The organism is Nocardia sp. NPDC055053 (assembly GCF_053608285.1).
Genome location: NZ_JBSGVD010000010.1, coordinates 1 through 56,354 on the forward strand (window position 1 = coordinate 1; position 56,354 = coordinate 56,354).

The 56,354-nt window shown below is 68.3% G+C and carries 58 protein-coding genes (1 of these 58 running past the window's edge); 32 read left to right on the top strand and 26 right to left on the bottom strand.

The genetic code is table 11. From position 1 onward, the window contains the following. Positions 1-592 precede the first annotated feature (592 nt). The 6 genes from tyrS to ACWF82_RS12810 all read right to left on the bottom strand — a co-directional run bounded on the left by tyrS (position 593) and on the right by ACWF82_RS12810 (position 6,305). Complete coding sequence (gene tyrS / locus ACWF82_RS12785) at positions 593-1,879, bottom strand: tyrosine--tRNA ligase (RefSeq protein WP_452500764.1); 1,287 nt, start codon at positions 1,877-1,879, stop codon at positions 593-595. A 70-nt stretch (positions 1,880-1,949) separates the two neighbouring features. After that, complete coding sequence (locus ACWF82_RS12790; RefSeq protein ID WP_452500765.1) at positions 1,950-2,798, bottom strand: alpha/beta hydrolase; 849 nt, start codon at positions 2,796-2,798, stop codon at positions 1,950-1,952. Between the two features lie 188 nt (positions 2,799-2,986). After that, the gene (locus tag ACWF82_RS12795; protein ID WP_452500767.1) at positions 2,987-3,403 is read right to left on the bottom strand and encodes a DoxX family protein; all 417 of its coding nucleotides are present in this window, start codon (positions 3,401-3,403) and stop codon (positions 2,987-2,989) included. Between the two features lie 73 nt (positions 3,404-3,476). Beyond that, positions 3,477-4,112, bottom strand: coding sequence for a DNA-3-methyladenine glycosylase (locus tag ACWF82_RS12800; protein WP_452500768.1), 636 nt, complete (start codon positions 4,110-4,112; stop codon positions 3,477-3,479). A gap of 46 nt (positions 4,113-4,158) precedes the next feature. Further along, positions 4,159-5,037, bottom strand: coding sequence for an RNA polymerase sigma-70 factor (locus tag ACWF82_RS12805; protein ID WP_452500770.1), 879 nt, complete (start codon positions 5,035-5,037; stop codon positions 4,159-4,161). 89 nt (positions 5,038-5,126) lie between these two features. Further along, complete coding sequence (locus ACWF82_RS12810; RefSeq protein WP_452500772.1) at positions 5,127-6,305, bottom strand: NAD(P)/FAD-dependent oxidoreductase; 1,179 nt, start codon at positions 6,303-6,305, stop codon at positions 5,127-5,129. Between the two features lie 211 nt (positions 6,306-6,516). On the opposite strand from ACWF82_RS12810, the gene ACWF82_RS12815 reads away from it, so the two are divergent. The 4 genes from ACWF82_RS12815 (at position 6,517) to ACWF82_RS12830 (ending at position 10,251) form a co-directional block, all read left to right on the top strand. Further along, the gene (locus ACWF82_RS12815; protein ID WP_452500774.1) at positions 6,517-8,028 is read left to right on the top strand and encodes a multicopper oxidase family protein; all 1,512 of its coding nucleotides are present in this window, start codon (positions 6,517-6,519) and stop codon (positions 8,026-8,028) included. Between the two features lie 73 nt (positions 8,029-8,101). Beyond that, a complete protein-coding gene (locus ACWF82_RS12820) occupies positions 8,102-8,830 on the top strand; it encodes an ABC transporter ATP-binding protein (protein WP_452500776.1) in 729 nt (242 codons plus the stop codon). 5 nt (positions 8,831-8,835) lie between these two features. Further along, on the top strand, positions 8,836-9,594 hold the full coding sequence (locus tag ACWF82_RS12825) for an ABC transporter permease (RefSeq protein WP_452501129.1): 759 nt from the start codon (positions 8,836-8,838) through the stop codon (positions 9,592-9,594). 21 nt (positions 9,595-9,615) lie between these two features. Further along, positions 9,616-10,251 (top strand): TetR/AcrR family transcriptional regulator, encoded by a 636-nt coding sequence (locus tag ACWF82_RS12830; protein WP_452500778.1) that lies wholly within the window; start codon positions 9,616-9,618, stop codon positions 10,249-10,251. Between the two features lies 1 nt (position 10,252). Here ACWF82_RS12830 and ACWF82_RS12835 read toward each other — a convergent pair whose 3' ends face one another. The 4 genes from ACWF82_RS12835 to ACWF82_RS12850 form a co-directional block, all read right to left on the bottom strand. Next, the gene (locus ACWF82_RS12835; protein WP_452500779.1) at positions 10,253-11,059 is read right to left on the bottom strand and encodes a class I SAM-dependent methyltransferase; all 807 of its coding nucleotides are present in this window, start codon (positions 11,057-11,059) and stop codon (positions 10,253-10,255) included. Between the two features lie 116 nt (positions 11,060-11,175). Further along, positions 11,176-11,400 (bottom strand): Trm112 family protein, encoded by a 225-nt coding sequence (locus ACWF82_RS12840; RefSeq protein ID WP_378857006.1) that lies wholly within the window; start codon positions 11,398-11,400, stop codon positions 11,176-11,178. A gap of 9 nt (positions 11,401-11,409) precedes the next feature. Continuing rightward, positions 11,410-11,853, bottom strand: a complete 444-nt coding sequence (locus ACWF82_RS12845; RefSeq protein ID WP_452500781.1) for a GtrA family protein — start codon at positions 11,851-11,853, stop codon at positions 11,410-11,412. Beyond that, positions 11,850-14,060 (bottom strand): hypothetical protein, encoded by a 2,211-nt coding sequence (locus ACWF82_RS12850; protein ID WP_452501131.1) that lies wholly within the window; start codon positions 14,058-14,060, stop codon positions 11,850-11,852. Before ACWF82_RS12850 ends, ACWF82_RS12845 begins: the two co-directional genes overlap by 4 nt. A gap of 285 nt (positions 14,061-14,345) precedes the next feature. Between ACWF82_RS12850 and ACWF82_RS12855 the strand changes: the two genes are divergently transcribed. Together ACWF82_RS12855 and rffA are read left to right on the top strand one after the other, a co-directional pair. Beyond that, positions 14,346-15,386, top strand: a complete 1,041-nt coding sequence (locus tag ACWF82_RS12855) for a glycosyltransferase (protein WP_379074716.1) — start codon at positions 14,346-14,348, stop codon at positions 15,384-15,386. Then, complete coding sequence (gene rffA, locus ACWF82_RS12860; RefSeq protein ID WP_452500783.1) at positions 15,383-16,519, top strand: dTDP-4-amino-4,6-dideoxygalactose transaminase; 1,137 nt, start codon at positions 15,383-15,385, stop codon at positions 16,517-16,519. The genes ACWF82_RS12855 and rffA overlap by 4 nt, the downstream gene beginning before the upstream one ends. A gap of 63 nt (positions 16,520-16,582) precedes the next feature. On the opposite strand, the gene ACWF82_RS12865 is transcribed toward rffA, so the two are convergent. Both ACWF82_RS12865 and ACWF82_RS12870 read right to left on the bottom strand, forming a co-directional pair. Further along, complete coding sequence (locus ACWF82_RS12865; protein WP_452500785.1) at positions 16,583-19,600, bottom strand: AMP-binding protein; 3,018 nt, start codon at positions 19,598-19,600, stop codon at positions 16,583-16,585. A 92-nt stretch (positions 19,601-19,692) separates the two neighbouring features. After that, positions 19,693-19,869 carry a hypothetical protein gene (locus ACWF82_RS12870; protein WP_452500787.1) on the bottom strand — a complete coding sequence of 59 codons (177 nt, stop codon included), beginning with the start codon at positions 19,867-19,869 and terminating at the stop codon, positions 19,693-19,695. Between the two features lie 262 nt (positions 19,870-20,131). Here ACWF82_RS12870 and ACWF82_RS12875 point away from each other — a divergent pair, with 262 nt between their 5' ends. The 9 genes from ACWF82_RS12875 to ilvA all read left to right on the top strand — a co-directional run bounded on the left by ACWF82_RS12875 (position 20,132) and on the right by ilvA (position 28,377). Beyond that, the gene (locus tag ACWF82_RS12875; protein WP_452500788.1) at positions 20,132-21,538 is read left to right on the top strand and encodes a family 2B encapsulin nanocompartment shell protein; all 1,407 of its coding nucleotides are present in this window, start codon (positions 20,132-20,134) and stop codon (positions 21,536-21,538) included. A 12-nt stretch (positions 21,539-21,550) separates the two neighbouring features. Next, the gene (locus tag ACWF82_RS12880; RefSeq protein WP_452500790.1) at positions 21,551-22,813 is read left to right on the top strand and encodes a family 2 encapsulin nanocompartment cargo protein terpene cyclase; all 1,263 of its coding nucleotides are present in this window, start codon (positions 21,551-21,553) and stop codon (positions 22,811-22,813) included. Next, positions 22,810-23,685 (top strand): geranyl diphosphate 2-C-methyltransferase, encoded by an 876-nt coding sequence (locus ACWF82_RS12885; RefSeq protein WP_452500792.1) that lies wholly within the window; start codon positions 22,810-22,812, stop codon positions 23,683-23,685. Before ACWF82_RS12880 ends, ACWF82_RS12885 begins: the two co-directional genes overlap by 4 nt. Next, complete coding sequence (gene idi, locus ACWF82_RS12890) at positions 23,682-24,248, top strand: isopentenyl-diphosphate Delta-isomerase (protein ID WP_452500794.1); 567 nt, start codon at positions 23,682-23,684, stop codon at positions 24,246-24,248. Before ACWF82_RS12885 ends, idi begins: the two co-directional genes overlap by 4 nt. Positions 24,249-24,431: 183 nt before the next feature. Beyond that, positions 24,432-24,800, top strand: a complete 369-nt coding sequence (locus ACWF82_RS12895) for a hypothetical protein (RefSeq protein ID WP_452500796.1) — start codon at positions 24,432-24,434, stop codon at positions 24,798-24,800. Between the two features lie 109 nt (positions 24,801-24,909). Beyond that, on the top strand, positions 24,910-26,088 hold the full coding sequence (locus ACWF82_RS12900) for a serine hydrolase domain-containing protein (protein ID WP_452500798.1): 1,179 nt from the start codon (positions 24,910-24,912) through the stop codon (positions 26,086-26,088). A gap of 269 nt (positions 26,089-26,357) precedes the next feature. Beyond that, the gene (locus ACWF82_RS12905) at positions 26,358-26,810 is read left to right on the top strand and encodes an ATP-binding protein (protein WP_452500800.1); all 453 of its coding nucleotides are present in this window, start codon (positions 26,358-26,360) and stop codon (positions 26,808-26,810) included. Continuing rightward, a complete protein-coding gene (locus ACWF82_RS12910; RefSeq protein ID WP_452500802.1) occupies positions 26,791-27,126 on the top strand; it encodes an STAS domain-containing protein in 336 nt (111 codons plus the stop codon). Before ACWF82_RS12905 ends, ACWF82_RS12910 begins: the two co-directional genes overlap by 20 nt. Before the next feature lie 36 nt (positions 27,127-27,162). Continuing rightward, positions 27,163-28,377: a threonine ammonia-lyase gene (ilvA, locus tag ACWF82_RS12915; protein ID WP_452500803.1), complete on the top strand. Its 1,215-nt coding sequence runs from the start codon at positions 27,163-27,165 to the stop codon at positions 28,375-28,377. A 50-nt stretch (positions 28,378-28,427) separates the two neighbouring features. On the opposite strand, the gene ACWF82_RS12920 is transcribed toward ilvA, so the two are convergent. The 3 genes from ACWF82_RS12920 to ACWF82_RS12930 form a co-directional block, all read right to left on the bottom strand. Further along, positions 28,428-28,751 (bottom strand): DMT family transporter, encoded by a 324-nt coding sequence (locus tag ACWF82_RS12920; protein ID WP_452500805.1) that lies wholly within the window; start codon positions 28,749-28,751, stop codon positions 28,428-28,430. Between the two features lie 38 nt (positions 28,752-28,789). Next, positions 28,790-30,208 carry an argininosuccinate lyase gene (gene argH, locus ACWF82_RS12925; protein ID WP_452500807.1) on the bottom strand — a complete coding sequence of 473 codons (1,419 nt, stop codon included), beginning with the start codon at positions 30,206-30,208 and terminating at the stop codon, positions 28,790-28,792. A gap of 225 nt (positions 30,209-30,433) precedes the next feature. After that, complete coding sequence (locus tag ACWF82_RS12930; protein ID WP_379038755.1) at positions 30,434-31,636, bottom strand: argininosuccinate synthase; 1,203 nt, start codon at positions 31,634-31,636, stop codon at positions 30,434-30,436. Between the two features lie 284 nt (positions 31,637-31,920). On the opposite strand from ACWF82_RS12930, the gene ACWF82_RS12935 reads away from it, so the two are divergent. Together ACWF82_RS12935 and ACWF82_RS12940 are read left to right on the top strand one after the other, a co-directional pair. Next, on the top strand, positions 31,921-32,061 hold the full coding sequence (locus tag ACWF82_RS12935) for a hypothetical protein (RefSeq protein ID WP_189034092.1): 141 nt from the start codon (positions 31,921-31,923) through the stop codon (positions 32,059-32,061). Positions 32,062-32,097: 36 nt separating this feature from the next. Beyond that, entirely contained in the window at positions 32,098-32,232 is a 135-nt protein-coding gene (locus ACWF82_RS12940) for a hypothetical protein (protein WP_452500809.1), read from the top strand. On the opposite strand, the gene ACWF82_RS12945 is transcribed toward ACWF82_RS12940, so the two are convergent. Next, a complete protein-coding gene (locus tag ACWF82_RS12945) occupies positions 32,233-33,036 on the bottom strand; it encodes a GNAT family N-acetyltransferase (RefSeq protein WP_452500811.1) in 804 nt (267 codons plus the stop codon). A 32-nt stretch (positions 33,037-33,068) separates the two neighbouring features. Here ACWF82_RS12945 and ACWF82_RS12950 point away from each other — a divergent pair, with 32 nt between their 5' ends. Both ACWF82_RS12950 and ACWF82_RS12955 read left to right on the top strand, forming a co-directional pair. Beyond that, positions 33,069-33,224, top strand: coding sequence for a hypothetical protein (locus ACWF82_RS12950; RefSeq protein WP_379074607.1), 156 nt, complete (start codon positions 33,069-33,071; stop codon positions 33,222-33,224). Positions 33,225-33,275: 51 nt separating this feature from the next. Next, positions 33,276-34,079, top strand: a complete 804-nt coding sequence (locus ACWF82_RS12955; protein WP_452500813.1) for an aldose epimerase family protein — start codon at positions 33,276-33,278, stop codon at positions 34,077-34,079. Between the two features lie 11 nt (positions 34,080-34,090). Here the strand turns inward: ACWF82_RS12955 and ACWF82_RS12960 are convergent, their stop codons facing one another. Then, complete coding sequence (locus ACWF82_RS12960; protein ID WP_452500815.1) at positions 34,091-34,774, bottom strand: TetR/AcrR family transcriptional regulator; 684 nt, start codon at positions 34,772-34,774, stop codon at positions 34,091-34,093. 239 nt (positions 34,775-35,013) lie between these two features. On the opposite strand from ACWF82_RS12960, the gene ACWF82_RS12965 reads away from it, so the two are divergent. The 12 genes from ACWF82_RS12965 (at position 35,014) to ACWF82_RS13020 (ending at position 45,883) form a co-directional block, all read left to right on the top strand. Next, positions 35,014-35,793, top strand: coding sequence for an MlaE family ABC transporter permease (locus tag ACWF82_RS12965; protein ID WP_452501133.1), 780 nt, complete (start codon positions 35,014-35,016; stop codon positions 35,791-35,793). Beyond that, positions 35,794-36,654 (top strand): ABC transporter permease, encoded by an 861-nt coding sequence (locus tag ACWF82_RS12970; RefSeq protein ID WP_452500817.1) that lies wholly within the window; start codon positions 35,794-35,796, stop codon positions 36,652-36,654. It abuts the gene before it with no gap. A 9-nt stretch (positions 36,655-36,663) separates the two neighbouring features. Beyond that, complete coding sequence (locus ACWF82_RS12975) at positions 36,664-38,043, top strand: MlaD family protein (RefSeq protein ID WP_452500819.1); 1,380 nt, start codon at positions 36,664-36,666, stop codon at positions 38,041-38,043. A gap of 1 nt (position 38,044) precedes the next feature. Then, positions 38,045-39,067 carry an MlaD family protein gene (locus ACWF82_RS12980; protein ID WP_452500821.1) on the top strand — a complete coding sequence of 341 codons (1,023 nt, stop codon included), beginning with the start codon at positions 38,045-38,047 and terminating at the stop codon, positions 39,065-39,067. Further along, positions 39,064-40,095 (top strand): MCE family protein, encoded by a 1,032-nt coding sequence (locus ACWF82_RS12985; protein ID WP_452500822.1) that lies wholly within the window; start codon positions 39,064-39,066, stop codon positions 40,093-40,095. Before ACWF82_RS12980 ends, ACWF82_RS12985 begins: the two co-directional genes overlap by 4 nt. Beyond that, a complete protein-coding gene (locus ACWF82_RS12990) occupies positions 40,092-41,168 on the top strand; it encodes an MCE family protein (RefSeq protein ID WP_452500824.1) in 1,077 nt (358 codons plus the stop codon). The genes ACWF82_RS12985 and ACWF82_RS12990 overlap by 4 nt, the downstream gene beginning before the upstream one ends. Continuing rightward, on the top strand, positions 41,165-42,241 hold the full coding sequence (locus tag ACWF82_RS12995; RefSeq protein WP_452500825.1) for an MCE family protein: 1,077 nt from the start codon (positions 41,165-41,167) through the stop codon (positions 42,239-42,241). The genes ACWF82_RS12990 and ACWF82_RS12995 overlap by 4 nt, the downstream gene beginning before the upstream one ends. Then, positions 42,238-43,434 (top strand): MCE family protein, encoded by a 1,197-nt coding sequence (locus ACWF82_RS13000; protein WP_452500827.1) that lies wholly within the window; start codon positions 42,238-42,240, stop codon positions 43,432-43,434. The genes ACWF82_RS12995 and ACWF82_RS13000 overlap by 4 nt, the downstream gene beginning before the upstream one ends. A gap of 23 nt (positions 43,435-43,457) precedes the next feature. After that, the gene (locus ACWF82_RS13005; protein ID WP_452500829.1) at positions 43,458-44,087 is read left to right on the top strand and encodes a hypothetical protein; all 630 of its coding nucleotides are present in this window, start codon (positions 43,458-43,460) and stop codon (positions 44,085-44,087) included. A gap of 16 nt (positions 44,088-44,103) precedes the next feature. After that, entirely contained in the window at positions 44,104-44,475 is a 372-nt protein-coding gene (locus ACWF82_RS13010) for a hypothetical protein (protein ID WP_452500831.1), read from the top strand. A 161-nt stretch (positions 44,476-44,636) separates the two neighbouring features. Continuing rightward, entirely contained in the window at positions 44,637-45,440 is an 804-nt protein-coding gene (locus tag ACWF82_RS13015) for a DUF4184 family protein (protein WP_452500833.1), read from the top strand. Continuing rightward, positions 45,413-45,883: a hypothetical protein gene (locus ACWF82_RS13020; protein WP_452500834.1), complete on the top strand. Its 471-nt coding sequence runs from the start codon at positions 45,413-45,415 to the stop codon at positions 45,881-45,883. Before ACWF82_RS13015 ends, ACWF82_RS13020 begins: the two co-directional genes overlap by 28 nt. 83 nt (positions 45,884-45,966) lie before the next feature. Here the strand turns inward: ACWF82_RS13020 and ACWF82_RS13025 are convergent, their stop codons facing one another. The 9 genes from ACWF82_RS13025 to ACWF82_RS13065 all read right to left on the bottom strand — a co-directional run bounded on the left by ACWF82_RS13025 (position 45,967) and on the right by ACWF82_RS13065 (position 55,484). Then, the gene (locus ACWF82_RS13025; RefSeq protein WP_452500836.1) at positions 45,967-47,175 is read right to left on the bottom strand and encodes a Fic family protein; all 1,209 of its coding nucleotides are present in this window, start codon (positions 47,173-47,175) and stop codon (positions 45,967-45,969) included. A gap of 110 nt (positions 47,176-47,285) precedes the next feature. Then, positions 47,286-47,792, bottom strand: a complete 507-nt coding sequence (locus ACWF82_RS13030) for an arginine repressor (RefSeq protein ID WP_452500838.1) — start codon at positions 47,790-47,792, stop codon at positions 47,286-47,288. 34 nt (positions 47,793-47,826) lie between these two features. Next, a complete protein-coding gene (argF, locus tag ACWF82_RS13035; protein ID WP_452500840.1) occupies positions 47,827-48,759 on the bottom strand; it encodes an ornithine carbamoyltransferase in 933 nt (310 codons plus the stop codon). Then, on the bottom strand, positions 48,756-49,958 hold the full coding sequence (locus ACWF82_RS13040; RefSeq protein WP_452500842.1) for an acetylornithine transaminase: 1,203 nt from the start codon (positions 49,956-49,958) through the stop codon (positions 48,756-48,758). The genes argF and ACWF82_RS13040 overlap by 4 nt, the downstream gene beginning before the upstream one ends. Further along, the gene (argB, locus tag ACWF82_RS13045) at positions 49,955-50,842 is read right to left on the bottom strand and encodes an acetylglutamate kinase (protein ID WP_452500844.1); all 888 of its coding nucleotides are present in this window, start codon (positions 50,840-50,842) and stop codon (positions 49,955-49,957) included. The genes ACWF82_RS13040 and argB overlap by 4 nt, the downstream gene beginning before the upstream one ends. Beyond that, positions 50,839-52,065: a bifunctional glutamate N-acetyltransferase/amino-acid acetyltransferase ArgJ gene (argJ, locus tag ACWF82_RS13050; RefSeq protein WP_452500846.1), complete on the bottom strand. Its 1,227-nt coding sequence runs from the start codon at positions 52,063-52,065 to the stop codon at positions 50,839-50,841. The genes argB and argJ overlap by 4 nt, the downstream gene beginning before the upstream one ends. Beyond that, on the bottom strand, positions 52,062-53,117 hold the full coding sequence (argC, locus tag ACWF82_RS13055) for an N-acetyl-gamma-glutamyl-phosphate reductase (RefSeq protein ID WP_452500847.1): 1,056 nt from the start codon (positions 53,115-53,117) through the stop codon (positions 52,062-52,064). The genes argJ and argC overlap by 4 nt, the downstream gene beginning before the upstream one ends. Before the next feature lie 27 nt (positions 53,118-53,144). Beyond that, positions 53,145-54,371, bottom strand: a complete 1,227-nt coding sequence (locus tag ACWF82_RS13060; RefSeq protein ID WP_452500849.1) for a cation:proton antiporter — start codon at positions 54,369-54,371, stop codon at positions 53,145-53,147. 57 nt (positions 54,372-54,428) lie between these two features. Beyond that, positions 54,429-55,484, bottom strand: coding sequence for an ABC transporter substrate-binding protein (locus ACWF82_RS13065; protein ID WP_452500850.1), 1,056 nt, complete (start codon positions 55,482-55,484; stop codon positions 54,429-54,431). 96 nt (positions 55,485-55,580) lie between these two features. Here ACWF82_RS13065 and ACWF82_RS13070 point away from each other — a divergent pair, with 96 nt between their 5' ends. After that, positions 55,581-56,354: the 5' portion of a FecCD family ABC transporter permease gene (locus ACWF82_RS13070; RefSeq protein WP_452500852.1), read on the top strand. Its footprint extends 255 nt past the window's final position; 774 of the gene's 1,029 nt are visible here — the first part of the coding sequence; the start codon lies at positions 55,581-55,583; its stop codon lies beyond the right edge, outside the window.

The following is a 56,354-nucleotide window of genomic DNA, read 5'->3' on the forward strand; positions in this document are numbered from 1 at the left end:
TGTTAAGCACGCCGCCAGCGTTCGTCCTGAGCCAGGATCAAACTCTCCGTTGAAGACTCTCAATCACACCCGAAGGTGTAATCAGAAATATCTAAACTAGAGTCCGAAAACCTAGCAAAGCCAAACACCAGCAAAAAGATTCGCTGTTGTTTAAATGTCCACTCCTCAACCGGGGGGTATGAGAAGCGGAACCAATAATAATATTGGCACTGACATTCATCGACACACTATTGAGTTCTCAAAGAACACACGCACAAGGAGGACCACCGGCTCTCGTCCGGATCTCCTCCAGGGCAACTGTTCCAGCCTAACCGTGCTTCCAGGCGATGTCAATCGTAACGCTGGTCACTCGAAGAGGCAATGCCAGGCGCACCCCGTCCTACCTCGTTTTCCCTACGCCCGCTCGCCCTGAGGGCCAGCGTCTCGGCTCCGGGTTGGTGTCCGTGTCGCTCTGACTTCCAATAAGTTACGCGCCGGATAACTCTGCGTCAAATCGCCTGGACAGCACTGGATCTGCGCAGGTCAGCGCATCGGGCCCAGCCGCTGCGCCGGCCTGAATCACACGAATGTGATTCAGGCCTCCGCCGCGAGATCAGGCTATCCGCCGGACACCTGCCATGTTCTTCTTGCCCCGGCGCAGCACCAGCCACTGTCCGTGCAGGTAGTCGGCGTCGGACGGCGTCCACTCGATGTCGCTGACGCGCTCGTTGTTCACCGACGCACCACCTTCGTTGACCACGCGACGCGCCGCTCCCCTGCTCTCGGCCAGGCCGGACGCGACGAGCAGATCGACGATCGTGTTCGGTTCGCCCGGAACGACCTCGGCGACCTTGCCGTCGATGGCGGTCTCGCGCAGGGCTGCACCCAGCGTCGACTCCGGGAGTTCACGCAGGTCACCGCGGCCGAACAGGGCCTGGCTCGCCAGTTCCACCGCGTGGGTCTCGGCTTCGCCGTGCACCAGCGTGGTCATCTCGGCGGCCAGGCGCTTCTGCGCCTCGCGGGCGAACGGGCGTTCCACGGTGGCCTGTTCGAGCTCGTCGAGTTCTTCCCTGCCGAGGAAGGTGAACCAGCGCAGGTACCGCACGACATCGGCGTCGGCGGTGTTCACGAAGTACTGGTACCAGGCGTAGGGGCTGGTCAGTTCGGGGTCGAGCCACAGGCTGCCGCCGCCGGTGGACTTGCCGAACTTCTTGCCGTCGGCCGAGGTCACCAGGGGAACGGTGAGCGCGTGCACGTGCGCGCCGTCGACGCGGCGGTTCAGTTCGACGCCGGCGATGATGTTGCCCCACTGGTCGGAGCCGCCGACCTGCAAGGTGCAGCCGTATTCGCGGCGCAGCTGCAGGTAGTCGTTGGCCTGCAGCAGCATGTAGCTGAATTCGGTGTAGGAGATGCCGTCACCCTCGAGCCGCCGCTTGACGGTGTCGCGGGCGAGCATGACATTGACCGAGAAGTGCTTGCCGACGTCGCGCAGGAAGTCGACGGTCGACAGCGAGCCGGTCCAGTCCATGTTGTTGGCGATCACCGCGCCGGTCGGCGAATCGTCGAGGTCGACGAAGCGCTCGAGCTGGGAGCGGATGCGCTGGGCCCACTCGGCGACGGTATCGGTGGAGTTCATGGTGCGTTCGCCGACGTCGCGGGGGTCACCGATCAGGCCGGTGGCCCCGCCCGCGAGGACGATCGGCCGGTGACCGGCCCGCTGGAAACGCTTCAGCGCGAGCAGCGGGACGAGGTGCCCCGCGTGCAGGCTGGCCGCGGTGGGGTCGAAGCCGGCATACAGGGTCAGCGGCGCGGCAGCGGCTGCCGCCCGCAACTCGTCCAGGTCGGTGGACTGCGCGATCAGGCCGCGCCAGGTCAGTTCGTCGAAGATGTCGCCGGTCACGGTGCTCCATCTTTCCGTACTCGTTCCACCGCCCGCGCGCAGGCCGGTCGGTCTCGGGCCGACTGCGTGCTCAGACCCGCACGCGGGTGATCCAGGCGGCGAGCTCGGCTTCGACCTCGTCGCGGTTGACCTCGTTGAGCACCTCGTGGCGGGCGCCGGGGTAGATCCGGTACGTGATGTCGGACAGGCCCGCGTCGCGGTAGCGCTGGACCAGCTGGTCGGACAGGCGGGTGCCGTCGTTGAGCGGATCCTGGTCGCCGACCATCACATACACCGGCAGGTCGGTGCGCACGGTGCCTGGATTGTTCAGGCGCTGGTACGCGGTGGCCGCGAGCTGCGCCATATTGGTCTCGTCGATGGCGAAGCCGCACCAGGGGTCGGCGAGGTAGGCGTCGACCTGTGCTTCGTCGCTGCTGATCCAGTCCGCGTCGGTGCGCGTCGGCTGGAATCCGGCGTTGAAGAACGCGATCAGGTCGCCACCCGCGGCCGCGATGTTGTCGAAGAGCCCGTCCACCGCCGTCGACCCGCACAGCACGACCTCGTCGACCAGCGCGGAGTGGTCGAGGAGGTACTGCTGTACCGCGAAGGAACCGAGGCTGTGCCCGAACAGGGTGACCGGCAGCCCGGGATGACGTTCGCGCAGCAGCTCGGTCAGCGTCACCAGATCGGCGACCAGCAGGTTCCAGCCGTCGTCGCCGAGCTTTCCCGGCTCGGAGAACATGCTGTAGCCGTGGCCACGATGGTCGCCGGCGTAGACGACGTAGCCGAGGCCTGCCAGTGTCGTGGCCAGGTGGCTGTAGCGGTCGGAGTGTTCACCCATGCCGTGCGCGATCTGCACCACGCCCACCGGTTCGGCAGTGGCGGGCAACCAGCTCCGGACGTGGATGGTGATGCCGTCACTGCTGGTGAAGGTGAACACGGATACTCCTGTGGAAGGCGTCGGGCATGTGGACATCGATCGTCGCACCGGAAGTGGCCATGACCCCATAGGATTCGCCAACGAGTTCCGCGGCGTGACCTTGTGTCCGCGGACAAACCCACCGTGTCCGCGGACGCCGGAAATCGCCGGACCTGTTCGGCCCGGCGATGCTCAGCGCGGTCGGTGACTCACCGAATCAGCGAGGTGACGCTCTCGCGGCGCTCGTAGGCGATCCAGGCGAAGATCCCGGCCAGCACCAGCGGGAAGATCGCCATCTCGGGCTTGTCTGCGATGAAGGCCTGCGTCGCGGCGGCCAGCACGGTGAGCACCGACAGACCCGCGGCGGCCAGGGCGCTGAGCCGCGGCACCATCAGGCCGATACCGCCGGCCACCTCCGCGACTCCGATGAAGATCAGCAGCCCGAAGGGGATGGTCAGGTTCTCGGGCGGGTTGTCCATCAGCATGTTCGGGATGACGAGCTTCGGGCCGCCCGAGGCGATGATGAAGAACAGGCCGAGCACCACCTGCAGGGTCCACAGAACGCGGTTGCGGATCTTGCCGGGACGGTAGACGGCGGCGCTGGCGATGGTGGCGGTGGTGGTCATGTCGTGTCCTTCGGGTCGGTCGCGCTCGGTGGGTAGCGCGTTCACCAGATAGGACGTGGCCCGCGTAGCGAATTCATCGCCGCCGCGAAACTTTTCTCACGACCGGTTCGGGCGCACGTGGACTGCGCCGGTAAGTGGACACCGCGGGCGAGGCGGGCAGCCAGAACCGCCACGCGATGTCGGCGGCCACACTCACCCCCACGCGCGGCCCCACGGCGATCTCGGCCTGCGGGACAGCCGCATTCAGCTCGAGCCGAATCTCGGAGTACGGGTCGAACAGCTCGGTTCCGTAGTCGTCGAAGGTGAAAGCCAGTGCGCTGCCGAGGTTTCCGGGACCGCGAGCCAGGTCGACATCGGAACGCGCGGCCGGGCGGCGGGCGCGGGCGAGATCGTGGCCCGCGATGACCTCACCCGCCCGGAGCAGCACTGCCGAGGCGGCACCGTCGAATCCGGTGGTCACATTCGCGCAGACGTGGATCCCGTACGAGCGGTACACGTAGAGCCGCCCGGCCGGACCGAACATCACCGCGTTGCGGGCGGTCGGCCCCGGCCAGGAATGCGCGGCGGGATCGGGCCACAGCCCCGCCGGATCGCTGCCGTAGGCCTCGACCTCGACGATGCGTACGGAGACCGGCCCCGACGACAGGGTCGCGCCGAGCAACCTGCGCGCGGCGGTGGGCGGATCGACGGCGAGTTCCTGGGCGGACACGCTCGCCATTCTGGTCCATCCGGGCGTGCGAGCAGCGCAGCGGGATTCAGCCGAGCAGGTCGGTGCCGCGGTAGAGGCCAGCCAGCTTGCCCGGGTTGACCTGGAAGCGCAGGTTCTGGATGCGGCCGTCGACGAGGTCGAAGGTGAAGGCGGCGCCGGGGTTTCCACCGAACGAGGCGAGGGTGCCCAGTTCGCCGTTGATCTCGGCGGTGCTGAGTTCGATGCCCGCCGAGGACGGTTTGGCCAGCACGCCGAGGATCCAGCGGGCGACGTGGTCGGGGCCGTGCAGTGGTCTGCGCGCCGCGGTGACGACGCCGCCGCCGTCGGACCAGCAGGTGACGTCGGGGGCGAGCAGGTCCATCAGCGCGTTCAGGTCGCCGCCAGAGCAGGCGGCCATGAACTGTTCGGTGATGTGGGCGCGGGCGGCCTTGTCGGTGTCGAAGCGCGGACGCCGCGACTGGACGTGGTTCTTGGCGCGGTGCGCGATCTGCCGCACGCTCGCCTCGGTCTTGTCGAGCGCCTCGGCGATCTCGGCGTGGGTGTAACCGAACACCTCACGCAGCAGGAATACCGCGCGTTCGACCGGGGTCAGGGTTTCCAGTACCACCAGCATCGCGGTGGAGACGGTGTCGGCCAATGCGGCGTCCTCGGCGATATCGGGTGAGGTCAGCACCGGTTCTGGCAGCCAGGGGCCGACGTAGGCCTCGCGGGTCACCCGGGCGGAGGTGAGCCGGTTCAGCGACAGGTTGGTGACGGTGCGGACCAGGTACGCCTTCGGGTGCTCGACCGCGGCGTGATCGGTGTCGTTCCATTTCAGCCAGGCGTCCTGCAGGATGTCCTCGGCATCGGTGACGGTGCCGAGCATCCGGTAGGCGGTCGAGAACAGCAGGCGGCGATGCTCGAGGAAGGGGTCCTGGTCCGGCATGGGGTCAACCATGGCGCATGCTCCGTCACTGCGGCGAGTTCGGGCGCCGGTTCGCACGAAACCCGGCGCGCGGGTGATGGCGGGCGGTCTCACGCTGTCGCGCGAGTCGCCTTGCCGCCCTTGGACAACTGGACGCTCATGGTCATCTTCTTGCTCGCCTTGAACGTCGGCACCGGGCTGCTGCTGACCATCTCCTTGTAGGTCCTGGCCGCCCAGCCGGTCAGGTAGTAGCGGCGCGGGGTGTCGTCGGCGTTGGTGAACTGGATGACCGCGTCGCGGCGGCCCAGGCTCACCGGCTGGTGGAAGTAGCCGAAGCGGAACGGCCGCACCGGCTTGCCGCGCAGCTCGGCCGCGATCGCGTCGGCGACGAAGGCGGCGGTGGGCATGCCGCTCTGGCAGGTGCCGTGGACCAGGCCCCATGCCTGCCGCACCGCGGCGGCGTCGCCGACGGCGTGAATCGTGGGGTGCGACACCGACTTCAGCGTGGGGTCGACCACGATCAGGCCGCGCTCGTCGGTCGCGACACCCGCCTCGGCGGCGAGCGGTGAGACCCGGACACCGCTGGTCCACAGGGTGAGGTCGGCGTCGATCCTGGTGCCGTCGGCGAGTTCGACCGCGTCGGGCAGCACCTTGGTGACGCGCAAGCCGGTCGCCCGGACGATCCCGAGCCGGTCCATCGCCTTGTTCAGGTACGCGCGGGCCTTCTCTCCCATCATCGCGCCCGGCTCGGTCGCGCTGATCAGGGTGACGCGCAGACCGGGGTGGCTCTCGGCGATCTCGGTGGCGGCTTCGATGCCGGTGAGCCCGCCACCGCACACCACTGCCGTGCCGCCCGCGGCGGCGAGTTCGGTGAGCTCGCCCGCGAATTCGTGGGCGAGGCGCGGATCGTTGAGCGTCCACGCGTGATCGGCGACGCCGGGGACGGTGGTGGTGTCGGTGGTGCTGCCGAGTGCGTAAACCAGTGCGTCGTAAGGAAGCTCGCCGAAGCCATCGACGTGCACCTGCCGCGCATCGGGGTCGATGGCGGTGGCCGAGCCCTGGACGAATTCGATGCCGGTGCCGTCGAGAAGTTCGGGGATGTGGTGGTTCGCGAGTTCCTGACCGGCGGCGATCTGGTGCATGCGCAGCCGCTCGGTGAACCGTACCGACGGGTTGACCAGGGTGATCCGGACGTCGAGCTTGCGCGTGCGCCGGGCGAGGCGGATCGCGGCCAGCATGCCCGTGTAGCCGGCGCCGAGGACGACGATGCGGTGCGTGGTGGTGTTCATGGCGATGCTCCTTGTCGGTGGGATGTCGATAGGACAAACGACCCCGCCGGATCGTGACAACCTCCCGATGTGACCCGCATCACATCAGAGCTCGATGCCTGGAAAACTACTGCTACCTGCGAAAACAATCAATCGATCAGGGTGCGTGCCAGGGTCCGCTGGGGGACGCTTCCCGATGTGCGACCACGGTCGGCCTCCCTACCGTCGGACCATGGCTTCCCCTTCTCGACCCGGCCGGCTGCGCCGGGTACTGCTCGGCGCCGGCGCACTCGCCCTCACCCTGGCGCTCTCGATCGCAGGCCTGGTGACCTGGACCTGGGCCGGCGCCGACATCTCCACCGTCGGCACGGAATTCACCCGCCCGCTCGCGATCCCGCCGCAGGCCGCGTCCACCGTCGAACCCGACGGCACCCGTGTGTTCTCCCTCGATATGCAGACCGGCACCACGGAATTCGAGCCCGGCCGCGCCACCGAAACCTGGGGTTTCAACGGCAGCTATCTCGGTCCGACACTGCGCGCCGCCCGTGGCGACAAGGTGCGGGTCCGGGTGCGCAACCAGTTGCCCGAGGCCTCGACGGTGCACTGGCACGGCATGCATCTGCCCGCGGCGATGGACGGCGGCCCGCACCAGATGGTCGAGGCAGGCGCGACCTGGACGCCGGAATGGACAGTCGCACAACCCGCTTCGACGCTCTGGTACCACCCGCACCCGCACGGCGCGACCGAGGACCACGTGCGCCGCGGTCTGGCGGGCATGTTCCTGATCGACGACGACACCACGCTGCCGCTGCCCGCCACCTACGGTGTCGACGACATCCCGGTGATCGTGCAAGACCTGCGCCTGCGCGGCAAACGCCTCGACGGTAGCCACACCGCCTTCCGCGATATCGGTTTTCTCGGCGACCGCACCATGGTCAACGGCACCCTCGCGCCGTACCAGGAGGTCGGCGACGAGCTGGTCCGGCTGCGGCTGCTCAATGCCTCGACCGCGCGGATCTACAACTTCGCCTTCCGCGACAGCAAGCGATTCTCGCTCATCGCCTCCGACGGCGGCCTGCTCGAACGGCCCGAATCGATGACCGCCGTGCAGCTTTCGCCCGGCGAGCGCGCCGAGATCGTGGTGCGCATGCAGCCAGGTGAGCGCGCGGTGCTGCGCAGCGAACAGCTCGACGCGGGCCTGGATTTCTGGTCCAACCGGTTCTCCGGTGGCGACGACCGGTTCGATGTGCTCGAACTCCGGGCCGCCACCACCTTGCGCCCCTCCCCCGAGCTGCCCGCCGCACTCGTCGCGCCGTCGACGCCGGACGGCTCGGATGCCGCCGTGGAACGCACCTTCGACCTCACCTTCGCCGGCATCAACGGCACTCCGATGGCGATGGATCGCATCGACGCGACCGTCACCCGTGGCACGACCGAGAAATGGATCGTCCGCAATACCGACGGGATGCCGCACAACTTCCACGTCCACGACGTGCAGTTCCGGGTGCTCGACTACGCGGGCGCGCCGCCACCACCAGCGTTGACCGGCCCCAAGGACACGATCTTCCTGCCGCCGAACACGACCGCGACGCTGGCGCTGCGCTTCGACGGACCCGCCGATCCGGACACCCCGTACATGTATCACTGCCATCTGCTCTGGCACGAGGACGTGGGGATGATGGGCCAGTTCGTGGTCGTCGAGCCAGGTCAGCAGGCCACGGCACCCCCGCGGCACGCGCATTGACTCTTGCCACGCCGACCGGGTCGCGCTAAATTCATCACGTAGTGAATTCAACACTCGATGAATTGAGGCGACCATGTCGCACACCGCACCCCCGGCCGTCCAGGTCGACGGCCTGACCGTCACACGCGGGAAACGCACCGTTCTGCACGGACTGACGCTCGATATCCCGCGCGGCTCGATCACCGGCCTGCTCGGCCCGTCGGGCTGTGGCAAGACCACCCTGCTGCGCAGCATCGTCGGCACCCAGATCGTGGAATCGGGCACGGTCACCGTGCTCGGCGACCCGGCGGGCAGTGCCGGGTTGCGCCGCCGGGTCGGTTATGTCACCCAGGCGCCGAGCATCTACCCCGACATCAGCGTCCGCGAGAACGTCGCCTACTACGCCGCGCTCTACGGCCGCGACCGCGACGACATCGAATCAGCGCTCACCGCGGTCGGTTTGCGCGAGTACGCGGACCAGCTCGGCGATCAGCTCTCCGGCGGGCAGCAGACCAGGGCGTCGCTGGCCTGCGCGCTGGTCGGCAAGCCGGAGCTGCTGGTCATGGACGAACCGACGGTCGGCCTCGACCCGGTCCTGCGCGTCGAACTGTGGAAGCAGTTCCGCGAATTGGCCGCGGCGGGAACGACATTGCTCGTCTCGAGTCACGTGATGGACGAGGCCGACCACTGCGATCGGCTACTGCTCCTGCGCGAGGGCACCCTGCTCGCCCAGCTCAGCCCCGACGAACTACGCGAACGCACCGACGAGCAGAACCTCGAGACCGCCTTCCTCACCCTGATCACGATGGGAGAGAGCGCATGACCACCATGACCCTGCGCCCCTACACCGCCACCACCGGCCGGATCCTGCGGCAGCTGCGCAACGATCACCGCACCGTGGCCATGATCCTGGTGGTCCCTGCCCTGCTGATGACGTTGCTGTACTTCATCTATCAGGACGCGCCACGCGCGCCGCACGCCCCGCTGACGATCTTCGACCGGGTCGGCATCACCATGCTCGGCATCCTGCCGTTCATCGTGATGTTCCTGATCACCGCCATCGCGATGCAGCGCGAACGCACCTCGGGCACGCTGGAGCGGCTGCTCACCACGCCGCTGCGCAAGCTGGATCTGCTGGCCGGGTACGGCAGCGCGTTCTCGCTGGCCGCCGCGGCGCAGGCCGCCGTCGCCTGTCTGGTCGCCTTCTGGCTGCTCGGCATGAACGCCGCGGGCAATCCCGGCTGGGTGATGCTGATCGCCATGGTCGACGCGATCTGCGGTGTCGCGCTCGGCCTGCTGGCCAGTGCGTTCGCGCGCACCGAATTCCAGGCGGTGCAGTTCATGCCGGTGATCGTGGCGCCGCAGATCTTCCTGTGCGGCTTGCTCGTTCCGCGGGACGAGCTGCCCGGTTGGCTGGAGGCGATCAGCAATGTGATGCCGTTGAGTTACGCGGTGGACGCGCTGCAGCAGGTGTCGCTGTATGCGGAGCCGACCGCGACCATGTGGCGCGATATCGCGGTGGTCGCCGGGTTCGCGGTCGTGGCCCTGTGTCTCGGTGCGGCTACCCTGCGTCGACGGACTCCCTGAGGAACGAGGAGAGGGACACCCATGAGTGACGGCGAATCCGGTTCGGGCACAGCCAGATCCGGCCGCACCGGGCGCAGGCCCGGCAATACCGATACGCGCGCGGCGATTCTCGACGCGGCCCGGATCCGGTTCGCCGACACCGGTTTCGACAAGACATCCATCCGGGCGATCGCCGCCGACGCCGACGTCGACCCCGCCCTCGTGCACCACTATTTCGGCACCAAGCAGCAGCTGTTCGCCGCGGTGGTGGAGTTCCCCGCCGATCCGGAGGCAACGCTGAACGCGGTCGACAACGCGCCGCTCGACGAGCTCGGGCCGACGATCGTGCGCGCGGTGGTCGGGGTGTGGGACTCCCCCGCGGGCCCCGGCGTCGTCGCGATGGTGCGCAGCATATTCGGCGGCGGCGAGATGAACCTCGCCCGCTCGTTCCTGCTCCAGGTGGTGCTGGAACGAGTCAGGGCCCGGATCGCCACCCCCGCCGACGACGGCAGGGCGCGGGTGGCACTGGCGGCCGCGCAGATGATCGGGGTACTGACCGCCCGCAAGATCGTCGGGATCGAACCGCTGGCGTCGATGCCGATCGACGACGTCGTCGCCGCCGTCGGCCCGTCGATGCAGCGCTACCTGACCGGCGATATCGGCACCGGCGGTGCGTGATTCAGCGCGAGCGCACCCGGACGATCGCGGGTGGGATGTCGCGCAGGATCGGTAGCGCGGCGAACAGGGGCATGGTCGTGGCGAGCGGACCGTGTGAGGGTCCGTAGGAGCTCACCGTCACCTCCTCGACCGCGGGGCTCCACGAGCGGAGCAGCGCGGCGATCTTGCTCCGCTCGACGCCCCACGGCATCGGCGGGGCGGTGTAGTCCGGCGTCTTGTGGAATCCGCGCATCGTCTTGCGGGAGAACCACGGTGGGATGGTGTCGAACATCAGCTCGACGCCGGGGAAGCGTTCCAGGATCACGGTGACGAGGCGGCGCACGTCGTCGGGTTCGAAGTACATGAGAAGTCCCTGCGCTGTGACGAATACGCCGTGCGTGGGATCGACGTCGTTGAGCCAGGTCAGATCGAGCGCGCTGATCGGCAGGTACCGGCACCGCCGCGACGGCGGCAGGAATCGGCTGCGGATCTCGATCGCCTCGGGGACATCGACGCACAGCCAGTGCACCGCGCCGTCGTCGCAGCGCTGGAACTGGGTTTCCAGCCCGGCGGCGAGTTCGACGACGGTCGCGCCGGGATGGTCGGCCAGCCACGGGCGCAGCGCCTCGTCGAAGCGGGCCGACCGCACAGCGTGGGTGCCGTCGGGTGGGCCGAAGGTTCGCGCGTAGTCGAATGCGATGGTGTCGTAGAGGCGTTCGCAGTCGGGATCGGTGAGGACCGCGTCGGCGCGTTTCACCTCCGACCCGCGGTTGTGCAGGGTCCAGAGCATGGTCAGCGGAATGCCGCTCAGGGCTACATCGTCGGACATCGGAGGCACCTTCTTGCGCTCGCCGGACGAAATCGATGTCACCGTCACGGGGCGGCGACTGAGGTAACCCTAACTCCGAAGCGGGGCCTTTGGGGACCCTACGTTCGGCGCGCCGGTCAGGACTGGGCGGTGAAGAACTCGTGTTCGGCGTCGGTGACGTCGCGCGCCTCGTCGATCAGCAGCACCGGGATGCCGTTGTCGATCGGATAGGCGCGGCGCAGACGCGGGTTGTAGAGCACGCTCGCGTCCGATTCGGTCCGCACCAGCTGCAGCGGGCCCTTGTCCTGGGGGCAGGCCAGCAGGCTGAGCAGGGTTGCATCGATGGTGGATTCGTGCGCCATGGGCCTAACCTACCGCGCCCGCCGGAACGAGATGTAGCGGTGCCCGAAGAAGCTGAGCACCGCGACCAGACCCATCACGATCACCGAGGCGGGTGCGGCCGGGAAGTCCAGTCCCGTCACCGCCAGCTCCACCAGGATGACGTTGAGGACCAGGCCACCCACGTTCACGCCGCAGAAGGCGACGAAGTCGCGCAGCAGGTGCCCGCGGACCCGGAACACCAGGGTGCGGTGCAGCACGAACGCGACGACCGTGCTCACCGCGTAGGCCGCGACCACCGCCAGACCGGGCCTGCCGTCACCGAACACACCCAGCCAGAACACGGCCAGCGCCATGCCGAGCAGGGTGTTGAACCCGCCGACGATCGCGAACGCCAGCTCCTGGCGTTTGACGATCCGCAGCAGCGGGCCCGGCGTCTCGAGCACGCCGTGGGCGGGCGCCACCTCGGCGGTCATCGCACCGCGTCCGCGAGCTCGGCGTCACCGTCGGGGATCGATTCGACCGCGGGGGCCGCCTGCTCGTCGTCCTCGGGTTTGCGCCCGCGCACGTACAGCCACTGCAACAGCGCGAGGCCGAGCAGACCGAGGCCGATCGCGGCGCCGCCGATCTTCCAGCCTGGCGGGCGCCAGGTCAGTTCGAGGTCACCGTTGCGGGTGCCCGCGGGGATGTCGACCGCGACGAAGCTCTTGGCGACGACCGTGAACGGCACGTCCCTGCCGTCGATGCTGACCCGGTAGCCCGGCCAGCCCAGGCGCGCGAACACCACGCGGCCGCCGGTCTCGGAGTTGACCCTGACCCGGCTGGTGGTATCGGTTTCCGACACCGACACCGCGGTACCGCCCTCGACCGCCGAGACGCGGCCGTTGCGGGTGGAGATCAGGCCGTTCTCGCGTTCGAGCACCGCGATGTACTTCTCGTGGCCGGGGTAGTCGACCCACTTCCAGCCCGCGGGCGCCTCCTGGTCGCGGGCGTCCGGGTAGAGCGCGCGCTGGAGCACGACGCGGTCGACGTTCATCAGATCGACGATCGTCTTGCCGGTGGACGGTTCGACCGCGAACGCGCGCCGGTAGGCGTCGGGGCAGACGCTGGTGTCCCAGCGCATGCAGAGCATGTCGCCGAACCAGTAGTGCCCGTTCGGGGTGTACCCGCTGACATAGGTGAGCTCGAGATCCTTGGCGTAGTTGCCGAACACCAGCGAGCCGTAGGCGCCGTCGAGCGTGCGCTCCCCCGGCTGGATCAGCGCGCGATCACCCAGTTGCAGGGTGGTGCCCGCGAAATCGGGGAACGCCGCCATCGCCGCGCCGCGGTCGCTGGGCAGGTTCCAGCTCATCGGGGTCGGTTGCGCGCGGTCGACCTGGAAGTACGCGATCGGGAACACCGCGACGATAGCCAGCGCGACCGCCGCCGAGGTGCCCTTGTTCACCGCGAGCCACACCACCCCGGCGCCGAGCGCGGCGAGGATCAGCGCGGCCACCACGTGCACAACCCAGTTGTGCGGATCGGCCGAGAACGACCGCACCCACAGCAGCCCGATCAGCACCGCGGCGGCGATGCCGCGCGACCGCCAGTCCTTGAACGTCGCGAACCGGCCGAGCAGCACGCACACCAGCAGCAGCAGACCCAGCGCCACCATCGGCAGCACGCGGGCAGGCCAGCGCAGCGGTCCGATCGTGCCGGGACCGGCGGTCCACATGAGCGCGGCGATCGCGAACAGCGCGATCCCGCTGAGCTCGCGCCAGGCGTCGCGCGCCTTACCCCAGTCGATGAACGCCAGTGCCGGGATCAGGAACCAGGCGATGTAGACCACCGGCAGCGGCTGCACATAGCCCCACCACGAGGTGAACGCGGGCAGCGTCGACGGCAGGCTCGCGTTCAGCGATTCCGACCACGGCACGGTGAGGAACTGGTCGTTGTTGATCTGGGCGGTGCCGCGCCAGGTCACCTTGGCCGAGAGCATGCTGGGCAGATAGGTCGCCAGCCCGGCCAGCGCGGCCAGACCCGAGACCAGCAGCAGTTTCAGCGAAGGCCGCCAGGTCTTCTGGTAGATCAGCTCGCCGACCGCGACCGCGCCGATCATCAGACCGGCCTCGACCGCGGGGAAGATGTACTGCACCGAGATCGCCAGGTACAGGTAGACGAACACCGGGATCGGCCCGCCGCTACCGCGCGCGTAGCGCACCCCCGACGCCCACGCGTGCACCATCCACGCGGTGCCGGTGAACGCGGTCATCCAGCTGGCCTCGTCGAAGAACAGCAGCCAGCCGGTGAACGGGATCGAGACGCCGGCCAGCGCCGCCCACTGCACCTTCGAGCCATACGCCAGGCAGATCCGGTAGACGCCGAGGCCGAGGATGATCGCGAAGATCAGCTTCACCACGGTCGCGTACAGCACGAGATTGCCGACCGACGGCGCGATCAGATCGATCAGCAGCTGCGGCGGATTCAGCAGTCCCGCTTCTTCGATCGAATAGTTTCCGGCCATCCAGTGCTCGGGCACCATCACCGGCAGATCACCGTCGCGCAGCCGTCTGCCGAGCATCACCCACAGCGGGACGTACTGGGATTCGGTGTCGTCGGTGTAGAAGTGCCTGGCGTTGGCGAGCAGAACCGCGCCATAGCCCGCGATCACTCCGAGGGAGGTGATCAAGCCCCACAGGTACACGGCACGACGGGGAGGGGTTCTACTTTCCACCACGAGGACCAGACCCTACAGGCAAGCGCCCACATCGGCACCGCCGCACGGCACATCCGCCGCGTACCCGCGGCAGGCGCCCGAGCAGCGCCACGGGCCGCCATATTCCGATGTTAAAGTGCGCTCACTGTTGGGTTTCTCCACGCGCTCGCCCTCATACCCCGAAAGTCGACGATGCCGATTCCTTCCGCACATTCGTCCCGACCCGGCGCAGTCCTGCGTGCCGGTGCGCCCGCCCGCGACGGGTCGAGCCCGGTGCATTCGGTGTCGGTGGTCGTCCCGGTGTATCGCGGCGAGGAGACGATCGCGGCGCTGGTCGCCGAGCTGGATCGGCTGACCGGCCCGTCCACCTCGACCGGCGGCGCCCGCTTCGCGGTCGAGGAGATCATCCTCGTGCACGACAACGGCCCCGACCGTTCGGATGTGGTGCTGCAAGAACTGGCAGGCGCCTATCCACAGGTTCGGCCGGTGTGGCTGAGCCGCAATTTCGGTCAGGACGCGGCGACGATCGCGGGAATGGCGGCGGCGCGGGGCGACTGGATCGTCACGATGGACGAGGACGGTCAGCACGACCCGGCGTTCATCGCCGATTTCCTCGACGCGGCGCTGGCCTCGCGCGCGGATCTGGTCTATTCGAAGCCGACGAATACCCGACCGCACGGTTTCCTGCGCAACATCACCTCGCGCGGCTCGAAGATCGTGCTGGCGACGGTGTTCGCGTTCCCGGATTCGACGCGGTTCGAGAGCTTCCGGCTGATCCGCGGCGATATCGGCCGTCAGCTGGCCGAGGTCGCGGCCAACGGCGTGTATCTGGATGTGGCGCTGACCTGGGTGGTCGGCAATGCCGTTCAGGTGCCGGTGGTGTTGCGCGCCGAGGGCCGCGAGGAGTCCGGCTACAACTATCGCCGCCTGTTCTCACTGTTCTGGAAGATGGTGCTGTGCAGCGGCACTCGCGGTCTGCGCCTGGTGAGCATGCTCGGGGTGACGCTGGCGCTGGCGGGCGTGATCATGGCCGGGGTGGTCATCGTGCAGGCGCTGACGCAGGACAATCACGATCCCGAGGGCTGGGCGTCGATCATCGTCGTGCTGCTGCTGTGCTCGGGGGCGACGCTGTTCTCGCTCGGCCTGATCGCGGAATATCTCGGTGTGGCCCTGCACATCCTGGTCGGCAAGCCGCTGTACCTGACCGTCGAGACCCCGACACCGCGCCCGGATACGATGCATGCGCCGGCCGTGAACCATCGAGTCGACGCCGCGGTCCCGGCAGCCGCGACGGAGAAGGGTCACCACGAGTGAGCGACCGGATCATCTTCAGCAGGCCGTTCCGCGCTGCCGCTGAACGCGCCAATCTGCTGACCGTGCTCGATTCCGATCACAGTCACGGCGACGGTCAGTTCACCAAGTCCGCGACGGCCAAGATCAAGGCCATCACCGGCGCCGGGCACGCGCTGCTCACCACGTCGTGCACGCACGCGCTGGAGCTGGGCGCGCTGCTGCTCGAGCTGGGCCCCGAGGACGAGGTGATCGTCCCGAGTTTCGCGTTCACCTCGGCGGCGACCGCGATGGCGCTGCGCGGTTCGACCTGTGTGTTCGTCGATATCGACGAGACGACCGGCAATATCGATCCGGCGGCCGCGGCGGCCGCGATCACCGACCGCACCAAGGCGATCGTGGTCATGCACTACGGCGGTGTCGCCGCGGACATGGAGCCGTTGCTCGCGCTGGCCGCCCAGCACGGTGTGGCGATCATCGAGGACAACGCGCACGGCCTCGGTGGCACGTGGCGCGGCAGGCAGCTGGGCACCATCGGCACTCTGGGCACGCAGAGCTTCCACGACACCAAGAACGTGCACTGCGGCGAGGGCGGCGCGCTGCTGCTCTCGGACGAGATCCTGATGGGCCGCGCGGAGATCATGCGCGAGAAGGGCACCGACCGTGCCCGTTTCCTGCGCGGCCAGGTCGACAAGTACTCCTGGCAGGACATCGGCTCCAGCTACCTGCCCAGCGAGCTCAACGCGGCGGTGCTGGACGCACAGCTGGCCGAGTTCGACACCATCCAGCAGCAGCGTCACCGCGTGTGGGATACCTACGCGGCCGCACTGCCGGACTGGGCGGCCCGCAACGATGTGCGCCCGATGACGGTGCCCGCCGATCGCGGCCACACCGCGCACCTGTTCTACCTGCGGATGCCGACCGAGGAGAGCCGTGACGACATCATCGGTCATCTCGCCGAGCGTGGCATCGTGGCGCCGTTCCACTACATCCCGCTGGATTCGAGCCCGGCCGGCCTGAAATACGGCCGCACTCCGGTGCCGTGCACACGGTCGGCGAATTTCTCCGCGACGATCGTGCGGCTGCCGCTGTGGCCGCTGCTGAGCGACGCGCAGCTGACCCGCGTGATCGACGCGGTCACCGAATACCAGGTGTAACCCGGCCCCGAGCTGTCGCTCCAGTGGGGTGGCCGGCTCACCGCCGTCCACCCCACTCGCCCGTCAGCTACCGCCGAACAACGCGGCGGCACCGGCGTCGGTGAGCACCTCGTAGGCGTCGGTCTCCCGGTTGTAGATCCAGGTGCGCGGACCAGCCTTGGGCAGACCGGCGGACTGAACCGCCGTGGCGGAGGGCCGGAAGCTGGTGCTGCGTGGGATCTCGTCGACGACGTAGACCAGATCGGGCCGCTGATCGCGGGCCAGTGCCCGCATCGCCTCGGTGACATCGCCCGGTTCGATCTTGAAGCCCTTGCGCACGCTCAGCGCGGCGGCGGCCAGGATGCCCGACGGGGTGTTCAACCCGTACGCGACTTCCATGTCGACGGGGGTGATGTCGTTGAGCACGTCCACGATCGGCTGGGTGAACACCGGACCGCGGGCGGTGCGGATCACCGTGTCGCGGCGGTCGACGAGCCAGTAGTCGCCGTCGCTGTCGCGCCGGAACAGGTTCTCCGTCGGCCACCAGGCATCGCCGGCCCGAAAGACCCCGCGCAGCCCGCCGTCGGACAGGTCACCCCCGTCGACCGACTTGCCGAGCAGCAGCCCCGGCTCGTTGTCGGCGCAGCGCCGCGCGAAGCCGTCGTCGCCGACGAGGATCTGCTCGGTGACCGGGTCGTAGGCGACCAGCTCGACATGCGCGGTGCCGGGCACCGGCCTGCCCTTGGACCCGATCTTGGCGCCGGGCACATTGGCCAGCACCACGTCGCCGTCGATCGAGGCGTAGAACTCGAGCACCCTGGCCGGGACGAACTGCTCGACGGTGCGCCGCCACAGCCCGGCGGGCATGCCGGAGCCGATGAACAGCCGGATCGGATGGTTGTGGCCCGCCGGGAAGACCTGCGCGTCGAGCAGGTCGCGCAGCATCGTCCAGGTGTAGGTGACGACGGTGACGCCGTAGCGATGCACTTCCTCGGCGAAGCGGCCCGGCTCCATGTCCATCGGCCTGGCCAGCGCGATCCGGCTGCCACCGGCGATCGCCCCACCGAGACTCACCAGCAGTCCCGACGAATGATGCAGCGGCGCAAGACAGTACACGGTGTCGCGGCGGTCGAGGTCGGCCGCGCTCGCGGTCCCGAACGCCGACAGCGCCCACCGATGGTTGGTGATGTACTTGGCCTCGAGCCGGTCACCGGTGCCGATGACGAGGATGAACGCGAGCTCGCGCGCCAGGCCCGGGTTCGGCCGGAACCAGGCGGGCACCCGCACCTTGGACGGATCGATCTGCTCGAGGTCGATCACCCGATCGCCGGTCGGCACCGCCAGCTGCCTGGTGTCACCGCCGCCGAGCACCAGCACCCGCGCGCCGGTCGCGGCGGCGGTGCGCAGGTTCTCCGGGTCGGTGATCAGCGTCTGCACGCCGGTCAGCTCCATGGCCCGGTCCAGTTCGGCGCCGGGCGCGAGCAGCACCGCGACGGCACCGAGGCGCGAGAGCGCGGCAACGGCGGCCAGCGCACTGGGCCTGGTCTCCATCACCACGCCGACCCGGTTGGCCGGCCGGATGCCGACGGAGATCAGCCCGCGCACGACATTGTCGATGCGGACCTCGACCGCGGCATTGGTGTGCACCCGGTCGTCGAAGAGGAACAGATCCTTCTGCGGCGCCCGCTTGGCGTGCTCATTGAGCAGCTTGCCCAGCGAGATCCGGGTGTGCGGCTGGATCATCCCGAGCCGGGTCAGCCGCGGCAGGGCGCGCGCGGCCTCCCCCGCCATCTCGACCGATCCGCGAATCGTATTGCTGGCGATACCTTCCAGCGCCTTGCCGACACCGGCACCGGCCTCGGCCAGGGTGGCCGCGGTGTGCACCACCCGGGTCGCCGCGGTGCGGGGCGCGTTGCTCGGCACGTGCTCCTGCATCGGGACGATCTGCTCGGGCAGGGTGCCGTCGCCTTCCATCCACGAGATCCACTCGCGCACCATCGGCCAGGTGTGGTTGGTCGCGGTCGAACCGGCGACGAGCCCGAAATGCCCTGCCACCAAGCTGGCTTCGTACACCTCGGCATTCGGCGCGGCCCGCACGATGCCGCGCACCGCGGCGGGCTGACCGATGTCGTCGACCTCCCCGACGAACGCCAGGATCGGGCACTTCAGCTCAGCGAGCGAGATCGGGTGATCGCGGATCACGAAGCCGCCCAGCATCATCCGGTTGTGCGCGACGAACTGCTTGAGCAGATCGGCGACCGCGGGACCCGAATACCCCACCCAGCCATCATTGTTGAGGAAGCGGCGCTGACGTTCCTTGGGCAGCAATGCTTCCCGGTCGTGCAGCTGCAGCAGGAAGTCGATCCGCGACTTGGCGGTCTTGACCGGGTCCAGCATCTGGAAGCCGATGCGCACCATCGATTCGGTGATCGGCAGCCGGTGCATCACGTGGTCGGCCAGGAAGTCGGCGACCTCGGACACCATGCCGTAGGGCAGCCCGAACGGCATGCCGGCGACGATGTCGACCGGACTTCCGAAGGTCACGATGGAGGCCACACCCTTGCCGTACCGGTAGGCGGTGGTCTGGTAGGCGAACATGCCGCCCTGTGAGTAGCCCATCAGGTGCACCTGCGCGCCGGTGGCCTCGCAGACGGTGTCGATGGCCGAGTTCACCGCAAGCACATGGTCGGCCAGGTCACGTTCCCAGCCGCCCTCCTCGGTCGCGGGCGAACCGAAATCGATGACCCAGCAGTCGATTCCGCTCGCGTGCAGGATACCGACGGCGCCACCCGCCGCGTTCACGTCCCAGATATCGGCGTTCACCATCAACGGCGGCACGAGCAGCGCCACCGGACGGCCCGCCGAAGTGTCGTCGGGGAAGTAGTGACGCAACCGATACATGCGTCTGCGCTCGACGACCTCGAAGGGCGAGGACTCGACATCGTGCGCCAATCCGCCGAAGCGGATCACCTCCAGCCCGTTCTGCGCGGTAGCCAGCAACCGCTGCATAGAACCGACCACACCTTTTGGACTGATATCCACCGTTCCCACCTGGCCTACCCTGCTGAAAGTGACACACCTCACACACCCCGATGTGCTCATATGAGCTAACCACACCGGACCTCCATTATGTGTCGCCTGTGACAGGCCGCATGTTCCGGCGATTCGGGTCACACCCGCTGTTCAGTGGCCCATCACGGTGACGTCGACGCCGTCGAACCGTAGACCACGCCGCCGACGGTGAGCACCATCGCGACGGTCTCGTTCCAGCCGGGCTCGGGGCCGGAGGCCCGCTGGACGGTCTGCCTGCCGAGCAGAATCGCCGCCACCGCGAGACCGACGGCGGTGCCGGTGCCGAGGAGACCGCGCAATCGCCTCCCGCGCAACGGATCTCCCGGTCACAGCCATGTTTTCCCGATTTTCCCGCGCACGGTCGCCTCGACGCCCTACCATCGTTCTCGTCCGGAACGCACTGGCACGCATCAAATTTCGTGTAATACCGTTTCACAAGCCCGGTTTCTTCCGCGCAGGACCATTCGATTCGCATCGTTACCCACCCCCAGCCTGTCGCGCATCGTCGCGCCGCACAGGCCGATCGGCCGTGCCGATATCCGCCTCGAGGTGAGGAACTTCATGACCATCGAAATGCCGCTGCCCACAGACAATTCCGTTCGCAAGAGCCTCAGCACCACTGCGGCGCAACAGCTGGCGCACACCACCAAATCCGAGCCGCAGATGCAGGGGATCAGCTCCCGCTGGCTGTCGCGCGCACTGCCGTGGGTGCAGGTCGCGGGTGGTATCTATCGCGTCAACCGCCGGCTCACCCACACCGTCGGCAACGGTGAGGTCGAGTTCGTCGTCGACGGCTCGCGCGCCAGGGTGATCCCGCAGGAATTGCGCGAACTGCCCGCCCTGCGCACCGTCGACGACGACGAGTTGCTGCGCCCGCTCGCCGACAATTTCGTGCAATACGATCTCGATCCCGGCGCCGTCGTCGCCGAATTCGGTAACCCGATGGATCAGGTCATTCTGGTCGTCCACGGAAAACTCGCCCGGCTTGGTTCCGGTGAATACGGCGAGGCGACGAAACTCGGTATGCTCTCCGGCGGCGACTACTACGGCGAGGATATGCTCACCGACCCGTCGGCGATCTGGCCGGACACCGTGAAGACGGTGACCAAGACGACCATTCTCTGCCTGCCCAGACAGGCATTCGAACAGTTCCTCGACATGAATCCCGCCTTGGCACGGATCCGCACCGAGGCCGCCGAGGCGCCACGTCGGACGCAGAATTCCAAGGGCGAGGCCGATATCGAGATCTCCTCCGGCCATTCCGGCGAACCGTTGCTCGAGGGCACCTTCGTCGACTACGACGCCAGCCCTCGCCAATACGAACTCAGCCTGGCCCAGAGCGTGCTGCGGATTCACACTCGCGTCGCCGATCTGTTCAACGACCCGATGAACCAGGTCGACCAGCAGCTGCGTCTGACGGTCGAAGCGCTCTACGAGCGGCGCGAGCACGACCTGGTGAACAATCCCGAGTTCGGCCTGCTGCACAATTGCGATCTCAAGCAGCGCATCACCACCGAATCGGGCCCGCCGACTCCCGACGACATGGACGAGCTGCTGAGCATGCGCCGCGGCACCAAGTTCTTCCTCGCCCATCCCAAGGCGATCGCGGCGTTCGGCCGTGAATGTTCGCGCCGCGGACTGTATCCCGATCCGGTCGAGTTCCAGGGCTCCCGGGTTCCCGGCTGGCGCGGGGTGCCGATCCTGCCGTGCGGCAAGATCCCGGTGAACGGCACCCAGACCACCTCGATCATGGCCATGCGTATCGGCGAGAAGGATCAGGGTGTCGTCGGATTGCATCAGACCGGCATTCCCGACGAGTTCGAGCCGAGTCTGAACGTCCGGTTCAAGCAGATCGACGATCAGTCGATCATGTCGTACCTGGTGAGCTGCTACTACTCGGCCGCCGTCCTGGTCCCCGACGCGCTCGGCGTACTCGACGACGTGCTCGTCGCGCGCCGGGCCGACTGATCGGCGCGGGCCGTGTCGATCCTCACCAGGGCAGCGGCCCCGCACGCCGGCACCGAGCTCGCCGCGACGGTGGCGGCCCTGCTGCACGACGCGACGGCGCCTGCCGAGCTGTTCCCCCGGCTCGGTAGGGCGGCAACCACACTCCCCCACCGGATTTCGCCGCCGAAGCTGTCCGCCCCCGAACCGCGATACCTGCTCGGGCCCACCGGGATCGGCACGACCTCGCTGTGGCGGGCCGCACCACCTACCCCGCAAGCCGGTGCACGGCAAGCGATTCCGCCGCTCTACTGTCCACCACCCGAACGCGACGATCCAGCTCTGGCCGAGGCCGTGAATGTCGGCCTGCTCGCCTGGGCGGCCGAAATCGGTCTCTACGAGGGCCGTCTCGACGAGCTGGGCAAGGCCGATTTCGGCAGGCTGATCATGCTCGCTCATCCCGATTGTGACGACCCCGACCTGCTCCTCGGCGCCGCCCGTTGCGCGGTGGCCGAATGGTCGGTCGACGACTACTACTGCGAGGAGGACGCCCCTGGCGACACCGCACCCGACGGAACACCGTCCAGCGCCGCCGCCGAACTCGGGCCGCGGCTCGAACTCGCCGCCGCCGCCATGGACCCGGCCCATCTGCCCGCGCGGTACGCGCCCCGGCTCGAACAGGCCATGCGGGCCGATCCGATCCTGCGCGCGTTCCGCACGTCGTTCGCGCACCTGGCGGGGTACGCGAGCCCGGCGCAGCTGGCCAGGCTGCGCACCGAGATCGCGGGCTGGTTCATCGCGCTCGGCGCCGAGGCAGGCTGGCGCGCGGCCGACCGGATGCCACCGGTCTGGGAGTACCTGACCAACCGTCAGCCGCACAGCTTCCTGCCGTGCATGGCGCCGATCGACGCCGTCGGCGGCTACGAACTCGGCGCTCCCGAGTACACCGATCCGGCCGTCCGGCGGGTCGTCACCACTGCCGCACTGGCCGCGCAGATGGTGAACGACCTGTATTCGATGGCGCGCGAGGACCTTTCGGGAGGCAGGGAATTCAATCTGCCGACGGTCCTCGCAGCCGAGGAGGGCTGCAGCCGCGCCGACGCGGTCCTGCGGACCGCGCAGATCCACGACGAGCTGATGCACCGCTTCGAACGGGAAGCGGCCCCGCTCGCCGCAGCGGGCTCACCCCAGCTGCGCCGCTTCCTGGCCGGCCTGTGGGCCTGGATGGGCGGCAATCGCGCCTGGCACGCCGACAGCCGCCGCTACCACGACATCGCACCACGAGAGGACGACCGATGACCATCGCGAACCCCCGCACCGACCGCACCGTCCTGCGCACCACCTACCAGCGTTCGGTCGCTGCGTACTGGAACAACAACCCCAACGACGATCGGGTCAACACCAAACTGGGCGAGGTCGACGGTCTCTACCACCACCACTACGGCATCGGCGCGCCCGACTGGTCGGTCATCGAGGGCCCCGAGCAGACCAGGCAGGACCGCCTCGTGCGCGAACTGCACCGGCTCGAGACCGCCCAGGCCGACTACCTGCTCGACCATCTCGGCCCCATCCAGCCCGCCGACCGCCTCGTCGACGGCGGCTCGGGGCGCGGCGGCACCAGTTTCATGGCCGCGGAACGCTTCGGCTGCCAGGTCGACGGTGTCTCCATCTCCGAGTACCAGGTCGGCTTCGCCAACGACCAGGCCGAGACCCGTGGTGTCACCGACCAGGTCCGGTTCCACTTCCGCAACATGCTCGACACCGGCTTCGCCGACGAGTCCGTGCGCGGCATCTGGACCAACGAGACCACCATGTATGTCGATCTGTTCGACCTGTTCGACGAATTCTCCCGGATCCTGGAACCCGGTGGCCGGTATGTGTGCATCACCGGCTGCTCCAACGACGTCACCGGTGGCCGGTCGGCCTCGGTCAGCTGGATCGACGCGCACTACGGCTGCATGATCCACCCACGCAGCGAGTACTTCCGCGCGCTGTCCGACAACGGCCTGATCCCCACCACCGTCGTCGACCTCACGCCCGACACCATCCCGTACTGGGAGCTGCGCACCCATTCCGAGCTCGCCACCGGCGTCGAGCAGCCGTTCCTCACCGCCTACCGCGAGGGGAGCTTCCAGTACCTGATGATCGTCGCCGATAAGGTAGCCAGGTGACCGAACAGCTCGCCGACCCGTCGACCGACCGCGAAGCCATGCCCGTCGAGCTGGTCGACGACACCGGTGTTGCGATCGGAGCGTGCTCGGTGGCCGATGCCCATCGGCCACCTGGCACGCTCCACCGCGCCTTCTCGGTACTGCTGTTCGACCGGAACGGGCACGTGCTGATCCAGCAGCGCGCCGCGGTGAAGACCCGCTTCCCGCTGCAGTGGGCCAACACCTGCTGCGGGCATCCCGCGCCCGGTCAGCCGGTGCGTGAGGCGGCGGCGATCCGGCTGCGTGAGGAGTTCGGTCTGGCAGCCGACCTCACCGAGGTCGGGACCTTCCGCTACCGCGCGGGCGACGAGACGACAGGCCGGGTCGAACACGAATACGACCACGTCCTGATCGGTGTGGTGGGCGATGTGACGCCGCAACCCGATCCGGACGAGGTCGGCGCGTGGGCGTGGATTACCCCGCACACGCTGCGGGCCGAGCTGGCCGACCACCCCGGCAGGTACACGCCATGGCTGGCCGAGGTGCTCGACATCGCCGACCACGCGCACACCGCCCGCGCATAACCCCTCCTCCTCCTTGCTGCTTGTCGAACCAGCACATTGCCTACCTACCCCAGGAGGTACAAACGGGTTTGATGCGCATATCTATATCTGTCCATGTTCAGCGTTCTTGGTGAAATCACAGGCTCGCCACAGTCGCCGACCAGGCCGAACGCGCACCCTGGACAGGGAACGATTCCGCAGAGGGTGAGTGAGGTAGCGATGGTCGAGGTCGAGATCGACGACGACACGGTGACGGTCCATGTACTCGGCGGACATCGGCTGCTCGCGCTGCGCCAGCAGGTCGTGATCGACCGCGCGGCCATCACCGGCATCACCCCCGCCGAGGTGGATCTGCGCCCGCCGTGGGTGCGCGCGCCCGGCACCTTCATCCCCGGCGTGATCGCCGCGGGCGTCTACCGGGGCAAGGGCCGGAAAGAGTTCTGGGACACCACTTTCGGCGGTAGTGCGGTGCGCATCGACCTCGACGGGCCCGATTTCACCCGTCTGGTCGTCGATGTCGACGACCTCGACGGCGTGCTGAACGCGCTGTCCGGGCAATCCGTCCGCGCCTGAACCGACCGCCCCCGCCGCTCACGAACGGCGGCGTGGCGACCGCTCCCCTCCCCTGGCGAATCGATCACCGTACCGATCGGTCCCAGGGGTGGGGTGGCATGCTCGAATGATGGGAGTTTCGACAACGCAGTCGGTGGATCGCCGTTTCGTCAGCTTGGTCGCGATGTTCGACCGCCTCTTCCGCAAACCGTCGCACGGCGGTGGCGCCCTGTGCGTGTACCTGCACGGTGAGCCGGTGGTCGATGTGTGGGCAGGCTATGCGAGCCCCGGTGTGCCCTGGGCGGCGGACACGGTGGCGCTGGCCTTCTCCACCGGAAAAGGCGTGGCCTCCACGGTGATCCATCAGCTCGCCGAGCGCGGGCAGCTCGACTACGACACCGCGGTGGCCGAGTACTGGCCCGAATTCGCCGCGGCGGGCAAAGCGCACATCACGGTGCGCGACGTGCTCACCCATCGCGCCGGCCTGCACCGGCTGCGCGGCCTGCTGCCCGGACCCGTCGACCGTTTCCTCGACGACGAGGCTGTCACCGCGGCACTGGGCGCGGCCACCCCCGACCCCCGGCACCGGATCACCAGCGGCTATCACGGCATCAGCTATGGGCATCTGGCCGCCGAGCTGGTGCGGCGGGTGACCGGGCGCGAGTTCGTCGACGTCGTCCGGACCGAACTCGCCGAACCCCTTGGCGCCGAAGAACTCTGGTTCCGGGTGCCGAAGGAGGAACGGCATCGCATCGCCACCACCTTCCCGCGTCTGCGGGCGGCGGGCATGGAGTGGGACCGGGGTTCGGACCTGCTCACCCGCACCAGGTACGCCGCCGCCGCGGAAACCACGCCCCGCGGTTTCGCCGACCTCATCGTCGACCCGCGCGTGCACGACTCGGTGATGCCCGGCGTGAACGGCGTTTTCTCGGCCCGTGCCCTGGCCCGCGTCTACGCCGCACTCGCCAACGGCGGCGAACTCGACGGGACCCAAATTCTCGACCCCGGCTCGATCCGCCGCGTCGCCACCCGCCAGGTCTTCACCCCGGACTACGTGCTGGCCTTCCGCATCCCGTGGGCCCTCGGTTTCCACGGTGTTCCGATGAAACCGTCCAAGGCCGACCCGATTTCGGCCTTCGGCCACTTCGGCCTCGGCGGTTCCGGCGCCTTCGCCGACCCCGAGACCGGCCTGTCGCTCGCCTTCGTCACCAACCGCCTCGGCGGCAAACTGACCCCACTCGGCGACGCCCGCCTCACCCGCCTCGGCACCACCGCTCACAACATCGCGAAAGCCGACGGGCTCCGCTGAGACCCGGTGCGACGTCGCCCGCACCCAGCGCGCTCGCAACACCGCGACACGACGCATAACCGGCTGACCAGGCTGTTGTGATCGGTTTCCGGGATGTAGCCTGGTGCGTGCTTTCTGATGATTGTTCTCGACTCTGACACCTTCGACTCGAGGAGTGCACAGATGGCGAACGACCAGCAGGGCTCAGCGACTGATCGAGCAACTCGGCAGCTCCGGTGACACGCTCGACATGTCGAGTGGATGCGGGCGCCGTACTGCCGCTGTGTGTCGTGATCGATAGCCGACTCGAGCAGATCGAGCGAGCGCACGCCCGACTCACGCCGATCCTGCACCGCCTGTGGGGCGACAATTCCGCGGTCTGGCCGATCGAACTGGCGGTACGCGAAGCGGTGGTCAACGCGATCGAACACGGTGGCGCCGGTATTCCGGACGCCACGGTCGAGATCACCCTCGATATCGAGGGCGACGAACTCCTGATCGAGGTCAGCGATCAAGGACCGGGATTCGACCCTGATACCGTGCCCGATCCGCGCCTCCCGGACGGAGTGCTGCGCGCGTCGGGGCGCGGTGTGCTCCTCATGCGCACAGCCGTCGATTCACTCGAGGCCGCCCACTCTCCGCAAGGGCGGTTCACACTCACCCTGCGCACCAAGCTCCCCCGCTCCGTTGCGGAGGGAGTACCACCACACAGAGGAGGGTTCCATGGAGATCAAAGAGCGTAGCGTCAACGGCGTCACCGTCCTGGATCTGACCGGGAAGCTCGAAATCGGTGTCGGCGAAGTTCAGCTCAGGGAGAAGATCCGGAATCTGCTCGACACCGGGAAGAAGCAGATCTTGCTGAACCTCGCAGCGGTGAGTCGCATCGATTCCTCGGGACTCGGCGAATTGGTATCGAGCTACACGACCATCACCAACAACGGCGGGAAACTCAAACTGGTCAACTTGCCCGACCGGGTTCGGGATATCCTCATGATCACCCAGCTCATCACGGTGTTCGACACCTACGACATCGAGCAGGACGCTATCAACTCCTTCTGACCTCGCTAGCGACCGTCGGGCCGGTACGTTCGGCCCATGGAGATCGTCGGGCTCGAGCGGATCGAGGCGGCCGCGCGGCTGCTGGCACCGGTGATGCGGCGTACGCCGAGCGTGGGGTCGCGGGTGTTGTCGGAGCGGGTCGGTGCGCAGGTGCTGCTCAAATGCGAGAACCTGCAGCGCACCGGTTCGTTCAAGCCGCGCGGCGCCTACAACCGGATCGCGAACCTGCCAGCGGCCGAGCGTGCGCGCGGTGTGGTGGCGGCGAGCGCGGGCAATCACGCGCAGGGGGTGGCCTGGTCGGCGGCGGAGCTCGGGATCACCTCGACGGTGTTCATGCCGGTCGGGGTGTCGCTGCCGAAGCTGGTCGCGACGCGTGCCTACGGCGCCGAGGTGCATCTGGTGGGCGACTCCATCGACGAATCCCTGCTCGCCGCACAGGAATTCGCCGAGCGCACCGGGGCGACGCTGATCCACCCGTTCGATCATCCCGATATCGTGGCCGGTCAGGCGACGGTCGCCCTGGAAATCCTCGAGCAGGTTCCCGATGTGGGCACGGTCGTCGTGCCGACCGGTGGTGGTGGACTGCTCGCGGGTGTCGCGGTGGCATTGCACGCGGTGGCGCCGCGGGTTCGGGTGATCGGGGTGCAGGCGGCCGAGGCGGCGGCGTGGCCGGATTCGCTCGCGGCGGGCAAGCCGATCCGGGTGCCGCGGATGTCGACGATGGCCGACGGTATCGCGGTGGGGCAGCCGGGTGCGGTGCCGTTCGCCCACGTCGCCGAGCTGGTGTCCGAGATCGTCACCGTCGACGAGGACTCCTTGTCGAAGGCGCTGCTGCTGTGTCTCGAACGGGCCAAACTCATCGTCGAACCCGCGGGTGCGGCGGGTGTCGCCGCGCTGCTGTCCACCGGCCCGGGCGATCTGCCCGGCCCGGTCGTGACCATCCTGACCGGCGGAAACATCGACCCGCTGCTGCTCACCCGGGTGATCGGCCACGGTCTCAGCGCGGCGGGCCGCTACCTGGCCATGCGCGTCACCATCGCCGACCGCCCCGGCGCACTCTCGGCACTGCTCGGCGTCGTCGGCGGCGCGGGGGCGAGCGTGGTCGACATTGTGCATTCCCGCACCGGCATGTGGCTTGCCGTCGACGAGGTCGAGGTCTCGCTCACCGTCGAAACCCGCGGCCCGGCCCACCGCGACGACGTACTGGACGCACTGCGCGACGCCGGATTCCGGGTCCACGCGGAGCTGTAGCCGCTGACCGCATCAGCGCTGCCTTCCCGGGTGAGCGTGCGGCTCCAGAATCAGTGCGCGCCACCGAGTTCCAGCGCCAGCACCCCGAGGATCACCAGCCCGATTCCGCCGACTTGTACCAGGGTGAGCCGCTCCCCCAGGAACAGCACACCGATCGCCGCGATCGCGGCCACACCCACCGCCGACCAGATGCCGTACGCGACCCCGATCGACATCCCCCGCTTCAACGCCTGGGACAGGAAGAAGAACGCCGCACCGTAGCCGATCACCACGACGATCGATGGCACCAGTTTCGTGAAGCCTTCCGACAGCTTCAGCGACACCGTCGCCGTCACCTCGGTGGCGATGGCCAGTGCCAGGAAGAGCAGGGTCATGGCCGCAGACTAGCCGGACAGCCGACCGATACGCTGCGTCAGCGCAACCAGGCGCGGGCGTCTTCGGCGTTCTTGCGGACCTCGTCGAGCTGCTCGGCGACGCGGACGCCTGCCGTGCCGCCGCGGGCGTTGCGGGAGGCGATCGACCCCTGCACGGTGAGGACGTCGCGGACGCCCGAGGTCAGTGACGGATCGACGGCGGCGAATTCTTCGTCGGTCAGTTCGTCGAGACCGACGCCGCGCGCCTCGGCGGCCCGCACGCACGCACCGGCCGCCTCGTGGGCGACACGGAACGGAACGCCTTGGCGCACCATCCATTCCGCGATGTCGGTGGCGAGGGTGAAGCCGGCGGGGGCGAGTTCGGCCATCCGGTCGGTGTGGAAGGTGAGGGTGCCGACCAGGCCCGCGATGGCGGGGAGCAGCAGTTCGAGCTGGGCGACCGAGTCGAACAGGGGTTCCTTGTCCTCCTGCAGGTCCCGGTTGTAGGCCAGCGGCTGGGCTTTCAGCGTCGCCAGCAGACCGGTCAGGTTGCCGATCAGGCGGCCCGCCTTGCCACGGGTGAGTTCGGAGACGTCCGGGTTCTTCTTCTGCGGCATGATCGATGACCCGGTCGACCACGCGTCGGCCAGGGTGACGTAGCCGAATTCCGGTGTGCTCCAGATGATGACCTCTTCGGCCATCCGGCTCAGGTCGACGCCGATCATGGCGAGCACGAACGCCGCCTCGGCGGCGAAGTCCCGCGAGGAGGTGGCGTCGATCGAATTGGCCGCCGACGCGGTGAAATTCAGCTCGGCGGCGATCTGCTCGGGATCGAGGCCCAGCGAGGAACCGGCCAGCGCGCCCGAACCGTATGGCGAGATGGCGGCACGCTTGTCGAAATCGCGCAGGCGTTCCAGGTCGCGCAGCAGCGGATGTGCGTGGGCGAGAAGGTGATGCGCGAGCAGCACCGGCTGCGCGGCCTGGAGGTGGGTCTTGCCCGGCATCACCGCGTCCGAGTGCGCGCCGGCCTGGGCGACGAGCGCGTCGACCACGTCGAGCACACCGGCGGCGACCCGGCGCACACCGTCTCGCAGCCACATGCGGAACAGGGTGGCGACCTGGTCGTTACGCGAACGGCCCGCCCGCAGGCGGCCGCCGAGCTCGGTGCCGGCCCGCTCGATCAGCCCGCGCTCGAGCGCGCCGTGCACGTCCTCGTCGGAATCGGCGGGACCATAGGCACCCGAGGCGACGTCGGCGGCGAGCGCGTCCAGCCCGGCCAGCATGCCGGTCAGGTCGTCGTCGGAGAGCAGCCCAGCCTTGTGCAGCACGCGCGCGTGCGCCTTGGACGCGCGAATGTCATAGGGAGCCAGCGCCCAGTCGAAATGGGTCGACTTGCTCAGCGCCGCCATCGCCTCCGCGGGACCGGACGCGAATCGCCCACCCCAGAGCGCACCTTCGTTGGTTCCACTGTGGGTCATCGTGTGCCCTCTCCTTGGTGTAGGCGGTCGCGGTCACGGCGCAGATCGGCTGCCCGCGCACAGACAGGCAACCGCATTCGAGCCTACGGTTGCCGACTGATCGAGCGAGAACATGGGTAACTCACCGGGTACGCCCAGAACACACATGACGCCTCGGGCGAGCCCGGCAACAGTGCCGGCCGTCTCCCCACGACCGGCAAAAGTCGCGGGGAGGCGGTACAGCTCTTACTTCTGGTTCAGGTCGCGGCGGGCGGCGACCTTCGAGGACAGGCCGTGGATCTGCACGAAGCCCTTGGCCAGCGACTGGTCGAAGGTGTCGCCCTCGTCGTAGGTGGCCAGGTTGAAGTCGTAGAGCGACTGCTCGGAGCGGCGGCCGTTGACGACGGCGGAACCACCGTGCAGCACCATCCGGATGTCGCCGGTGACGTGCTGCTGGGTGTCCTGCACGAACGCGTCGAGGGCACGCTTGAGCGGGGAGAACCACAGGCCGTCGTAGGCCAGCTCGCCCCAGCGCTGCTCGACCTGGCGCTTGTAGCGGCCCAGCTCGCGCTCGATGGTGACGTTCTCCAGCGCCTGGTGCGCGGTGATCAGCGCGATGGCGCCCGGCGCCTCGTAGATCTCGCGGCTCTTGATGCCGACGAGCCGGTCCTCGACCATGTCGAGGCGGCCGACGCCCTGGCGACCGGCGCGGGTGTTCATCTCCTCGATGGCCTGCAGCACGGTGACCTGGCGGCCGTCGATGGCGACCGGCACACCCTTGTCGAAGGTGATGATGACCTCGTCGGGCGCCTCGAAGTTCACCGTCGGGTCGGCGGTGTAGTCGTAGACGTCCTTGGTCGGCGCGTTCCACAGGTCCTCGAGGAAGCCGGTCTCGACGGCGCGGCCCCACACGTTCTGGTCGATGGAGAACGGCGACTTCTTGGTGACGTTGATCGGCAGGTTGTTCTGCTCGGCGAAGGCGATGGCCTTCTCGCGGGTCCAGGCGTAGTCGCGGACCGGGGCGATGACCTCCAGGTCGGGCGCAAGGGCGCCGATGCCGACCTCGAAGCGGACCTGGTCGTTGCCCTTGCCGGTGCAGCCGTGCGAGACGGTGGTCGCGTTGTGGAACTTCGCGGCCTCGACCAGGTGCTTGACGATCAGCGGGCGGCTGATGGCCGAGACCAGCGGGTACTGGCCCATGTACATGGCGTTGGCCTGGATGGTGGGCAGGCAGTACTCGTCGGCGAACTCGTCGCGCGCGTCGACCACGATGGCCTCCACGGCGCCGCAGTCCAGTGCGCGCTGGCGCACCACGTTCATGTCCTCGCCACCCTGGCCCAGGTCGATGGCGACGGCCACCACCTCGGAACCGGTCTCCTTCGCGATCCAGCTGATGGCGACGGAGGTGTCAAGCCCACCGGAGTAGGCGAGTACGACGCGATCGGACATGTCTGTTGTGCTCCTCGAAGTGTGTACGTCATCTGCACGGGCTGCCCCGAGCAGTATGAATGCTCCGGCCGCCGGTTCGGCTCGCGCCGCTGCTGCAAATGATTATGCACGATGATGCAATCTCATTCATACCCGGGGGTAGCGCCGCCCCTGATCGCGCCCGGAGAGCCACCACCGAAATCGCCCACCACCTGCGGAGACATCGCCTTAGCAACTTGGCAGCAAGCGGCTTCTGTGAGACGCTGGTCACACAGCCACCCGTCGGTCGGGGTCGAGGAGTGAACATGCAGCAGCTACGTGATTTCGCCGAGGCGAACTACGACCTGATCGGGGCCGTCGTCATCGGACTCGGCAATTTCGGGTTGACCGTCGCCAAGCTGGTCATCGATCTCGGCACACCGATTCTCCAGGGCTACTTCGCCTGATCCGCCGAGTCCGCACCAGCACAGGGAGCACACATCATGGTCGACTCGATCCTGCAGTTTCTGTCCGACCACTACGAGTCCGGCGCCACCACCGGCCTGGCCATCGGGCGGGTCCTCTTCGATCTCTCCGCGCCGCTGGCGCTGGCGATCCTGAATTTCCTCGCTTCCTGATCAGCGGATCGAGCGAAGGCGGCTGTCGAGCGAAGCCCGCACCCGGGGCCAGTCCTCGCTGGTGATCGAGAACAGCACGCTGTCTCGCACCGTGCCGTCGCCGCGCCGGAAATGTCGCCTGAGGGTGCCCTCGTAGCTGGCGCCGAGCCGCGCGATCGCCTGCTGCGAACGCTGGTTGCGCACATCGGTTTTCAGCTGCACTCTGCCGACGCCAAGAGTGTCGAACGCATACGCCAGCAGCAGCAGTTTGGTTTCCGGGTTGACCGCGGTGCCCCAGACAGACGGCGTGTAGACAGTGAAGCCGATCTCGAGCCAGGCATCGCGCTGATGGACGTCCAGGTAGGCGGTCACACCGATGACCGCTCCGGCCGGTCGGTCACCGATCGCCCGGCAAGCACGCACCGTCCACAGTTGCCACTCACCCGATGCGCCCAGGTCACGCAGGATGTCCTCGAAGTGGCGGGGATCGCGCGGCCGCCCTGGAACATGCGCCCACGCCACATCGTGATTCAGTGCCGCGAAGAGGTCGCCGGAATCGGCTTCGGGATCCGTGACAGTCAACTGCACGATGTCACCGGCGAGCACCGCATCGGCGGGCACGGGCCATGCCATCTCCGGCCACACCTCATCGGAACTTCTGGGGTCGGGTATCGGCTCGAAGCGGTCCGGATCGAAAGATTTCGGCACACCGGGAATATACGGCCCGAACTGTGCGCAGCCCGGTGCAAGAAACTTTTCGGCGCCCCCACGGATCGCCCGACACCCGACACCTTCGCGTCCACGTGTGGCACTCTGGGAGAGCACTATTCGGCTCGCCACACGTGAGGACGAACAAGATGCTCCACTACATCGCGCAGGAATTCTCCACCCTCGGCAACGGCGTGCTCGATGTCGGCCGGGCCATTGTCGAGCTGGTGCAGGACATCATCGACGTCGCGACTCCGAACAATCCGGGCGGTGGCGCCGGGGGCGGTCAGTACCCCTTCAACTGATCCGGCGTGGGCTCCCGCCACCGACCGGAGCTCGCCGCTAGTCTCCCCGGCATGGCCGCCGACGACGTGCGACTCGACGCAGGCAAGGCACGACTCGTCATCGCGCCGGGAGACGGCGGTGCGCTGCACAGCCTCACCGTCGACGGCACCGAACTGCTGCGGCAAGACCCGGGCACCGGCTGTTTCGTCATGGCGCCCTGGGCGGGCAGGCTCGGGTACGGCACCTTCACCATCGGTGACCAGACCTACCGGTTGCCGATCAACCATCCGCCGCACAGCATCCACGGCACCGCCCGCGACGGCGCGTGGGAGGTCGTCACCGCTTCGGCTACCGAGGCGACGCTGCGGCACCGGCTGACCGACCCGTGGCCGTTCGCGGGCACCGTCACCCAGGCATTCGCCCTCACCGACACCGGACTCACGCTGTCGCTGCGCATCGCCACCGACCACGAGTCCTTCCCCGCCCAGGGCGGCTGGCATCCGTGGTTCCTGCGCGAGGTGCCGCCCGCCACCGGACCGCTCGAACTCGACTTCCGGCCCGCCTGGCAGTACGAGCGCGGCGCGGACTACCTGCCCACCGGCCGCCGCATCCCGCCGACCCCACCACCATGGGACGACTGTTTCGGCATGCCCGACGGTGTCCTCGTTCGCCTGACCTGGCCCGGCTTCCTCGAATTCACGATCACCAGCCGGGTTCCCGACGTGGTCGTCTGGACACTGCCGGAGGAATCGCTGTCGGTGGAGGCCCAATCCGGCCCGCCCGACGGCTTGAACACCGATCCCCGGATGGTCACTCCGGACTCGCCGCTCGACATCCGCGTCGACTGGACCTGGCGGCGGTTGTCGCCGAACTGAATTCGGCCACCTCACCCGGCCTCGTCGCGCGGCGCCCTCGGCACGGTCCGCAACAGGGAATGCACCACCGGACGCAACCGCGCCGGCGGAAACCGTTGCGCGTCGGACAGCACCATCCTGCCCAGTGTTTCGGCGAAGCCGAACAGCGTGTGACCGATCAGTTCCACGTCCACCTCGGCGGCGCCGCCGCGTAACCGCAGTCCCTGACCGAGCAATTCGATACCGCGGCCGAGCATTTCCTCTCTGGCCGCGCCGAGGAGTTCCCGGTAACTCACCGGCGCACCGTCACTGGGCAGCAGGATCAGCCGCCAGCGCGACGGGTCGGCGGCCACCGAGTCCAGGAACGCCATCAGGGCCGCCACGAACTCCTCGTCGGGATCGGTGCCGCGCAGGTCGGCGGGCATGGCCGCGAACACCTGCGCCATCCCGGCCGCGTGCTCGCGCCGCAGCAGCGCCGCGACCAGTTCCGGCGCCGCCGGGAACAGCGCGTACAGCACCGGCTTGGCGACACCAGCCTCCTGCGCGACGGCCTGCATCGTCAACCGGGCAAGCCCGTCGCGGGCGACGACGCGCAGCGCGGCATCGAGCAGCTGCTCCCGGCGCTGCGCGGGCGGCAGCCGTGGCGTATTGCGCCCCCGGGGTCGTCCGGCACCCGACACCTGCCACACCCCGGCCGCCTTCCGCTGCACACTCACGCAGCGATCATGCCCCAATGCGGAGACAGCAGGACCGGTTATTGCTACTGTCTCAGACTGTTGGCTACACCACCGTAGAAATTGATTCCTACGGTCACGTAGCGCTTCAGTCAGCTCTGGTCGCGCAGGTCGGCGGCCGCACCGGAACCGGGGTGATCGTCATCGTCGCGACAGCCGAAACAGCATGTACACCAACGGATCGCGAGCTCGTCGCCGAATTCGGGACCCGCTGGTGGCGCATCCATCCGCAGCAGTCGATCGAGACAGCGGGCAGGCAGGTCAGGATGGGCGGGCGGGCCACCGCCGAGCTGGTCCTCGCCCTCGTCCATCGCCGGTTTCCGCTGCGGGAATTCCTGCGTCAGTGCTCGTTCATGGCAGGTGTCTCAGCCACCCCGACACTGTTGGTCGCCATCCCCGTCGCGGTGGTCGTGTCGATCCAGATCGGTTCGCTGGTCGGCCAGGTCGGCGCGACCACCTTCATCGGCGCGGTCAACGGGCTCGGCATCATCCGGCAGGGCGCGCCGCTGGTGACCTCGCTGATGATCGCCGGCGCGGTCGGCTCGTCGATCTGCGCGGATCTCGGCTCGCGGACCATCCGTGAGGAGATCGACGCCATGCGGGTGATGGGTGTCGACCCGGTGCGCAGGCTGGTCGCGCCGCGCCTGCTCGCGGCGGTGTCGGTGAGCATGCTGCTGTGCGGGTTCGTCGTCTTCATCGGTTTCGCCACGGGATACGTGTTCAACGTCTTCATCCAGGACGGCACGCCGGGTTCCTACATCAGCACGTTCGCCTCGTTCGCGGTCGCGAGCGACCTGCTGGTGGCGATCGTGAAGGCGGCGGTGTTCGGTGCGCTCACCGCGATCATCGCCTGCGACGCCGGCCTGCACACCAAGGGCGGTCCCGGCGGCGTAGCGAACGCGGTGAACTCGGCGGTGGTCAGTTCGGCGATCGTGTTGTTCGCGGCCAATATCGCGCTCACCCAGATCTACAACACCGTGTTCCCGTCGAAGGTGCTCTAGATGGCGAGCTACCTGCCGCCCGCCCTGCGGCCATGGCGCGCGATGCGGCAGGCGGCGCAGCCGGTCGCCGATGCCAATGTCCGTCTGGGACACCAGGGCATGGTGTTCGTCGAAGCGCTGCTCGCGATCCCGTTCGTCCTGCGGCACTACCGCACAGAGGTCGTCCGCCTGATCGTCGACGTCACCTGGGGAAACGGTGCACTGGTCGTGGGCGGCGGCACAGTGGGCGTGGTACTCATCCTGTGCGGCTTCGGCGGGGTCACCGTCGGGATGGAATCGCATACGGCGCTGGATCTGCTGACCATGAGCCCGCTCACCGGCGCGATCTCCGGTTTCGCCACCACCCGTGAGCTCGCCCCGCTGCTGGCGACGATCGCGTTCGCGGCCCAGGCCGGGTGCCGGTTCACCGCGCAGATCGGTTCGATGCGGATCGCGGAGGAGATCGACGCGCTGGAGTCGATGGCCATCCGCCCGCTCCCCTACCTGATCACCACCCGCATGCTGGCCGCGACGGTGGCGATCCTGCCGCTCTACAGCATCGGTATGGCGACGGCCTACCTGTCCACCAAGGTGACCGTGTTCTTCCTCGGCGGCAGCGGGATCGGCACCTACGACCACTACTTCCACCAGTTCCTCGACCCGGGCGACATCGTGTACTCGGTGCTCAAGGCGGTCGTGTTCGTGCTCGTCGCGACGTTCATCCAATGCCACTACGGCTATATCGCCGCCGGCGGTCCCGAGGGTGTCGGTGTCGCGGCGGGCCGGGCCATCAAGATGACGATCATCGTGGTCGTCTTCCTCAATCTGCTTCTCACCATGGCTATCTGGGGCGTCGACCCGGGTATCCGGATCTCGGGATAGGTGGTCGGCGTGTATCCGGATCCCAGTGGGCGCGGCTGGTCGCGCAGACGCCTCGGTCTGGCCGGGGTGGCGATGACGGCGAGTCTGTCGACCGTGGTGGCGCTGCTCGGGCTGCGCTACGGCGGTCATTTCGAGGACACCGTCGCGGTGACGGCCATGATGACCAGTACCGGCGACGGCCTGCCCGCCCGCGCGGACGTGCGCTTCCGCGGAATGCTCGTCGGCGCCGTGGCCGAGGTGGAGATCGCGGACAAGGGCCTGCGGCAGCGGGTCGGTCTGCGGCTGGAACCGGCTGCGGCCGCGTCGATTCCGGGGTCGGTCACCGCCCGGGTCGTGCCCGCCAATATCTTCGGCGTCACCGCGATCGAACTCGTCGACAACGGCGCCGCCGCCTCGAGCCTGCGTGCCGGAGCGATCGTCGAGCAGGACACCAGCGGTGCCACGGTCGCCCTGCAGACCACGCTCACCACCCTGCGCGATGTCCTCGACCGCATCCAGCCCGCCAAGCTCGCGCGGGTACTGGCCACCCTCGCCGACGCGCTAGACGGCGACACCCGCCTGCCCGGTTCGACCATCGAACGGCTCGACCAGTGGATCACCGAGGTTCGTGCGCTGCCCGGGATCGGCACGCTGCTCGGCGATCTCGGTGCGGCCGCGTCCGCGGTGAACCAGTCGGCGCCCGAACTGGTCGACGCCCTCGGCCGGTCGGTGCAGACGGCCCACACGATCACCGCGCGCCGCGCACAGGTCGTCGAGCTGCTCACCGCCGCGGGCACGGCGACCGACGCGACCCAGGACCTGTTCGCCAGGAATCCCGACGCGGGCAAGGAACTCGTGGTCGGCCTGGACGAGACGTTCGGTGCGCTGGCGGCGGATCCGTCGGCCCTCACCGACACCGTCACCGGACTCGGCGCCTCACTGAACCGCCTTGCCACCGTGTTCAATTGGGGGCCGAGCAAGCAGATGCGCTGGGACATCACGGTCTCGTTCACCCCGTTCCGCCAGTACACGGCGGCCGATTGCCCCCGCTACGGCGAGCAGAGCGGACCTCGCTGCGGCGGTCCCTCGGTGCCCGAAGTGGCCGCGCCACAGAGCTATCCGGCCCAGCTACTGCCGGGCTGGCTCGCCACAGCGGGCCCCGCCCCGATGCCGGGCCTGCCGACCCTGACGCTGCCCACCCTGCCGGGGCTGTCACTACCCACCATCCCCGGACTGGTCATCCCTGGCATCACCGCACCGGCGAGCACCACCGAGCCGATCGCGCTGACCGGCCCGGATGCCGTCGCGGCGATCGTCGGCGGCAGGCCGAATCTCACCGAGCTGCTGTTGCTCGGCACGGTGCTGACCGGTGCGACCGTCACCCTCGATACATCGTCGGGAGGACACTGACATGCGTTCGCGCACCACCTATCTCGGGCTCGCCGTCTTCGTCGCGCTCTCACTCGTCGCTACCTACACGATCTGGTCGACCCTGCAGCGCTCGGTCCCCGGTGACACCCATCGCTACAGCGCCACCTTCACCGATGTGCTCGGCCTGCGCGAAGGCGACGACGTGCGGATCGCCGGTGTGCGCGTCGGCCGGGTCGACGCGATCGACCTGGTCGACCGCAGACATGCCAGGGTGACCCTGTCCGTGCAATCACGCCAGCATCTGAGCACCACCACGACGGCGCTCATCCGCTATCAGAATCTGATCGGTCAGCGCTATGTCGCGCTGGCGGTAGGCGAATCGGCGGGTGAACCGCTGCCCGCCGGCGGCTCGATTCCCTTGGAGCGCACCGAATCCTCGTTCGATGTCTCGACGATGCTCTCCGGTTTCGAGCCCCTGTTCAGCCTGTTGCAGCCCGACGAGGTGAACTCGCTGTCGGAGACCCTCGTCCAAGCCTTGCAGGGCGACGGTGTCTCGCTGTCGGCGTTGATCACCCAGGCTGCCGCACTGGCCGCCACCTTCGGGGAACGGGACCAGATTCTCGGCGCGGTGATCAGCAATCTGAGCGACGTCATCGCCGGCCTGGCCCACCGCAGCGGCGAGCTGGAAACGCTCATCACCCAGTCCCGCGCCCTGGTGACCGGCCTGTACGAGCAGGGCGCGGTGCTCAGCGAAGCGGTCACCGGCATCGCCGAGTCCACGACCGCGCTGACCGACCTGATCGGGCGGGTGGCGCCAGGGATGGCGCTGGCGCAGCAGCAGGCGAGCACCGGTGTCGAGCTGCTGCTGTCCAACGGCGAGCGCCTTGACCGGTCGGCGATCGAATTGCCGCTGGTGCTGGCCGGGCTGGCCCGGATCGCGGGCAACGGAACCTACATCAATGCCCACCTCTGCAGTCTGGACGTCTCGCTGTGGGGCGTGCTGTTCCCGCGTGGTCTGTTCTCGCAGGTCGGCGGCAATTCCCACACGGAGGTGTGCCGATGATCGCGTCCCTGTTCACGCGCGCGACAGCCGCGGTGCGCGCGTCGACCCGCAACCGAAACCTGTGGCTCGGCCTCGCGGCGGGCGCCGCCGTGGTGGCTTTGGTCCTCGGCTCCGGTGTGCTCGCCCGCGCCGAACTCGGTAAGGAGACGGTGCACGCCGAGTTCGCTCAGGCGGCGGGTCTGCGGACGGGCAACAGTGTCGACATCGCGGGTATCGAAGTGGGCACCGTGAAATCGGTACGGCTGGAACGTGATCGCGTGGTGGTGGCGATTAGCCTGCGCTCGGAGGTGGAAATCGGTCGCGACGCCAAGGCCTCGATCAAGATGTCGACGATTCTCGGCAAGATGCACGTCGAGCTCGACCCGGGCCAGGGCACCGACCTCGACGGACACCGGATTCCGTTGTCGGCCACGACCGTTCCCTACAATCTCGCCAAGGTCGTGAACGACCCGAAGTACCGCAACTCCTTCGAACATCTCGAGCGGCTCGACCCGACTGCGTTGCGCGCGAGCCTGGACGCGGTCAGCCAGCAGATGGGTGACTCACCGCACCTCACCGCGCAGGCGCTCGACAGCGTCGGCGCGCTGGCGAAGGTCGTCGCCACGCGCCGCGACGAGGTCGACCGGCTGCTCGACAGCATGGACCAGGTGTCGGGCCTGATCGCCGACAACCAGAACAGCGTGCTCCTGCTGCTGACCAGGGGGCAGGCGATCGGCGACGCGGTGACCCGCCGCCGGGACCTGATTCGCGAACTGCTCGACAATGTCGCCGCCGCGTCGAAGATCTTGCAGGACATGGGCGTCGACAACGGCGGCAGGCTCGGCCCGCTCATCCACAACCTGAACACCATGTCGCAGGGCTTGGAGAAGAACCGCGCCAACCTCGACGCGCTGTACCAGGTGATGCCGGTGACGATGCGCCAGTTCAACAACGGCTTCGGCCAAGGTCCGTACGGGGAGGTCTACATGCCGTGGTTGTTCCCGGACAACTGGCTGTGTCTGGCCCAGGTTGTCGAGGGATGCCGATGATGCGCAGAGCTTTTCGAGCCGCCGCCCTGGTGGCGCTGACCGTGGTCGGTGCCGGATGCTCGTCGATCCCGATGTCGCTGCGGCCGGACACGATGCAGATCAGCGCCGATTTCGACAGTGCCGCCGGTCTTTTCGTCGGCAATGAGGTGTCGGTGCTCGGCGTTCCGGTGGGCCGGGTCGACGCGATCGAACAGCGCGGCGCCTTCGTCGAGGTGCGGATGACCATCGAGGAGGGCATCGAGCTGCCCGCCGACGCGATGGCAGCGCTGGTCTCACCGCAGCTCATCACCAATCGGCATGTTGAGCTCACTCCCGCCTACACCGGCGAGGGCCCGACACTGACCGACGGCACCCATATCCCTGTGGCGCGCACCAGAACTCCCGTCGAACTCGACCGCATCCTGCGCAACTTCGAGCAGCTCGGCGCATCGTTGAAGGGCGGCAGCACCGACGGCCCGATGGCCAGCCGCGTCCTGTTCCCGATGCTCGACGGCAATGGCGAGCGCATCCGCGAGACCCTCGACGCACTGGCGGGTGCCTTCGAGGTGACGCTGGCCAATCGCGACCAGATCTCCAGCACCATCGTCGAATTGAACGAACTCACCGCCGTGGTGGCGGGCAACGATCAGACGGTACGCGACTTCAGCGCCCGCCTCACCGAACTGGTGACCCTGCTCGCCGAGCAGGCCCCCGGGCTGGCGGCGGTGCTCGCCCAGGTCAACGATTTCGTCGCCAACACCTCGACTGTTCTCACCGAGAACCGGGTGCCGCTGACCGACGCGGTGAACCGTCTCGTCGGCATCACCGCGCAGATGCGCGACAATGCCCGCGGGCTTACCGAGATCGTCGATGTGGCGCCGCTGCTGTTCGAGAACCTCAGCCGGTCGGTCAGCACCGAGCATCAGGCGATGCGATTGCATCTGCTCACCGATAAATCGTTGCTGGACAACGAGATCCTGTCGACCCTGTGTGCGCGGCTCGCCCTGCGCGCCGACGGCTGCCGCACCGGCAAGCTGATGGACTTCGGCCCGGACTTCGGTCTGACCGCCGCGCTGCTCGGACTCACCGAATGAGCGGCCGCACCGCCCGTGTCGCGGTCACGGTGCTGGCCACGCTGAGCCTCGCCTCGTGCACCGTCGACACCGTGCCGTTGCCGAGGCCCGGCGTTGACGGCCCGTCCTATCGGCTGCACGTGGTGTTCGACAACGCGCTCAATCTCCCGGAGCGAGCGCGGGTGAAGATCGGCGGGATCGATATCGGCGTCGTGACCGGGATCGACACCACGAACTTCCTGGCCGATGTCGAGCTCGAGGTGCGCCGTGACATCGCCCTGCCCCGCGGCACCCGGGCCGAATTGCGGCAGTCGACGCCGCTGGGTGATATCCACGTCGCCGTCACCCTGCCCGAACACCGGCCCGGTGCGCCGCTGCTCGGCGACGGTGATGTCATCGACCGCGAGCACACCTCGGCGGGCGCCTCGGTGGAGGAGTTGATGATGGCGATGTCGATGCTGCTCGACGGCGGGGCGATGAACCAGGTCGCCCGCATCACCTCGGAGCTGAATTCGATCGTCGGCGGCCGCGGGCCGCAACTGTCCCATCTGCTCACCGAACTCACCGCCGTCCTCGGCGCGCTGAATCAGCGCACAGGCCAGATAGATTCGGCGCTGCACGGTCTCGACGGTCTCACCTCGACCCTGCGCGCCCGCAAGACCGAACTCGGACAGGCCGCCGACACCTTCCCCGATCTGATCGCGGTGATCGCCGAGAACAACAGGGCCATCACCGATCTCACGACGAAGGTGTCCACGGTGACCGCCGCGCTCGGTGACTTCACGAGCACCACCGGACCCGAATTCCTCAGCCTGTTCGACAGTGTGCAGCGGCTGATGGAGGGGTTCACCCGGATGGGTGACGATCTGGCGGGCACTCTCGACCAGTTCAACGCGCTCGCCCCCGCGGTGCAGGCCAGCACCCAGGGGTCGAGTCTGGCTGTCGCCGCGACGGTCTCGTATCTGGATGTCGGCGCGCTGACCGATCCGTCGGGCAGCAGATTGCCCGACGGCACCGATGTGACCGCGTTCATCGGCAGCCTGTCGCAGGTGCTGGCGCGGGTGCTCGGCCGGTTGCAGGGAGGACATCGATGATCGATCGTGGTGCCGGACTCGTTGTCCGCCTGGCTCGTTGGGCCTATCGAGGGCAGACGGTGTTCGCCATGCTCGGGATGGTCGGGCTGCTCGTCGTCGGTTCCGGGTATATCGCGGTCGATGTGGTCGGGGTGCGGCCGCTGCGCACGACGTACACGGTGCGGGTGCACCTGGACCGCTCCGGTGGTCTGCTGCCGCACAGCACGGTCACCGTCCGCGGGGTGAAAGTCGGGTCGGTTCGCGCGATCGGGATCGACGGCGACGGGATCAGCGCCGACGCCGACATCGACACCGCCGCACGCATTCCCGTCGGCTCCCCCGTGGCGGTGGGCCGGTTGTCGGCGGCGGGCGAACAGTATCTCGACTTCCGGCCGACCACCGGCGACGGTCCCTATCTCGCCGACGGGGCCGTCGTGTCGGCCGATCAGGTGAGCACCCCGGTGACCATCGACTCGTTCCTGTCGAATACCGGCGCGCTGGTCGCGGGGATGAATCCGGAGCGGCTCACCGTGATCGTCGACGAGCTCGATCGCGCGCTCGGCGGTGGGCCCGATGTGCTGCGCACCGTCATCAGCGGACTCAGTCAGGCGATGGCCGGGCTCACCGGGTTGCTGCCGCAGACCACCGAGCTGATCCGGAACCTGCAGGTCATCGCGGAGACGACCAGCCACGCGCAACCCGACCTCGCTACCCTCGTGCGTGGTTCGGGCACGCTGTTCGACCAGATGAGCGCCGCCGATCAGGAGGTCCGTGAGCTACTCGACCTCGGTCCGTGGCGGCTCGCCTCGCTGGGCGGTGTGCTCGCCGACACCACGGACCCGCTGACGAACCTGGTGACCAATTTCGTCGCGATCACCAGGGCCGCCCGGCTGCGTACGCCAGCGATGACAGCTCTGTTCCCCGCCTTGCGCACCGGTGTCGTCGCCATCGGTATTCCAGCCCACGACAATGCCTTTCACACCCTTGCCGAGGCGTGGCCGCGCCCGACCTGTGAATACGAGTCGATCCCGGTCTCTCCCGTCGAGGTGTCCGACGGCCGTACCCGGCTCTACAACTACTGCGTCACCAGCCGGCCCGAGCTGCAGATCCGTGGGTCGGCCAATGCGCCGCGGCCCGCGGTCCCCGACAACGGGTCGGGTCCACCCCCCGGTGTCACAGGAAACGAGTTGTCTGTTCCTTTGCCCGCCAGATGAATCCACTAGTCGAGGACATACCGATGACCACCGACGAGCAGTTGACCGACGAACCGATCGTCACCGAACGTAAGGACAGCGAACCGGTCGCCGCCGATGAGCCGATCGTGCCCGAGGTCGGCGCCGAGCCGAGAATTGATCAGGATCAGGCGGGAATCGCGCATCGAATCACCCTGGGCCGCACCGTCACCCTGGTCTCGATGGCTGCCCTGGTCGGCGTCACCTCCTTCCTGGCCGTGGACAGCCATCGGCTCCGCTCGCGGGAGGACGCTCGCACCGCCGCCCAGCAGGCTGCCTGCTCCTACGCCCCGGTCCTGGCCCGCTACGACGCCAAGAATCTCGACACCTATTTCGCCGCGGTCCTGGCAGGCGCCACCGGCGACTGGAAAACCGAATTCGACGCCACCAGCGAGGATCTGCGCGATGTCCTGACCCAGGGCCAGGTGGTATCCACCGTCGGCACTGTCCGGTGCGCCATCGAATCCGCCGACGAGACCACCGCCCAAGCCGTCGCCGTCATCAGTCAGACGATCACCAGCCTCGGCACCAAAGGCACGCCGACGCCCGGCCAGCTCTCGGTGACCATGTCCCTGCGCAAGGACGCCGACCGCTGGCTGGTCAGCAAAGTCAGCTCCCCGATGCTCGCCCACTGATCGACAGGACTTCGCCATGACCCACCAGACCACCCTGCCGCGACCGGATTCCGCATTCCACCGTTCGCTGCGCTCACCGCTCGCGCGCCGGGTACGCCGTCAGGCCACCACCATGGCCGCGGTCCTCGCGGGACAACTCCGCTTGGCTGTCGCCGCGGCGCTGACGCTCACCGCCGCCACCGTCGCCGCGCTGATCGGCGGTGCGTTCGCCCTGGCCGCGCTGGTTCGTGGGCTGGAGCAGCTGATGCCCTCGTGGGCTGCCTACGGCGCGACCGCCGCCATCCTGCTGTCCTGCGCGGCGCTGGCCGCGGGCGCGTGCGCGTGCGCGTGGACAGTCGTGCGCCTGACCAGAGTCGCCCTGCCCGCCAGGGACCACACACGGAACTGAGCCCGGCTCAGGCCGTCCAAGTCACCCGGGTAGTCGCCGCCACGATCAGTCCGGCCGGATGGATCCCGTCCGCGACCCATCGAATTGTGGGCACGTGCGCCGCGACAACCTCTCCACACGAGCGCCACAGCAACTCCACATCCACCGAATACGTTGAGCCGGTGCCGTTTACGCTCGCCCATCCGCTGGCTGTGCTGCCGTTTCGGCGATTCCTTCCGTTGCCCGCATTGATCGCCGGATCGGTGGCCCCGGATGTCGTCTACTACCTGCCGATTCCGGTCAGCGGCAGCATGACCCATTCGCCGCTCGGCGTCCTCGGCTGGGATCTGGTGATCGGGCTGGCGCTGCTGTCGGCCTTCCGGCTCTCCGCCGGGCCTGCTGCCGCCCTCCTCCCCCATCGCGTAGTACTGCCCGCACCGGTTCATTCCGGCGCCTGGGGTCGAGCATCGTCGACGATCATCGCCCTCGTTCTCGGCGCGATGACCCATCTCGTGTGGGATTCCATCACCCAGACAGCAGGTTTCGCGGTTCAGCACTGGGATCTCTTGCGCGCTCCGGTTGTCGAACCGCACAAGACCTACAACGTGCTCGGCTACGCCTCGTCGCTGGTCGGCACGGCAGTGCTCGCCTACCTCCTCGTTCGCCGTACTCGCCGGCACCCACCCACCATGCCCGCCCTGTGGCGCCGCGCGGTCCTCACTCTTCTTCTCTTCGCACCCGTCGCCGCTGCGGTCCCGGTTGTCGACGACCCGGCCGCCCAAACCAGCACCTACGACCTCATCCGCCACACGATCGTCGCCGCAGCCCAAGGTCTGGGCTGCGCCTGGACGATCTACCTGCTGCTCTGGTATGTCACGACGGCCGTCTCATCACGCACTGACGAATCCGCGGACCAGCGCACCGACACCAACCGCCGCGCACCCGGCATGATGGGCGAATGCGGATCAGCGTCACCGGACACATGAACATCACCGCCGCCACCGAACCCCTGGTCCGGGACGCGCTGTCGGCCCTCCTCGCCGATGTCCCCGACCTGGTCGGCCTCACCTGCCTCGCCCGCGGCGCGGACTCGGTCTTCGCGGAGGCGGTACTGAACCTCGGCGGCCGGCTGGAGGTGGTGCTGCCCTCCCGAAACTATCGAGCAGCCCAGGTGAAGCCCGACGACCTCCCCCGCTTCGACGAACTCCTCGCCCAGGCCGACACGGTGCGCGTGATGGACTTCGACGACGCGGGCAGAGCAGCCTACGAAGCAGCCAACCACGTCCTCCTCGACAACTGCGACCGCCTGATCGCAGTCTGGGACGGCGACCACGGCGCCCGCGGCGGCACCGCCACCGTCGTAGCCCTCGCCCACACCAGAGCCATCCCCGTCGACATCATCTGGCCCCCGGGCGCCGCCAGGGAATAGCCGCCGACGCAGTCACCCGCTCTCCGCCAACTCGAGCCGATCATCAGGAATCACCGAGTTCCTTCGAAGCGTGCGGATGGACCTCAACCGCGGACTCGGCGAATTCCTGCCGCGAAATCGTCGAGAGCGGTGAGGATTCCGTCCGCTTGCCAGACACGACTGCGTGCGCGCTGCGACACCTCGTGCAGCACACCGGATTCCACGAGCCGATCGATGGCCCGTTGGGCGGCGACCCCGCTGATTCCGAACGACTCCGCGACGTAGGTACTGTTCACCACCGGTTGCGCGACAAGCCTATCGATCAGCTTCCATGCTGCGGAATCCGCGCGCGCGGTGGTCTGTTCGCGATACATGGCACGGACGGAACGGAGTTCGTCGACGAGCCGGCGTCCGCTGCCGATCGCGTAGAAGGTCGCGTCGACGAACTGACGCACAATCGGTTCGGGGTCACCGGATCGATACCGAGTCAGAGCGTCGAAGTAACTCCCGGTATTCACCAGCAGACCCGCCGAGATGGGCACGGTGATGTGCCTGGTGAGCTGCCGGCCGCTCAGCATCGCGTGGACGAGAGCGCGACCGGTTCGGCCGTTGCCGTCGGTGAATGGATGAATCGTCTCGAATTGCGCGTGGGCGAGTGCCGTGTGCGCCAAGGCGGGCACATCGGCGCGGTTGACGAATCGGATCAGGTCGGCGATAGCGGTAGGGACTCGATCATGGTGTGGTGGAACGAAATCAGCCAGGTGCGGGCCGATGTTGCTCCCGCCGATCCACACCTGCTGGTCGCGCCAGCGTCCGGCCTGGGTGGGATCGGACTCACCGAGCAGTGCACGGTGCATCGCCAGGATCGAGTCGGCGTCGACTGCCCGGCCGAGGTCTAGTGCCGCTTCCATGGCGCGCACATTGGCGGTGACGATGCGTGCGTTCCGGTTGGTGTGCTCGCCGAGCTCGGCCATCGCGAGCTGCCGGGCGCCGACGGTGAGGTTCTCGATCTGCGACGACGCGGAACTCTCGGTACGCAGCAGCACGGAGCTCATCGGCCCGAGTTCGCAGTCGGTTCCGAGCTCGGCCGACAGGTGCGCGTCGAACCGCACCAGCTCCTGCGCGGCCTCGTCGGCCTCGGCCAGCAGCCCGACCGGCAGCGCCACTGACTGCTCGGCGATGTCGGACAGCACCGCAGCGGAGTACGGCCCCGCGTGTCGACGCAGCTGGGTGCGCGACACGTAGGTATCGCGCACCACCCACGGGTGCTGCTCGTATCGAACGGCAGGCCATCCGCCCGGATCGTTCGTCATCAGCCGATCTTACCTACGGCTGAGCAGTTAACGTTAACTAAGCAGCATCGTTACTTAACTTTATGCGCCGATCGTTGGATACCAGGACCGGCTGCACAACCCTGTCGTGATCAGGCCAGGCCTTCGATTTTCGCGGCCAGTTCGGCGCCGGTGAGGGGTTCGCGGGCGATGACGGCGATGGTGTCGTCGCCGGCGATGGTGCCGACGATGTAGGGCAGGGCGGCGCGGTCGAGGGCGCTGGCCAGGAAGTGGGCGGCGCCGGGTGGGGTGCGCAGGACGGCGAGGTTGCCGCTGGCGTCGGTGGAGACCAGGAGGTCGCCGAGGAGTTTGGAGAGGCGGCCGGTGCCGCCGGTGACGCCGCGGACGGGGCTGCCGTCCTCGGGGACGACGTAGACGCCCGCGCCACCGTCGGCGGCACGCAGTTTCACCGCGCCCAGTTCGTCGAGGTCACGGGACAGGGTCGCCTGGGTGGTCTCGATGCCCTCGGCGGCCAGCAGCGTCGCGAGTTCGGTCTGGCTGCGGACCGAATGCGCGGACAGCAGTTCCACGATGCGCGATTGGCGGCCGGCGCGGGTACGGGCGATGGCGGGCGAACCCTTCTCGGGTGCCGTGCTCATCGCCGGGCCTCCGCGCCGGCCCCGGTTCGCGGTCTCACGCGGCGGCTTTCGCGAGCAGCCAGACCAGCAGCGCCTTCTGGGCGTGCAGCCGGTTCTCGGCTTCGTCCCAGACCACGCTGTGCGGGCCGTCGAGCACCTCGTCGGTGATCTCCTCGCCACGGTGCGCCGGAAGACAGTGCATCACAATGGCTTCCGGAGCGGCGGCGGCGAGCAGTGCCTCGTTGACCTGGAACGGCCGGAACGGGCCGACGCGGTCGAGGCCGTCGTTCTCCTGGCCCATCGAGGTCCAGGTGTCGGTGACGAGCACATCGGCGCCCGTCGCACCGGCCACCGGATCGTGGGTGACCGACACGGTCGCCCCGGTCTCGGCGGCCCGCTTGGCGGCGGCGTCCAGGATCCACGGCAGCGGCTCGAACCCGGCGGGCGCGGCGACGGTCACGTTCATGCCCGCCGTCACGCCGCCCAGCAGCAGCGAATGCGCCATGTTGTTGGCGCCGTCACCGAAGTAGGTGAGGTTCAGGCCCGCGAGAGCGCCCTTGCGTTCGGTGATCGTCTGCAGATCGGCGAGCACCTGGCAGGGATGGAACTCGTTGGACAGCGCGTTCACCACGGGAACTGTCGCGGTGACCGACATCTCGTCGAGGCGGGACTGCTCGAAGGTCCGCCACACGATGGCGTCGACATAGCGCGAGAGGACACTGCCGGTGTCGCCGAGGGTTTCCTCACGGCCCAGCTGGGTGTCACGGCCGTCGACGACGACCGCGTGCCCGCCGAGCTGAGCGATGCCCAGCTCGAACGAGAACCGGGTGCGGGTGGAGTTCTTCTCGAAGATCACCCCGACTCCGCGCGGGCCGTCGAGCGGCCGGTGCGCGAACGGGTCCTTCTTCAATTCCGCGGCGATGGCGAGGATTTCGGCCTGTTCGGCCTGGGTCACGTCGTCGTCGCGCAGAAAGTGGCGCAGGGTCACTTGCTCGTTCCCTTCGCATCGGCGGCGGCCTTGTCGAGAATCTCGGGCAGGTCGGCGACGAAGTTGTCGGCCTGGGTTTCGGTGAGCACCAGGGGCGGCGCCAACCGGATCACGTTGGGCTTGGCAGGGTTGATCAGGTAGCCCGCCTCCCGCGCCCGCTCGTCCACGTAGGCCGAGATGTCGTTTTTCAACACGATGCCGATGAGCAGACCCGCGCCACGCACATGATCGATCTCGGGATGCTCGAGCAGCGCGATACCGTCGGTGAGTTTCTTGCCGACCCATTCCACATGGGAGAGAAGACCTTCGGAGTCGATCGTGCGCAGCACCGCCAGCGCCGCCGCGGCGCACACGGGGTTGCCGCCGAAGGTCGTCCCGTGCATGCCCGGGGTGAGCAGTTCGGCCGCCCGGCCCTGCGCCAGCACGGCGCCGATCGGCAGGCCACCGCCGAGGCCCTTGGCCAGGGTGATCGCGTCGGGCACGATACCCGCCGCCTGATGCGCGAAAAACGTTCCGGTGCGGCCGATTCCGGTCTGCACCTCGTCGAGGATCAGCAACGCGCCCGCCCGCGAGGTGATCTCCCGCGCCCGCGCCAGATAGTCGAACGGCGGGACGACAACGCCGCTCTCGCCCATCATCGGCTCCAGGAACACCGCGGCGGTGTCGGCGTCGACGACCCGCTCGAGCGCGTCCGCGTCACCGTAGGGCACGTGCACGACGCCGGGCGGCATCGGCGCGAACGGCTCCCGCTTCGAGGGCTGACCGGTCAGCGCGAGCGCGCCCATGGTCCGGCCGTGGAAGGCCTCCTCGGCGGCGACGATCTTGGACCGGCCGGTCAGCCGGGCCATCTTGAACGCGGCCTCGTTGGCCTCGGTGCCGGAGTTGCAGAAGAACGCCCTGCCCTCACCGTCGCCGAAATGGGCGAGCAGCTTCTCGGCCAGCTCGATCACCGGCTCGCTGGCGTAGATGTTCGACACATGGCCGAGCGTGCCCAGCTGCTGGGTGACCGCTTCCAGGATGGCCGGGTGGGCGTGGCCGAGGCTGTTCACCGCGATGCCACCGAGGAAGTCGACGTAGCGCTTGCCGTCGGCGTCGTAGACCACCGCGCCCGCGCCGCGCACCAGCGCGACCTTCGGGGTGCCGTAGTTGTTCATCATCGCGGCCGACCACCGCTGCTGCAGCTTCTCTACTTCACTCATGCGGTCACCATCGTTCCGATTCCTTCTCCGGTGAACAACTCCAGTAGTACCGAATGCGGCACACGTCCGTCGATGACGTGGGCGCTGGGCACCCCGCCCTGGACGGCACGCAGGCACGCTTCCATCTTCGGCACCATGCCCGCGTCGAGGCGCGGCAGCAACTCCGCCAGCGCCGTCGCGTCGATCTCGCTGGTCAGCGAGGAGCGGTCGGGCCAGTCGGTGTAGAGGCCCTCGACGTCGGTGAGGACGACGAGCTTCTCCGCGCCGATCCCCTCCGCCAGCGCGGCGGCGGCGGTGTCGGCGTTGATGTTGTGGACAACGCCGTCGGCGTCGGGGGCGATGGTGGAGACCACCGGGATCCGTCCCGCGTCGATCAGGTCGAGCACGGCGCCGGGGTTGACCTCGGTGACGTCACCGACCAGCCCGATATCGGTGGCGACGCCCTCGACGGTGACGGTGCGCCGGGTCGCGGTGAACAGATGCGCGTCTTCCCCGGAGATGCCGACCGCGTACGGCCCGTGCGCGTTGATCAGCCCGACGAGCTCGCGCCCGACCTGGCCGAACAGCACCATCCGCACCACATCCATCACCTCGGGGGTGGTGACGCGGAAGCCGCCGCGGAACTCGCCCGCCATGCCGAGCTTCTTCAGCATCGCGTTGATCTGCGGGCCACCGCCGTGCACGACCACCGGGTGCACACCGACGGTGCGCAGGAACGCCATGTCGGCGGCGAAGGCGGCCTTGAGTTCGTCGTCGACCATGGCGTTGCCGCCGTACTTCACGACGACGACCTTGTCGCGGAACTTCTGCAGCCACGGCAGCGCGTCGGCGAGCACATGTGCCTTGTCCAGCGCCGAAAGCGACTGCACCACACCGCCGCTCATGAGCTGTACGCCGAATTCTCTTCGACGTAGGCGTGCGAGAGATCCGTGGTGCGCACCATCGCGGTGCCCTCGCCCACATGGAGCTCGATCAGCACGTCGATATCCTCACCGGACAGGTCGACCTCGCGGGCGCCGGGCGCGCCGACACTGTCGACGCAGACCGGATTGCCGTTGAACGACACCGCGATCCGGTTCGGGTCCAGCGTCACCGGGGCGATGCCGACGGCGGCGAGCACCCGGCCCCAGTTCGGGTCGGAGCCGAACAGCGCGGTCTTGACCAGGCTGTCGCGGGCGACGGCGCGGGCGGCGGTCAGCGCCTCTTCTTCGGACGCCGCACCGGTGACGGTGACCCGCACCCGCTTGGTGACGCCCTCGGCGTCGGCCATCAGCTGGGCGGCCAGGTCGTCACACACGGTGAAGACGGCGGCGTCGAGGTCCTCCTGCGACGGTGCGACGCCGCTGGCGCCGTTGGCCAGCAGCAGCACGGTGTCGTTGGTGGAGCAGGAACCGTCGACGTCGAGCCGGTCGAAGGTGTATTTGGTGGCCTTGCGCAGCGCCTGGTCGAGCTGTTCGGGGGTCGCCACGGCGTCGGTGGTGAGCACGACGAGCATGGTGGCCAGCGACGGGGCGAGCATGCCCGCGCCCTTGGCCATGCCGCCGACGTTCCACTTGTCCTCGTGGTGGAACGCCGATTCCTTCGGCACGGTGTCGGTGGTCATGATGGCGTGCGCGGCATCGGAACCGCCCGACATGCCGCCGCCCATCTCGTGCACGATCTCGGTGACGGCGGGGATGAGCTTGTCCATCGGCAGCCGGTCGCCGATCAGGCCCGTCGAGCAGACCGCGATCTCGCCCGCGCCGGTCTCGGTGCCCCAATTGCTCAGTGCGGCAGCGAGTTCCTCGGCGGTCTGGTGGGTGTCCTGGAAGCCACCGGGACCGGTGCACGCGTTGGCGCCGCCGGAGTTCAGGATGACCGCGCGCACACGACCCGTCTTGAGCACCTGCTGTGACCACAGCACCGGTGCGGCCTTGACCTGATTGCTGGTGAACACGCCCGCCGCGGCGTATTCGGGGCCCTCGTTGAGCACCAGCGCGAGGTCGGGCTTGCCGCTGGCCTTGATGCCCGCCGCGATACCCGCGGCGCGGAAGCCGAGCGGGGCGGTGACGCCCTGGGTGTGGATCAAATTGCCATGGTCCGTCGTGTGCGGATCAGGGGTCGTCACGGTGCCACTCCTACGGTGGAAAGTCCTGCGGTCTCGTCGAATCCGACGGCCAGATTCATCGATTGCACCGCGGCGCCCGCGGTGCCCTTGGTCAAGTTGTCGATCGCGCCGATCACCACGAGCAGACCGGCGTCGGCGTCGACGGTGACCTGCAGGGTGATGGCGTTGGAGCCGAGCACCGAACCGGTCTGCGGCAGTACGCCTTCGGGCAGCAGATGCACGAACGGCTCGTCGGCGTAGGCCTTTTCGTAGACCGCGCGCGCTTCGGCCGCGTCCACCTTCACCGGGGCGGTGCAGGTCGCGAGGATGCCGCGCGGCATCGGGGCGAGGACGGGGGTGAACGACACCGCGACGTCGACGCCGCCCGCCGCCTTCAGGTTCTGCGCGATCTCGGGGGTGTGCCGGTGCGCGCCGGCGATGCTGTAGGCGCGGACGCTGCCCATCACCTCGGAACCGAGCAGGCCGACGTCGAGCTTGCGGCCCGCGCCGGAGGTGCCGCTGATGGCGACCACGTTCACGGCCGGCTCGATGATGCCCGCGGCGATGGCCGGGGCCAGCGCGACGCTGGACACGGTCGGGTAGCAGCCGGGCACGGCGATGCGCCGCGCGCCGGTGAGCGTGGCCCGGCCGCCGGGCAGCTCGGGCAGGCCGTAGGGCCAGCTGCCCGCGTGGGCGCTGCCGTAGTACTTCTCCCAGGCGGCGGCGTCGGTGAGCCGGAAGTCGGCGCCGCAGTCGATGATCACCGTCGACTCGGGCAGGGCCTGCGCGATGGCGCCGGACTGACCGTGCGGCAGGCCGAGGAAGACGATGTCGTGGCCCGCCAGGACCTCGGGGGTGGTTTCCTGCAGGATCCGGTCGGCCAGCGGCAGCAGATGCGGCTGGAGCGCGCCCAGCGCGGTGCCCGCGTTGGATCCGGCGGTCAGCGCCCCGATCTCGAGGCGCCCGGCTCGGTATTCGGGGTGGTTCAGCAGCAGACGCAACACTTCGCCACCGGCGTATCCACTCGCACCGGCAACCGCCACCCGCAACGCGGGTCCCGACGAATCAACCATGTGATGATTATGCACGACTATGCAAGCTCATTCATGAGCAGGTGCGGTCGCGACCGGCGTCTTGGGTCCGATCAGCCGTGCGACCAGGGGAAACACCAGAACTGTCGTCGCACCGGCAGCGACAAGGACCGAGGCGGTGTCGCCGGTCATCAACTCTGTCGACACGGCCACCTGGGTGACGGCGACGATGATCGGCAGGCCGGTGGCCGCGAACAGCGCGAGCTGGGCCCGCTCGCGCGGTGCCTCCAGGTTGCGCCCGTGCGGAACGTACCGTTCGCTCAGCCAGACCGGCAGGCCGCGGGCGACGGCGATGGCGGCCACGAACGAGGCCCACAGCAGCGGCTGTCCCGCAACCGCCGACATATCGATCGCCATCCCCGACACCACGAAGAATACCGGGATCAGCAGGCCGTAGCCGATGGTCTCCAACTGCTCGTCGACGCGTGGATGACCCGCCGCGATGAGTCTGCGCAGCACCATGCCCGCGGCGAACGCGCCGAGCACCACATCCAGATCGAAGCGTTCGGCCACCACCATGAGCACGAGCAGCAGCAGGATCGACCCGCGCACCGGCAGCTGGGAGGTGCCGCCGTCCATCCTGGCCAGTGCCGCGCCGAGATCGGGGATCCGGCCGAACAGGCGCACCGGGATCAGCCCGACCAGCAGCGCCGCCACCACGAACAGGGCGAGCACGACGAGCGCGGCGACCACATCGCGGCTGCTCAACAGCACCGACATGGCCACGATCGGGCCGAGTTCGCCGACCGCGCCGTGCGCGAGCACGGCGCGGCCGAGCGGGGTGTCGAGCAGACCTGCCTGTTTGATGATCGGCAGCAGGGTGCCCAGCGCGGTGGAGGTCATCGCGATGGCGACGGCGATGTGGTTGGTGACCGATTCGCTGCTCGCCAGCACGGTGACCAGCCCGAACGCGAACACCAGACCGGCCAGCCACACCAGCCAGGCCACCCGCCCCGAGCGGCCACCGAGCAGCTTCGGGTCCAGTTCGTAGCCCGCCAGCAGGAACAGCATGCCGAGGCCGAGTTCCTTGATGAGGTCGACGCCGCCCTCGGCGGTGGCCCAGCCGAGGGCGAACGGTCCGAGGATCGTGCCCGCCACGAGCAGGATCACCACGTCCGGCACGAATCCGCGCAGTGCGCGGGAGAGCAGCGGAGCCACCACCGCGACGAGTGCGATCCAGAACAGCGACACGATCGGCGACGGACCGGCCACAGCGGCGGAGGCAAGCAGCTCCATCGCCTCATCGTGGCACAGCGGATCGGCCGATCCCGGAAACCTCGCTGCGATCGCTCGCTACTTCGCCGGGTCGACCCCGAAGGTCTCGGCGATGTCGTCCAGCACCGAGTGGGCGCCGGTGAGGCCGACGGAGGTCAGCCAGACCAGGTCGTCGACCGGGGTGATCTTGCCTTTCAGCTGATTCCACAGCGGGTTCGCCGCGGCGGCCGCCTTGCGCTGGGTGGCGGCGTCCTCACCGTTGCTGGTGAGGAAGATGTAGTCGGCGTCGGCGTCCAGCAGCCGCTCGGGGCTCAGCGCGAGCGCGAAGTCGTTCTTCGGATCGTCGGACTTGTCGGGCTGGTTCAGGCCGGTGTCGGCGAAGATGTCGCCGACGAAGCTGACCCGCTGCATCAGCCGGTCCTCCTTCGGCAGGAAGCGCAGCAGCGAGACGGTCGGAGTGGTGCCACCATTCTTGGCCTTGATCGCCGCGCCGATCTTGGCGGCGCGATCCTGGTACGCCGTGAGCTTGGTCTGGGCGAGCTTCTCCTTGTCGACCGCCTTGGCGAGCAGCAGCAGGTTTTCCTTCCAGGTGGCGCCGGTCGTCTGGCTGAACACGACCGGCACCGTGCCCGAACCGAGCTTGATGCCCTTGAACTGCTCGTACTGCTTCTCGTGCCGCACCTTCGCCGACACGATCAGGTCCGGCCGGGCGCCGGCCAGCTTCTCGATGTCGGGAGTCTGCAGGTTGCCGATGTTGACCGCCTGCCCGCCGCAGGTCTGCGCGGCCGCGCCGAGGAACGCGGGCAGCTTCTCGCCCATGCTCTGGTAGGTCGTGTACGCGACCAGTTCGGTGTCGAGCACTAAGGCGGCATCGACGAACGTCTGATCGAGCGCGGCGATCCGGACCGGGCGGGTGGTGATGGTGGCCGGGTCGACGACGGTGCCGACATTCGCGCCGGCCTTGTCCGTGACCGCGTTCTTCTCGATGGTGCGCGGGTAGGCGCCGCCGTCGAGGTTGCCCGCGGTGTCGCAACCGCTTCCGGTGGCACCGGTCGTGGTCTGGCCCTGGCCACACGCGGACAGGCTCAAGACGGCTGCGGCGACCACAGCGGCTGCGGCGAGCCGGCGGCTCATTGGGGTGTACATTGACGTCCTCCAGGGTGGGTTACGATGGCCAGGCTTCGCTAACGTAGCGAAGGCTTACCTAATAACCTAACCGGAAGGGGGGCAGTGACCGCACCGCCCGCAATCGTGCTCACCCGAACGCGGTCTCGCAGGTTGCTGCTCGTTGCCGGACTGCTGTCCGCGGTGCTCGCGGCCATCCTGCTCAGCCTGGCCGTAGGCACCAAATTCATTCCGCCCCTGGATGTTCTAGACGCGCTCGGCGGCACCACCGACACCGAGACCGGCGCCATCGTCAACGGCTTGCGTATGCCGCGCACCCTGCTGGGAATCCTCGCCGGCCTCGCGCTCGGCGTCGCGGGCGCGGTGATCCAGGGCCACACCAGGAACCCCCTCGCCGACCCGTCGCTGCTCGGCATCACGCAGGGGGCGGCCCTCGGCATCGTCCTGGCCGTGATGATCGGGGGCATCTCCAGCCTGTTCGGGTATGTGTGGTTCGGGTTCGCCGGCGCGCTGATCGCCACCGTCACCGTTTTCGTCATCGGCGCGACAGGCCGTGGCGGACCCACCCCGGTCACCCTGGCCTTGGCCGGGGCCGCCGTCAGTTACCTCTTGCAGGGCCTGATCTCGGCAGTGGTGCTGTTCGACACCGATGTCACCGATATCTACCGCTTCTGGAAGGCCGGTTCCCTGGTCGGCTCCGACCTCGGCCTTCTCGGCAAAGCCGCGCCGTTCGTGATCGTCGGGATCGTCCTGGCCCTGGCCAACACTCCCGCGCTCAACGCCCTCGGCCTCGGTGAGGACACCGCCCGCGCACTGGGCCATCGCGTCTTCCTGGCCCGCACCGTCGGTATCGGTTCGATCGTGCTGCTGACCGGCGCG

Coding starts and splice junctions, on each gene's coding strand:
- ACWF82_RS12795 (WP_452500767.1), bottom strand. CDS start 3,403: ATGACCACCACCGCCACCATCGCCAGCGCCGCCGTCTACCGTCCCGGC.
- ACWF82_RS12805 (WP_452500770.1), bottom strand. CDS start 5,037: ATGCCGGACCAGGACCCCTTCCTCGAGCATCGCCGCCTGCTGTTCTCG.
- ACWF82_RS12810 (WP_452500772.1), bottom strand. CDS start 6,305: ATGAACACCACCACGCACCGCATCGTCGTCCTCGGCGCCGGCTACACG.
- ACWF82_RS12815 (WP_452500774.1), top strand. CDS start 6,517: ATGGCTTCCCCTTCTCGACCCGGCCGGCTGCGCCGGGTACTGCTCGGC.
- ACWF82_RS12820 (WP_452500776.1), top strand. CDS start 8,102: ATGTCGCACACCGCACCCCCGGCCGTCCAGGTCGACGGCCTGACCGTC.
- ACWF82_RS12825 (WP_452501129.1), top strand. CDS start 8,836: ATGACCCTGCGCCCCTACACCGCCACCACCGGCCGGATCCTGCGGCAG.
- ACWF82_RS12830 (WP_452500778.1), top strand. CDS start 9,616: ATGAGTGACGGCGAATCCGGTTCGGGCACAGCCAGATCCGGCCGCACC.
- ACWF82_RS12835 (WP_452500779.1), bottom strand. CDS start 11,059: ATGTCCGACGATGTAGCCCTGAGCGGCATTCCGCTGACCATGCTCTGG.
- ACWF82_RS12840 (WP_378857006.1), bottom strand. CDS start 11,400: ATGGCGCACGAATCCACCATCGATGCAACCCTGCTCAGCCTGCTGGCC.
- ACWF82_RS12845 (WP_452500781.1), bottom strand. CDS start 11,853: ATGACCGCCGAGGTGGCGCCCGCCCACGGCGTGCTCGAGACGCCGGGC.
- ACWF82_RS12865 (WP_452500785.1), bottom strand. CDS start 19,600: ATGAGCACATCGGGGTGTGTGAGGTGTGTCACTTTCAGCAGGGTAGGC.
- ACWF82_RS12875 (WP_452500788.1), top strand. CDS start 20,132: ATGACCATCGAAATGCCGCTGCCCACAGACAATTCCGTTCGCAAGAGC.
- ACWF82_RS12885 (WP_452500792.1), top strand. CDS start 22,810: ATGACCATCGCGAACCCCCGCACCGACCGCACCGTCCTGCGCACCACC.
- ACWF82_RS12900 (WP_452500798.1), top strand. CDS start 24,910: ATGGGAGTTTCGACAACGCAGTCGGTGGATCGCCGTTTCGTCAGCTTG.
- ACWF82_RS12910 (WP_452500802.1), top strand. CDS start 26,791: ATGGAGATCAAAGAGCGTAGCGTCAACGGCGTCACCGTCCTGGATCTG.
- ilvA (WP_452500803.1), top strand. CDS start 27,163: ATGGAGATCGTCGGGCTCGAGCGGATCGAGGCGGCCGCGCGGCTGCTG.
- ACWF82_RS12920 (WP_452500805.1), bottom strand. CDS start 28,751: ATGACCCTGCTCTTCCTGGCACTGGCCATCGCCACCGAGGTGACGGCG.
- argH (WP_452500807.1), bottom strand. CDS start 30,208: ATGACCCACAGTGGAACCAACGAAGGTGCGCTCTGGGGTGGGCGATTC.
- ACWF82_RS12930 (WP_379038755.1), bottom strand. CDS start 31,636: ATGTCCGATCGCGTCGTACTCGCCTACTCCGGTGGGCTTGACACCTCC.
- ACWF82_RS12935 (WP_189034092.1), top strand. CDS start 31,921: ATGCAGCAGCTACGTGATTTCGCCGAGGCGAACTACGACCTGATCGGG.
- ACWF82_RS12940 (WP_452500809.1), top strand. CDS start 32,098: ATGGTCGACTCGATCCTGCAGTTTCTGTCCGACCACTACGAGTCCGGC.
- ACWF82_RS12950 (WP_379074607.1), top strand. CDS start 33,069: ATGCTCCACTACATCGCGCAGGAATTCTCCACCCTCGGCAACGGCGTG.
- ACWF82_RS12955 (WP_452500813.1), top strand. CDS start 33,276: ATGGCCGCCGACGACGTGCGACTCGACGCAGGCAAGGCACGACTCGTC.
- ACWF82_RS12970 (WP_452500817.1), top strand. CDS start 35,794: ATGGCGAGCTACCTGCCGCCCGCCCTGCGGCCATGGCGCGCGATGCGG.
- ACWF82_RS12980 (WP_452500821.1), top strand. CDS start 38,045: ATGCGTTCGCGCACCACCTATCTCGGGCTCGCCGTCTTCGTCGCGCTC.
- ACWF82_RS12985 (WP_452500822.1), top strand. CDS start 39,064: ATGATCGCGTCCCTGTTCACGCGCGCGACAGCCGCGGTGCGCGCGTCG.
- ACWF82_RS12990 (WP_452500824.1), top strand. CDS start 40,092: ATGATGCGCAGAGCTTTTCGAGCCGCCGCCCTGGTGGCGCTGACCGTG.
- ACWF82_RS12995 (WP_452500825.1), top strand. CDS start 41,165: ATGAGCGGCCGCACCGCCCGTGTCGCGGTCACGGTGCTGGCCACGCTG.
- ACWF82_RS13000 (WP_452500827.1), top strand. CDS start 42,238: ATGATCGATCGTGGTGCCGGACTCGTTGTCCGCCTGGCTCGTTGGGCC.
- ACWF82_RS13005 (WP_452500829.1), top strand. CDS start 43,458: ATGACCACCGACGAGCAGTTGACCGACGAACCGATCGTCACCGAACGT.
- ACWF82_RS13010 (WP_452500831.1), top strand. CDS start 44,104: ATGACCCACCAGACCACCCTGCCGCGACCGGATTCCGCATTCCACCGT.
- ACWF82_RS13020 (WP_452500834.1), top strand. CDS start 45,413: ATGCGGATCAGCGTCACCGGACACATGAACATCACCGCCGCCACCGAA.
- ACWF82_RS13025 (WP_452500836.1), bottom strand. CDS start 47,175: ATGACGAACGATCCGGGCGGATGGCCTGCCGTTCGATACGAGCAGCAC.
- ACWF82_RS13030 (WP_452500838.1), bottom strand. CDS start 47,792: ATGAGCACGGCACCCGAGAAGGGTTCGCCCGCCATCGCCCGTACCCGC.
- ACWF82_RS13040 (WP_452500842.1), bottom strand. CDS start 49,958: ATGAGTGAAGTAGAGAAGCTGCAGCAGCGGTGGTCGGCCGCGATGATG.
- argB (WP_452500844.1), bottom strand. CDS start 50,842: ATGAGCGGCGGTGTGGTGCAGTCGCTTTCGGCGCTGGACAAGGCACAT.
- argC (WP_452500847.1), bottom strand. CDS start 53,117: ATGGTTGATTCGTCGGGACCCGCGTTGCGGGTGGCGGTTGCCGGTGCG.
- ACWF82_RS13060 (WP_452500849.1), bottom strand. CDS start 54,371: ATGGAGCTGCTTGCCTCCGCCGCTGTGGCCGGTCCGTCGCCGATCGTG.
- ACWF82_RS13065 (WP_452500850.1), bottom strand. CDS start 55,484: ATGAGCCGCCGGCTCGCCGCAGCCGCTGTGGTCGCCGCAGCCGTCTTG.